36 protein-coding genes (1 of these 36 running past the window's edge) are annotated in these 48,376 nt (G+C 60.2%); 10 read left to right on the top strand and 26 right to left on the bottom strand.

All coding sequences use genetic code 11. The features are described from left to right. Positions 1 to 104: 104 nt before the first annotated feature. From BGC09_RS09000 to BGC09_RS08980, 5 genes are all read right to left on the bottom strand, one after another. A complete protein-coding gene (locus BGC09_RS09000) occupies positions 105 to 311 on the bottom strand; it encodes a helix-turn-helix transcriptional regulator (protein ID WP_069803546.1) in 207 nt (68 codons plus the stop codon). Positions 312 to 577: 266 nt separating this feature from the next. After that, positions 578 to 2,986 (bottom strand): FAD-dependent oxidoreductase, encoded by a 2,409-nt coding sequence (locus BGC09_RS08995; protein ID WP_069803545.1) that lies wholly within the window; start codon positions 2,984 to 2,986, stop codon positions 578 to 580. Between the two features lie 173 nt (positions 2,987 to 3,159). Beyond that, a complete protein-coding gene (locus BGC09_RS08990; protein WP_176728880.1) occupies positions 3,160 to 4,491 on the bottom strand; it encodes a complex I 51 kDa subunit family protein in 1,332 nt (443 codons plus the stop codon). Then, positions 4,484 to 5,224: a hypothetical protein gene (locus BGC09_RS22835; RefSeq protein WP_069803543.1), complete on the bottom strand. Its 741-nt coding sequence runs from the start codon at positions 5,222 to 5,224 to the stop codon at positions 4,484 to 4,486. Before BGC09_RS22835 ends, BGC09_RS08990 begins: the two co-directional genes overlap by 8 nt. Positions 5,225 to 5,227: 3 nt before the next feature. After that, positions 5,228 to 5,758: an NADH-quinone oxidoreductase subunit B gene (locus BGC09_RS08980; protein ID WP_052891379.1), complete on the bottom strand. Its 531-nt coding sequence runs from the start codon at positions 5,756 to 5,758 to the stop codon at positions 5,228 to 5,230. 458 nt (positions 5,759 to 6,216) lie between these two features. On the opposite strand from BGC09_RS08980, the gene leuB reads away from it, so the two are divergent. Then, on the top strand, positions 6,217 to 7,326 hold the full coding sequence (gene leuB / locus BGC09_RS08975) for a 3-isopropylmalate dehydrogenase (RefSeq protein ID WP_069803542.1): 1,110 nt from the start codon (positions 6,217 to 6,219) through the stop codon (positions 7,324 to 7,326). A 285-nt stretch (positions 7,327 to 7,611) separates the two neighbouring features. On the opposite strand, the gene BGC09_RS08970 is transcribed toward leuB, so the two are convergent. From BGC09_RS08970 to BGC09_RS08915, 12 genes are all read right to left on the bottom strand, one after another. Further along, positions 7,612 to 7,806 (bottom strand): hypothetical protein, encoded by a 195-nt coding sequence (locus BGC09_RS08970; protein WP_069803541.1) that lies wholly within the window; start codon positions 7,804 to 7,806, stop codon positions 7,612 to 7,614. A gap of 148 nt (positions 7,807 to 7,954) precedes the next feature. Continuing rightward, positions 7,955 to 12,724 carry a response regulator gene (locus BGC09_RS08965; RefSeq protein ID WP_069803540.1) on the bottom strand — a complete coding sequence of 1,590 codons (4,770 nt, stop codon included), beginning with the start codon at positions 12,722 to 12,724 and terminating at the stop codon, positions 7,955 to 7,957. A 158-nt stretch (positions 12,725 to 12,882) separates the two neighbouring features. Further along, positions 12,883 to 15,045 (bottom strand): methyl-accepting chemotaxis protein, encoded by a 2,163-nt coding sequence (locus BGC09_RS08960; protein ID WP_069803539.1) that lies wholly within the window; start codon positions 15,043 to 15,045, stop codon positions 12,883 to 12,885. A 56-nt stretch (positions 15,046 to 15,101) separates the two neighbouring features. Then, positions 15,102 to 15,719, bottom strand: coding sequence for a chemotaxis protein CheW (locus BGC09_RS08955; RefSeq protein WP_069803538.1), 618 nt, complete (start codon positions 15,717 to 15,719; stop codon positions 15,102 to 15,104). A gap of 83 nt (positions 15,720 to 15,802) precedes the next feature. Beyond that, complete coding sequence (locus BGC09_RS08950) at positions 15,803 to 16,168, bottom strand: response regulator transcription factor (RefSeq protein WP_052888275.1); 366 nt, start codon at positions 16,166 to 16,168, stop codon at positions 15,803 to 15,805. 574 nt (positions 16,169 to 16,742) lie between these two features. Then, positions 16,743 to 17,177 carry a response regulator gene (locus BGC09_RS08945; RefSeq protein WP_052888274.1) on the bottom strand — a complete coding sequence of 145 codons (435 nt, stop codon included), beginning with the start codon at positions 17,175 to 17,177 and terminating at the stop codon, positions 16,743 to 16,745. A 2-nt stretch (positions 17,178 to 17,179) separates the two neighbouring features. After that, positions 17,180 to 18,583 carry a DUF4388 domain-containing protein gene (locus tag BGC09_RS08940; RefSeq protein WP_069803537.1) on the bottom strand — a complete coding sequence of 468 codons (1,404 nt, stop codon included), beginning with the start codon at positions 18,581 to 18,583 and terminating at the stop codon, positions 17,180 to 17,182. Positions 18,584 to 18,606: 23 nt separating this feature from the next. Continuing rightward, positions 18,607 to 19,260, bottom strand: a complete 654-nt coding sequence (locus BGC09_RS08935; RefSeq protein ID WP_069803536.1) for a response regulator — start codon at positions 19,258 to 19,260, stop codon at positions 18,607 to 18,609. 340 nt (positions 19,261 to 19,600) lie between these two features. Next, a complete protein-coding gene (locus tag BGC09_RS08930) occupies positions 19,601 to 20,380 on the bottom strand; it encodes a response regulator transcription factor (protein ID WP_069803535.1) in 780 nt (259 codons plus the stop codon). Next, positions 20,377 to 23,028, bottom strand: a complete 2,652-nt coding sequence (locus BGC09_RS08925) for a sensor histidine kinase (RefSeq protein ID WP_069803534.1) — start codon at positions 23,026 to 23,028, stop codon at positions 20,377 to 20,379. The genes BGC09_RS08930 and BGC09_RS08925 overlap by 4 nt, the downstream gene beginning before the upstream one ends. 365 nt (positions 23,029 to 23,393) lie before the next feature. Continuing rightward, a complete protein-coding gene (locus BGC09_RS08920; protein ID WP_069803533.1) occupies positions 23,394 to 24,527 on the bottom strand; it encodes a lipocalin-like domain-containing protein in 1,134 nt (377 codons plus the stop codon). Beyond that, positions 24,524 to 26,950, bottom strand: coding sequence for an MMPL family transporter (locus tag BGC09_RS08915; RefSeq protein ID WP_069803532.1), 2,427 nt, complete (start codon positions 26,948 to 26,950; stop codon positions 24,524 to 24,526). Before BGC09_RS08915 ends, BGC09_RS08920 begins: the two co-directional genes overlap by 4 nt. A gap of 212 nt (positions 26,951 to 27,162) precedes the next feature. Here BGC09_RS08915 and smpB point away from each other — a divergent pair, with 212 nt between their 5' ends. Together smpB and BGC09_RS08905 are read left to right on the top strand one after the other, a co-directional pair. Beyond that, positions 27,163 to 27,669, top strand: coding sequence for an SsrA-binding protein SmpB (gene smpB / locus BGC09_RS08910; RefSeq protein ID WP_069803531.1), 507 nt, complete (start codon positions 27,163 to 27,165; stop codon positions 27,667 to 27,669). 98 nt (positions 27,670 to 27,767) lie between these two features. Then, the gene (locus BGC09_RS08905; RefSeq protein ID WP_069803530.1) at positions 27,768 to 28,223 is read left to right on the top strand and encodes a PaaI family thioesterase; all 456 of its coding nucleotides are present in this window, start codon (positions 27,768 to 27,770) and stop codon (positions 28,221 to 28,223) included. A 54-nt stretch (positions 28,224 to 28,277) separates the two neighbouring features. Here the strand turns inward: BGC09_RS08905 and BGC09_RS08900 are convergent, their stop codons facing one another. The 9 genes from BGC09_RS08900 to BGC09_RS08855 all read right to left on the bottom strand — a co-directional run bounded on the left by BGC09_RS08900 (position 28,278) and on the right by BGC09_RS08855 (position 39,065). Next, on the bottom strand, positions 28,278 to 29,600 hold the full coding sequence (locus BGC09_RS08900; RefSeq protein WP_069803529.1) for an MFS transporter: 1,323 nt from the start codon (positions 29,598 to 29,600) through the stop codon (positions 28,278 to 28,280). Positions 29,601 to 29,779: 179 nt separating this feature from the next. Continuing rightward, positions 29,780 to 29,986: a hypothetical protein gene (locus BGC09_RS08895; protein ID WP_069803528.1), complete on the bottom strand. Its 207-nt coding sequence runs from the start codon at positions 29,984 to 29,986 to the stop codon at positions 29,780 to 29,782. A gap of 212 nt (positions 29,987 to 30,198) precedes the next feature. Next, positions 30,199 to 30,909 carry a GNAT family N-acetyltransferase gene (locus tag BGC09_RS08890; protein ID WP_069803527.1) on the bottom strand — a complete coding sequence of 237 codons (711 nt, stop codon included), beginning with the start codon at positions 30,907 to 30,909 and terminating at the stop codon, positions 30,199 to 30,201. 132 nt (positions 30,910 to 31,041) lie between these two features. Further along, positions 31,042 to 31,884 carry an ABC transporter permease gene (locus BGC09_RS08885; protein WP_069803526.1) on the bottom strand — a complete coding sequence of 281 codons (843 nt, stop codon included), beginning with the start codon at positions 31,882 to 31,884 and terminating at the stop codon, positions 31,042 to 31,044. Positions 31,885 to 31,895: 11 nt separating this feature from the next. Beyond that, positions 31,896 to 32,837: an ABC transporter ATP-binding protein gene (locus BGC09_RS08880; protein WP_069803525.1), complete on the bottom strand. Its 942-nt coding sequence runs from the start codon at positions 32,835 to 32,837 to the stop codon at positions 31,896 to 31,898. A 967-nt stretch (positions 32,838 to 33,804) separates the two neighbouring features. After that, a complete protein-coding gene (locus tag BGC09_RS08870) occupies positions 33,805 to 34,203 on the bottom strand; it encodes a hypothetical protein (protein WP_069803523.1) in 399 nt (132 codons plus the stop codon). A gap of 157 nt (positions 34,204 to 34,360) precedes the next feature. Beyond that, positions 34,361 to 36,739 (bottom strand): transglutaminase TgpA family protein, encoded by a 2,379-nt coding sequence (locus BGC09_RS08865; protein WP_176728879.1) that lies wholly within the window; start codon positions 36,737 to 36,739, stop codon positions 34,361 to 34,363. Positions 36,740 to 36,866: 127 nt separating this feature from the next. After that, on the bottom strand, positions 36,867 to 38,090 hold the full coding sequence (locus BGC09_RS08860; RefSeq protein ID WP_069803521.1) for a DUF58 domain-containing protein: 1,224 nt from the start codon (positions 38,088 to 38,090) through the stop codon (positions 36,867 to 36,869). Between the two features lie 3 nt (positions 38,091 to 38,093). Then, positions 38,094 to 39,065 carry an AAA family ATPase gene (locus BGC09_RS08855; RefSeq protein ID WP_069803520.1) on the bottom strand — a complete coding sequence of 324 codons (972 nt, stop codon included), beginning with the start codon at positions 39,063 to 39,065 and terminating at the stop codon, positions 38,094 to 38,096. Between the two features lie 433 nt (positions 39,066 to 39,498). Here BGC09_RS08855 and BGC09_RS08850 point away from each other — a divergent pair, with 433 nt between their 5' ends. From BGC09_RS08850 to mfd, 7 genes are all read left to right on the top strand, one after another. Further along, positions 39,499 to 39,798 carry an acylphosphatase gene (locus tag BGC09_RS08850; RefSeq protein ID WP_218104000.1) on the top strand — a complete coding sequence of 100 codons (300 nt, stop codon included), beginning with the start codon at positions 39,499 to 39,501 and terminating at the stop codon, positions 39,796 to 39,798. Positions 39,799 to 40,005: 207 nt separating this feature from the next. Further along, on the top strand, positions 40,006 to 40,296 hold the full coding sequence (gene gatC / locus BGC09_RS08845; protein ID WP_069803519.1) for an Asp-tRNA(Asn)/Glu-tRNA(Gln) amidotransferase subunit GatC: 291 nt from the start codon (positions 40,006 to 40,008) through the stop codon (positions 40,294 to 40,296). Positions 40,297 to 40,299: 3 nt separating this feature from the next. Next, positions 40,300 to 41,763: an Asp-tRNA(Asn)/Glu-tRNA(Gln) amidotransferase subunit GatA gene (gene gatA / locus BGC09_RS08840; RefSeq protein WP_069803518.1), complete on the top strand. Its 1,464-nt coding sequence runs from the start codon at positions 40,300 to 40,302 to the stop codon at positions 41,761 to 41,763. Positions 41,764 to 41,895: 132 nt separating this feature from the next. After that, the gene (locus BGC09_RS08835) at positions 41,896 to 42,933 is read left to right on the top strand and encodes a D-alanyl-D-alanine carboxypeptidase family protein (RefSeq protein WP_069803517.1); all 1,038 of its coding nucleotides are present in this window, start codon (positions 41,896 to 41,898) and stop codon (positions 42,931 to 42,933) included. Between the two features lie 207 nt (positions 42,934 to 43,140). Continuing rightward, positions 43,141 to 44,319, top strand: a complete 1,179-nt coding sequence (locus BGC09_RS08830; protein ID WP_069803516.1) for a metallophosphoesterase family protein — start codon at positions 43,141 to 43,143, stop codon at positions 44,317 to 44,319. A gap of 73 nt (positions 44,320 to 44,392) precedes the next feature. Continuing rightward, complete coding sequence (pth, locus tag BGC09_RS22150; RefSeq protein WP_084658221.1) at positions 44,393 to 45,880, top strand: aminoacyl-tRNA hydrolase; 1,488 nt, start codon at positions 44,393 to 44,395, stop codon at positions 45,878 to 45,880. Between the two features lie 524 nt (positions 45,881 to 46,404). Further along, on the top strand, positions 46,405 to 48,376 hold the 5' portion of the coding sequence (gene mfd, locus BGC09_RS08820) for a transcription-repair coupling factor (RefSeq protein WP_069803515.1). 1,532 nt of this gene lie beyond the right edge of the window; the window shows 1,972 of its 3,504 coding nt (coding positions 1-1,972); its start codon is at positions 46,405 to 46,407; the stop codon falls past the right edge of the window.

The following is a 48,376-nucleotide window of genomic DNA, read 5'->3' as shown; positions in this document are numbered from 1 at the left end:
CAGGCGAGAAAGCAGGGGGCTAGAACAAAGCGAAGACGCAGACAGGACGAGATTGGGCGACAGGCGTGGACCGCGCAAGGGGGTTGGCCCGCGCCTGTCGCTGCTCAATCAAGTGGAATAAAGCCAATCACGTCGTAGGGGATATTCAGCGCCTTCTGGAGCGCTTTGAGGGTCTGGATGTCGCTGATGACCCGGTTATACAGTTCGATCTTGGCAATCGCATCGCGACTCATACAGACGGCTTTCCCTAGCTGCTTCTGGGTCAGATGTCGTCGGCGTCGATATTCCCTGAGCTGCTTTCCGGTGAACATACTCGCCTCCCTCCAGTGAAGCGTACAAAAAGTAGAGCGATTTTTGCACTTAAAAATCCACAATTTGTACGCTTATCACTGTATATGACGAGCGACACCTCAGCCTATCAAATCTCTTCCCAAAAAACGTCTGCCCGCCAGCGGGAAGCTATACTGGCGGGCAGACCAGCCCAGGTCAGATCTCTTTCTGCTGCAGAAGAGCAATCCAAGAGCAGCCTGGTCAGGTCGAGATCAAAGGCGGCTGGGGAACGGAAGCGCCTCGCCGGCTACTCGCGAATGCTGCGCGGTGGCAGCGGACGCACCAGCGGACTCATCATCGGCGTCTCTTTCTTATCGCGTGGCAGGCGCTGACGCACCAGGTAGCTCGGAGCGAGTGCCAGGTCCTCCTTCTCCAGGGTCACATCGGGACCGAAGCGATTGAAGAAGGACAGTTCAAAGTTGGGCGTCTCGCCCAGGGCGCCATGCGGGCAGACCTCGACGCAGTCGCCGCAGAAGATGCAGCGATCCAGGGCGAACGAATAGCGCGTCAGCTTGCGCTCGGCCATCATCAGCGAGCCAGTTGGGCAGACCTGCACACAGGCGCCGCAGGAGACGCAGTCGGTATCGTGCAGGCTGACGTTGAAGGGCGTCGAGACGATCGTATCGAAGCCCTTGCCGAACATGCCGTAGCAGTCGGGACCGATCACATCGTGGCAGACGCGCACACACTGCGTGCAGTTGATGCACTTGTTGGGGTCGCGCAGGATGAAGCTGTGCGACAGATCGACGTCGTAATCGTGATAATCGCTCGGCTCGCCATCGTGGAAGCGGTTATCGACCAGGCCATGCTCGATGCTGTAGCGCTGCAGGTCGCACTGACCGGCTGCTGGGCAGGCGCACTGCAGACAGCGAGCGGCTTCGCGCTTGGCCTGCTCCTCCAGATAGCCCATCTCGATGATGCGGAAGTTGCGCTTGCGCTCCTCATAGGGGAGCATGGGCATCTTGACCTTCGGCTCGACGGGCTTATAGGGCACGATATCGAAGAGGTCAGGCTTGCGCTCCTCCAGCTCCAGGCGGCGCGCCACCTCATTCATATCCTCGCCATTCAGATAGGCGTGGATCGAGCGCGCTGCCAGCTTGCCCTGAGCGACACACTCGATGATGGTGCGCGCGCCCATCTGGGCATCGCCGCCGGCAAAGACCCCAGGGCGATCGGTCATCAGATTATAGGGGTTGGTCTGGATCGTGCTCCACTTGGTCCACTTGACGCCCGAGGACTCATCAAGCACCGAGCGATCGGGCTTCTGGCCATAGGCCGGAATGATCGTATCGCAAGGAATGACATGCTCGGAGCCAGGAATGGGCACCGGGCGGCGGCGTCCACTGGCATCAGGCTCGCCCAGGCGGTTCTTAATAAGCTCCAGGCCCTTGACGCGATTATGCTCATCGGTAATGACGCGCGTCGCCTGCTCATAGAAGAGCAGCTCCGTCCCTTCGGCCTCGGCGTCCTCGATCTCCTCCATTGTGGCCGTCATCTCTTTGATCGAGCGGCGATAGGCCGTATGGACCTTGGCGCCCAGGCGCAGTGAAGTGCGCGTGCAGTCGAAGGTGGTGAAGCCACCGCCGAGGACGATCACCTCAGCTCCTTCTTTGACGGGCACTGGCTTGCCCTCGACCTTCTCCCCGAGGAAGGCAATAGCGTTGACCACACCCTCGGCATCCTCGCCTGGCGCTCCCAGTGGGTTGCTCGTCCAGGCCCCGATGGCCAGGAAGACAGCATCAAAGCCCTGGGCGAAGAGATCGTCGATGGTGAAGTCGCGGCCCAGCTTGACATTGCACTGCAGATCGACCCCTAGCTCCCAGACGTGGTTCAGCTCGCGGTCCATCATATCCTTCTGCAGGCGATACTCCGGGATACCGTAGCGCAGCATCCCGCCGGGCTGCGGCTGCATATCGAAGATCTTGCAGTAGTGGCCCTTGAGAGCCAGATAGTAGGCACAGGTCAGGCCGGCGGGGCCAGCGCCCACGATCGCCACCTTTTTGCCCGTCGGCGGGTCTTTGACAAAAGGCACCGGCGGATCAAGCAGGCAGGTTTCCGCCGCATGGCCGTGCATGCGGCAGATGGCGATCTCCTCCTCAACCAGGGCGCGCCGGCAGGCTTTCTGGCAGGGCGCCGGGCAGGTCAGGCCCAGGATATAGGGGAAGGGCAACACCTCCTTCACCAGGCGCGCTGCCTCTTTCATCGACCCCTTCGCGATCAGCTCCAGATAGCCGGGGATATCGATGTGAGTTGGACAATCGACCTGGCAAGGAGGCTGGCAGTAGGCATTATGGTCCGAGAGAATCATCTCCAGGTTGGTGCGCCGGATATGGAACAGCTCATCCGACTGAGTGCGCACCACCATCCCGGGCTGTGCAGGCGTATTACACGAAGGCAGGGGCCGATCGTAGCCCTCGATATGCACCAGGCACATGCGGCAGGCCGAGGTCGGCTCCAGCTTCTCATCGTTACACAGGTTCGGGATCTCGATGCCATTCTCCTCCGCCACGCTCAGGATCGTCTGATTCTCGTACGCGCGCACAACCTTGCCATCGATGGTCAGCGTAAAGCTGGGCTGGCCCACCTCGTTGCGCACCATTCCATTATGCCCATCCTGAGCAAGCGGCGTGAAGCGATCTCTGATTGATAGTGCCATGACGAATATGCCTCTTTTCGAGTGAGCAGTCTCACGACGTGCCTGGCACGCTGGATCAGCGCGCAGAACAGAGGCAGAACGCCGCTTTGCGTCCCAGACACCGACTGTTTGACTGACCGTGTGACCGACCGTTGAGCCGTCTGATCTGACAGCCGTGGATGCTCTTGCTTTTTTTAGGGCAGCACGTGCTTGGTGACGAAGCGATGGGAGCGCACCGGCACACAGGTCCCCGTTGGACACTGTTGCTCTTCAATATGCATCTGGAAATGCTCTGGCCAATAGCGGCGGGCCGTCTTATACGCATTGGGGGCCTGGATGCCGAAGCCACAGAGAGAGCCATCGGGAACATAGCCGGCCAGCTCATCCAGCAGATCGAGATCCGAGCGCACGCCCAGGTCGCTGATAATGCCTTCGAGGACGCCCGTCATACGCTTGACCCCGATGCGGCAGGGGACACACTTGCCACACGACTCATTGCTCAGATAGCGTGTGCGCTCCATCGCCCAGGCCACCATGCAGGTCTGAGCGGGCAGAAGCTCGATGACGCCAGATCCCACAATGGCGCCGGCCTCCTCGAGAGGATCAAAGTCAAAAGGCAGATCGAGCAGATTGACCGGTAAAGCCCCCCCCTCTGCGCCGCCAACAACGACAGCGCGCAGCTCGCTGTCTGGATGACTCAGGCCAGCATGGCGCAGGATCTCGCGCAGGCTGGTTCCAAAGGGGACCTCGACCACCCTCGGCTCAGCATCGGGAACGGCATCGTAGATGGTCAGCACCTTCGTACCAGGCGTCGTCTCACTTCCCAGCCGCCGGAAAGCCTCGGGGCCATCGCGCACAATGAGAGGCACATTGGCCAGCGTCTCCAGCGAGTTGATGGCAGTCGGCTTGTCCCACAACCCATAGATGGCTGGATAGGGCGGTCGCTGCTCGGGCATTCCGCGCCGGCCCTTGATGACGGCAATCTGAACTGTCTCTTCTCCACCGATGAAGCCAATGTCGAAGCCGACCACGTTAATCGTACAGTGGAAGGTCGTCCCGAGGATCGAGCGACCGACCAGTCCAGCCTCCAAGGCTTCATTGAGCGCTTGCTGCACCGCCTCGATTCCCTCACGGAAGAGGCTGCGCGTCATCAAATAGGCCTCCGTTGCCCCGACGGCATAGGCGGCCAGTAGGATTCCTTCGATCACCTGGTGCGGATTGCGCTCCAACAACGAGCGCGCTGCCCACGAGCGTGGATCGGCATCGTAGGCATTGCAAATGACGTATTTGGGCGATTCCTGCTGACGGCGCACAATACGCCACTTCTCTGCCGTCAGGCGCCCAGCACCGCCGCGCCCGCGCAAGCGGGCCTCACTCACCAGCTGGATCACCTGCTCAGGCGTCTGATCATGCAGAGCACGTTCGAGCGCGCTATAGCCTCCCTGCTGCCGGTAACTCTGGAGCGAGCGCAGATCAGGCTCGCCGCGCCGTCGCAGAACGCGATAGGCCGAATCGAACTCAGGCATCTGGCTGCCTCTCATGATGAATATTTCCCCACACCCCGCGCTTATCGGGCGCCAGCCCGCGCTCGGGCTGATCATCGCGCGTAATCCCCTTGACTGCCGGCGCCGGCTTGAACTTTGGACTGAGCGTCGCGATCCCAAAGATATCGCTGAGATCGACACCGCGCGCCTGGACGATGCGTTTGGCGGCCTGCAATGGCAAGTAGCCATAATGGTCCATCACAGCATCCAGCAGGGCCGGCAGAGCCGCCGCCTCATGTGGCCATTGCTCCAGTAACTCGTCCACTTTGCTCAGGTCAATCTCTGGCTCCAGATGATCTTTGACCGGCATCGCCACACAGGGTGCAACCGGGCGATTGGGATACTCTGTCGCATACTCGGAGATGCGTGGCGTATAGAAACCGGCTTTTGAGATGCCGGTCGCTTCTGGGATCTTGCGCGAAGTGAATTTCTCGGCGCCCTCCCGAATATAGGAACGGAACCAGGGCCGTTCCTTCCAGCGGTGCAACGGCTCATACTCGATGGTGATGGCGCGCGGCGGACAGGCCTTCTCGCAGAGCAGGCAGGCCTCGCACTTTAAATTGAGTTCGGTCTTGAGTCCCTCTTCCGCAATCAACTGGATCAGCCCGCGGCTCCGCGGCGGTAGTTTAGGCTTCTCATAAGGATAGAGCCGTGTCACCTTGGGCCGGAAGAGGTGGCTGAAGGTCAGCCCCATTCCCTGCAGGATGCCACGCATAGGCTACACCTCGCCTTCCTTCTCACCGCGCACCTTCAGGCCCTGCTTGAGAATCTTCTCGCGCAGCTTGAGCAGCCCTTCGATCAGTGCCTCTGGCCGCGGCGGGCAACCGGGCACATAGACATCAACCGGCACAATGGTATCGACGCCCTGAACGGTGTAGTAGCTATCGTAGAACTCACCGCCCGAATTGGCACACTGCCCCATGCTGATCACCCACTTCGGCTCGGGCATCTGCTCCCAGAGCAGGCGCAAGCGCGGCGCCATTTTCACCGAGACCGTACCCGCGACAATCATCAGGTCGGCCTGGCGCGGACTGGAGCGGAAGACCTCCGAGCCAAAACGGGACAGGTCATAGTGCGACTGGGCACTCGCCATCATTTCGATAGCACAGCAGGCCAGACCATAGCCCAGCGGCCACACCGAGCGTGAGCGCGCCCAGTTTTGAGCCCATTGAAGCATATCGGCTAGGCTGGTAATCGCCACCGGTAGCTCTTGATCACCAGGCGTATATTCGTGGGGGCCAGTCGCCATCGTAATGGGAACGGGCTTGCGCCGCGTCCCAGGGACTGAGGCTTTCTCCCCCGCTTGCTGGCTCGTCGTATTGCTCATAGGATGATTGCTCCTCTACTGATTGCCCCTCGCTAAAGATGAGGTGACTTGCTCTCTCGGCACTGGAACAGGGGTTCCTCGCTTGGAGGGGCACGCTTCTCCTGGCCTTGTGGTCCGCAGTTTATTATAGCACGTTTCACCCATTGGTGCCAGAAAAGGGCGCGCCGCGGGGCGGCCTCCGCAGCCGCTTTCTCACTCTGCCAGCCTCTTTCTTCACTGGCTTTTCCTTGCTCTTTCCGACCTGCTCCCCTCCTGCCTTGCCTTGCTGTCCCTAATCGGCTATCATGGCACTGTCCGTCCAGCGGATAGCGAACCTATCCTACGTAGGTTCACCTCAAGTTGGAGGTCAAGGCTTAAATCGTACAGGGAGGATTCCTGCATTGGGTACCTATAAGATCGCCGTCCTGCCAGGCGATGGTATCGGCCCCGAGGTGACCACCCAGGCTCTGCGCGTGCTGGAACGGGTCGGTGCCCGCTTTGGCCACACTTTCCAGACCACCCAGGCCCTCGTTGGAGCCGCCGCCATTGAGGCCGAGGGCGACGCCATTTCCGATGCGACCATGGCCCTCTGTCAAGAGAGCGATGCCATCCTCTTCGGCGCGGTGGGAGGCGTCTCTCGCTACGAAGGCCCCAACTCCAAGGTCCAGCCCGAGCGCGCCCTCTTCCGCCTGCGCAAAGAGCTGGAATTGTTTGCGAATCTGCGTCCGGTGCGCCCGTTTAAGGCGCTACTGAATGCCTCAACACTGAAGCCTTCGATCCTTGAGGGGACCGACCTGCTGGTCGTGCGCGAACTCACGGGCGGTATCTATTTCGGCAAGCCCAGCGAGATCCGCCAGACTCCCCACGGCCTGGAGGCCATCGATACGCTGCTTTACAGTGAGGGGGAGATTGAGCGTATTGTACGTACGGCCTTCGAGTTGGCCCGGGGCCGTTCCAAAAAGAAGGTCACTTCGGTTGATAAAGCCAACGTGCTCAGTTCTTCGCGCCTCTGGCGCCGCGTGGCCGAACGTGTCGCCGCCGACTATCCCGACATCGCCTTTGAGCATCTGCTGGTCGATGCCTGCGCGATGCATCTGATCCGCCGCCCTGCCAGCTTCGATGTGATCGTTACGGAAAATATGTTTGGCGATATTTTGACCGATGAGGCCTCCATGCTCGCTGGTTCTATGGGCATGCTTCCGTCGGCAAGCCTGGGAACACGGCGGACAGCACACGGAACTTTCGGCCTCTACGAACCGATCCACGGCTCAGCCCCCGATATCGCCGGCCAGCATAAGGCTAATCCAATCGCTTCGATCCTCTCGCTGGCGATGTTGCTGCGCCACTCCCTGGGTCTGGAGAGGGAGGCTCAGGCAGTTGAGCAGGCCGTGGAGCATGTGATTGATGCTGGCTATCGGACCGAAGATCTGCAGGAAGAGGGAAAAACCATCGTCAGGACCGAGGAGATGGGAAGCCTGATCGCCGAGGCCGTTACGGCGACTTTATCCTGATCGGCGCCAGGGCTGCCCGGTCTTCCTTCCTTCCTTCCTCCCTCCCTCCCGCAGCGGCTGTCTGGTCGCCCTGCTTTAGTCACCCTGCCTGCGTCAATTCATGACGTTGCCTGCCCAATCGACGCGGCAGGCGGCCAGACGCTGCTCGCCTGCCAGTCCGGCGGCTTCGTGAGGCAAGCAGAGGACGAAGGCAGAAGCAGGCAGAGGGACAGGAACAGCCTGGATGCAAGAGCAGCGAGCGCGGCCAGCTGTGAGAGCTTGCTGCACACTGGGACCTTTTGCTCCCTAGCCCATCATCGGTTTAGGGCAGGGTCCCAGGCGCTGCAGGCGCGCTCGCGCCTCCTCTAGACGGGCTGCCAGCTGTTCCCGCTGCTCTTCCCGCTGCCCTTGCTCCGCAAGGGCCTGCTCAAGACTTTCAATCTCGGCGAGCAGCCGCTGACGCTGTACATACCAGCGCGTTACTGCTCGTTCTACACCCATTGTACGCTTCTACAGATCTTCGTATTACATTGATGGGTCGGTCAGGCCGGGCCATATGCAGCTTTGCCATGCGGAGGAGCGCAGCAGCAGCGACAGAGGAGCCGCCCGCTGCCGCCTGTCAAATGGTCCGGCCCTTCTGCCCGCTGATCTAGGCACTGGCGCCATAGACGAGGCGATTGAGCGTCGAGATCAGCTCTTCATCCTGATAGGGTTTGACAATGTAGGCACTGGCCCCGAGCTGCATGGCGCGCTGTTTATGCTTCGAGGCGGCGCGCGAGGTCAGGACCACCAACGGCAGGGTACGATACTGCTCCTGGGAGCGGACGGTGGCCATCAGCTCGTAGCCATCCATGCGCGGCATCTCGATATCGAGCAGGACCGCTGCCGGCGGCTGGCTAGAGATCAGTTCCAGGGCCTCGACGCCGTCGCGGGCTGTCTGGACCTCCCAGCCGTGTTGCTTGAGCATATTGCCGACCACGCGGCGTACACTCGGGCTATCGTCCACCACCAGGACATGCCTGCCGCGCTCCACACGCTGCGATGGGAGCGGCGTTGCTGGCGGGCGCACGGCAGGGAGCACCCCGGTGTTGACGGTCACTGTGGTGGCTGCCGCAGCCACTGAGGCCGGCATCTGCGCTTGCGCGGTCGCTGCCATCGCCAGACTCCCCTGCGGCTGCGAGAGGGTCCCCGCGATGGCCCCTGTACCACGGCGCTGCACCGAGAGGAGTTCGTTCAGCTCCAGGATCAGAATCACGCGCCCGTTGCCAAGCACCGTGCCGCCGGCAATGCCATGCACATGGCGCAAGTGCGGACCCAGATTCTTCATGACGACGTCCATGCGCGTCTTGACTTCGTCCACTACCAGAGCCACCCGATGACGGCCTGTATTCACCAGGAGCAGCGGAGAGCGCTCGTCAATCTCGCCGGCAGGCAGCTTGAGATAGTGAGCAAGCTGGCTGAGTGGATAGACATCGTTCTGCACCACGACCGCCGGGCGCCCGCCGTGGGTAGTGCGCTTAAAGGTATCGAGCCGTCCAATAGCCTCGACCAGCGTCGTCGGGACAGCATACTGCTGGTCCCCCACACGCACCATCATCACGCTTTGAATCGCCAGGCTGGTCGGGAACTTCATAGTGAAGGCTGTGCCCTGGCCCGGAGTCGAATCGACCTCGAGCGTGGCCCGCAGGCGAGAGATGCTATCGCGTACCACATCCAGGCCCACGCCACGCCCGCTTTCTTCGCTGACTACCTCGGCAGTTGAAAAGCCGGGGCGGAAGATCAGATCGATGACATCGCTGGGCGAGAGAGCCTGATCGGGTCGGATCAGTCCACGAGCGATGGCCGCCTGACGTACCTTCTCGGGATCGATGCCGGTCCCATCGTCGCGCACCGTAATCACTACCTGATTGCCCTCATAGGAGGCTGAGAGCTTGACGAGGCCCGCGGGCGGCTTGCCCTTGCGCACACGTACCTCTGGCTCTTCGATGGCGTGATTGACGGCGTTGCGCATCAGGTGCAGCAGCGGGCCGGCGATCTCCTCATAGACTGTGCGATCGACCTCGGTATCTTCGCCTTCGGTTACAAAGTTGATCTCCTTATGCTGCTTGAGCGCAACCGAGCGGACCGCGCGATAGAGGCGGGGGATCATCGACGAGAGCGGCACCAGGCGGGTCTTCATCAAGCGGTCCTGGAAGGTGGTGCTTAGACGGCTCTCGCGCGCGAAGATGCTCTCGCATTCGCGGATGACCGCCTCCATCTCGCTGCTCAGGGTAATCATGTCCGAGACGCCCTCGCTGAGGCCGCGGGTCAGCTGGTGGAACTCCGTATAGCGGTCCAGCTCCAGCTCATCGAACTCAGCCAGGTGAGCTGGCTCCCCACTATTGGCGCCGGGCCGTCCGGCCTGGAGAGCAGGCAAGCGCGAGGAGCCATTACCGACGCCGGGGGGTACCTGGACGACGCGCCCGCTGGGTAGGGTTGCTGCCTCAAAGCGGCTTTCCAGCTTCTGGCCCACATCGCGCAGGCGCTCACTACTCATGCTCACATCGGACACCAGGCGCATCAGACGCTGGATATGCTCCTCAAGCGCGCTGCGGTTGACCAACAGCTCGCCGAAGAGGTTCACCAGCTCATCGAGCTTCTGCAGGCGCACGCGCACACTCAGCTCGGTGGCAGGAGAGCGCTGCATCAGCAACTCGCCGGCGGCGGGGGCGGCCTCGGAGACGGTTCGCGAGAACGTCGAGCTATCAGGGCCTTCGCCGCTATCGAGGAGGCTCTCCAGCTCCTCTTCGGCGGGCAGTGGCGAGAGCTGCTGCTCACCAAGCAGGTCGGCGTAGCGTGCTCGCATGGCCGCGACAGCTGCTTCCAGGGTCGCGCGGTCCTCGCCCCGATTATTGATGAGGCGATCGAGGGTCTCCGCCGTATCGAGAATGATACCGATTACCGGCGGGGAAATGGCGACCCGGCCCTCCATGATACTATCGAGAAGATCCTCGGAGACGTGGCAGAGGTCCGCGATGAGACGGAAGCCCATCATACCCGCCGCCCCTTTGAGGGTATGTGTGGCGCGGCGGATGCTCTGAAGAATATCGCGATCCTCGGGCGACTTCTCCAGGGCGGCCACATTCATGCTGATCGTCTGCAGATGCTCTTCCGCCTCCAGCCGGAAGATCTCGGCAGCTTCCTCGCCAAAGTCAGTGCCTTCGCTGATCGCTGAGCCACTGGCAGCTGACGACGCAGAGGGAGCAGGCGCAGGCGCAGGCGGTGGAGGCGGAGCGACGACGGGTGGAGGGCTGACCTGAGCCCGCGGAATCTCCAGAGCAGGCAGCGGTCCGCTACCCGAGCCCGCTTGCGGCAGATGTGCGGCTGCCTCTAGATCGGCGTTGCCTGTCAGCTGAGCCAGAAACTCACGGCGTACTTCAATCTCGATCTCATTGCGCAGTCGCCTGACCAGCTCCTCGTAACTTTCTTGTCCGTCAGGACCGGCGATCTCATGCTGCAGCTGACGCTGACGCTCGAATTCCTGGCGCACTTCCTCGCGGATCTGGCGCTCCAGCTCCATGCGTGCTGTCAGAGAGAGAGGGCGCTGCTCATACTCACGGCGCAGCTCCTCACGGAGCTTGGCCTCCAGCTCTGCTCGCAGGGCTGCCAGATCTCCCTGGCGCTCAAAGGTCACGCGCTCGCGCACTCCACTCGCATCGCGAGCGACCTGCATCTCCCAGGGTGTCCACCCCGGCTCCTGACTGGTCAGTGCCTGGGGCAGGCGCTCCAACAAGTCTCCACAAGCCTCGACCGAGCCGCGGAGCTGACGCAGCGTTGTCTGAATCTGCTCGTCGGTGGCCTCAACGCCGCTCGTGATGCGCGAGAGCAGCTCAAGAATCTTCTTGAGCTTGGTATTGACTACCCACATTACCGAGAGCGGCAGATAACGGCGCACCTTCTCGGGGCTTTTGCGCAGATTGAGGCCCATCGCCTGGCCAGCCCAGTCCTCCATTCGCTCCAGCGCATCTTTCGAGCCATCGAGGAAACCGCGGAACTCGCTGCGCTGCTCCTCGATGATGCTGATGGCCTGCTGCAGTTGAGCTAGCAGAGTATGGAGCGTATTGACCTGCTCTTCAAGCGAAAGGGCTTCCTGGCGCAGATTGCTAGAGAGCCGCACGGCTGAGGCAGGCAGGAGAAGCGCGTCCTCGGGCTGGCTCTCCGGCTGCGGCTGGGGCTGCGGCCAGCTCGGCGGCGCCTGTGCTGGTAACGGCTGCCCCGGCAATGACTGCTGCGGCTGGGGCCAATCTGGGAGGGCGCCTAGTGCTGCATCGGCAGCAGCGGCCCGGCCCTGAGCTTCGGGTTGGGCTGCGGTAAAGCGATTGACCAGCTCTTCCAGCGGCGAAGGAGCGCGCGGCGAACGCGGCTGCTCGTTCACAGGAAGAGAGACAGCCGACGAGGGACTCCCCTCGGAGCTGCGGAAGCCGGCGGCTAACATATCTAAGGCGCTCGGAGTTGCCGGTGCGGAGGGCAAGGATGGAGAAGCTGGTGTCTCGGGAGACTGTTGAGCAAGCGGAACAGGATCTTCCGGCCAGAGCGGCTCTTCATCGGGTGGAGTACTAGGCGTACGAAAAGCGGCCAGCATCTCATCAAAGGAAGGCAGAGAACTCTCCTGACTGGGGGCAGCAGGATAGGGCGATTCGGGCAGGGGGGTTGACTGAGAAGAAGAAGAAGAAGAAGAAGAAGAAGGTGCCGACCGCTGCTGATAGGCATAGGGTTCACCTAAGCCCAGACCATCCTCCTGGAAACCGTAGTGCTGGGAAGGCGGAGTGGGAGCGTGGTAGCGCGAAGAGTCATGATAATCCTGATAGGTCTGCTGAGGCTGACCCTGGTAGCCTGGCTGATCCGCCTGATAGTCCTGGTACTCGTGAGTGTAGTGCTCTGGGGCGATCGGCTGTTGAGACTGAGGGCCTGATAGCTCACCTGCTGACTGAGAGGGAGCAGAGGCCAGCTCTGTTGAACCTGGGACAACCTTGCCGGCTGCCTCCTGGAGGGCGCGATAGCGACTGTAGTCGGCATCGTCCTCAGCGATAATGGCATCCTGGTTGACGGAATTATCGCGGATTCCATCGATCAGCACATGCAGGCGTCGCAGGGAGCGACGCAGCAGGGCCAGCGTAGGCTCATCGAGAGTAGTCAGGCCATCGAGCACATCCCCCAGAATATCCTCCATGCCATGAGCCACATGGGCCAGGCCGGGGAAATCCATCATCGAGGCGGAGCCGCCAATTGTATGCGTGCGGCGATAGGTCTCTTCGAGAGCATCCATGTCGCCGGGGGACTGAGCCAGGCGGTCAAGATTCGCCTCGATCTCTGGCAGATAGCTCTTCACCTCTTCGATAAACGAATCGAGCACTGACAGTTTATCAAATGTATTTGACATGCTGCACGCACCCACTTATTCTAGTCGATCGAACTCGGTTTCGCGGGATGCCGAGACGCGAAACATAGAAACGCGACGGGGGGCGCTGGCCCGACCTCGCCCCCTGGTCGAAGCCCTGGGCGCCCCTCCCTATCTGTCTTCGCTTATTCGTGCAACGGCTACTGGCCGAACTGCCCGTTACTGCCTCGCGGGAAAGGCGTCTGTTCTGGTTTTGGGAACGGCGACTGACCCGGCTGCTGGTGCGGCGACTGCTGAGGAGCAGCTCCTGGCGGAGTCCAGGGCTGGCGCTGTTGCGCTCCCTGTCCCTGAGCTGACTGAGGCGGTGTCCCAAAGGCCTGCTGAGGCATGGAACCAAACTGCCCGCCACCCGAGTAGGGGACAGCCCCCTGGCCTGAGCCGCCAAACCCCGCCCCTGAGACGGGGGGATTACCGAAAGGCTGCTGCGAGAAAGCCGACTGTCCCTGCTGGCCAGAGAAGCCCTGGTTAGCAAAGGGATCGAAGGAGCCGAAGGCCTGCTGAGCCTCGAAAGGCTGCGAGTTAGAGAAAGCCGAAGCGCCGAACTCCTGGTTAAAGGAAGGAGCAGGGGTAGAGCCGAAAGCGGCCCCGAAATCCTGCTGAGCGGTAGAGCCGAACGAGCCCATCTCGGAGAAAGCCGGGGAAGCGCCGAACTCCTGCTGAGAGGCAGGGAAGCCGAACTGAGCCTGATGCTGGCTTTGAGCCACGGGCGAAGACATCGCTACCAGGCCGGCACTTTCTGGCTCAGGGAGCGGCGGGAAATTGCCGCCGTAGCTCTGCTGCTGTGGTTGCATCCACCCATCGCCGCCCGAGGAGGGATAGAACTGATCGCTACCGGCGGGCAGGCCAGGCATTGCTCCTGGGCCACTAGTCATACTGCTATTGATCGACTCCAGCACGTGATCGGGCAGGCGGAAAGTCGAGACCGAAGCGCGGAGCTGGTCGGCCAACTCTGCCAGGTAACTCACGCTGGCGGCGGCCTCCTGAGTACCAGCGTTGGTCTGGCGAGTGATCTCGGAGATCTGGCTCATGGCCACGGCCACCGCCTCCGAAACGCTGGTCTGTTCATTGGCAGCGCGAGCAATGCTTTCGATCATCTGGGCCTGGCGCTCCACAGCGCTATAGATCGAGTTCAGAGCACGCCCGGCCTCATCAGCCAGCTGAGACCCCTTGACCACCTCCTGCGTACTATCCTCCATTGCCACCACTGCCTCATAGGTATCGCCCTGGATACTCTTGACCAGGGTGGCGATCCGCTTTGTCGACTCCGTGGAGCGCTCGGCCAGGAGGCGGATCTCATCGGCCACCACGGCGAAGCCGCGGCCATGCTCGCCGGCCATTGCCGACTGAATAGCAGCGTTGAGAGCCAGCAGGTTTGTCTGATCAGCGATATCCTCAATGATACGTACAATTTCACCGATCTCGTTCGAGCGCTCGCCCAGGCGCTTAATCTTCTTGGCCGTCTCCTGGACGTTCTCGCGGATCAGCATCATGCCCTCAATCGTCTGACGCACCGCATCCTGACCGCTTTGAGCATTGCGCAAAGCTTCCTGAGCGGCCTCATGGCTCAACTGGGCATTGCGGGCCACATTCTGGATGAAGATGGCCAGAGCCTCGACCGCTTCGGTGGTCTGCGAGATCTGCTGCACCTGCATCTCGGAGGCCTGGGCCAGCTCGGCGGCGCGATCCAGAATACGACGAGTGGCGTTAGTCACCTGCATAGCTGTGCTCTGCACCCGCCCGACCACCTTGGCCAGCTCCTCGATCATGTAGTTGAAGGAGTCGGCGAGCACGCCGAGCGTATCGGGAGTCACCTCGGCCTGGACGCGCAGATCACCATCGCCGACGGCGCTCACCTCCTGGAGCAGCTTCTCGATCTGGGCCTGCAGAGCGGCAGCGTCGCTGCCAGAGCCCAGGCCAGCAGCGCTGTTTGCCTGAGCGCCCTGCTGATCAAGCACCGTATTCACCGAAGCGACCAGACGGGCGAACTCATCATCTCCGTCCACCTGGGCGCGCACACGGCGATCGCCTCCGGCAAAATCGTGGCAGACATCGGCCAGGGCCAGGAAGCGATCCTTGATCCGGCTATTGACCAGGTAATTGGTGATGACCACCGCCAAAAGAGCAACGATAGCGCAGATGATGACCACGACGATCAGGACCGACGTATCGGCGGTGGGCATGCTCAGCCGGGCGTAGATGCCCACCAGGATGAGCAGGAAGGCCGGGATAATGGCGGAGACGGCCAACCCCAAATTCATCAGGCCGCTTACCGTCATCCCGCCTCGATTACGATCCGGGTTCATCCGCCAGACCTCCTCTATAGAAAATACAGAACAATGGCTGCACTGTCCGTCCTATCCTAATCCAGAGCTTCGTAATGTTGCATCTTTTCCGAGAACAGCAAACGTGCGGCATCGAGCAAGATGATGACACGTTTACCGAGCACTGCCGTTCCGGCGGCATAGGGAGCAACCCACTGTGGAATATTGGTCTGGCGTGTGCTCACACTGGCGATAACGTTGTCAGGAATGGGGAGCATCTCGCTGACGCTATCCACCACCAGACAAATCACCATCTCATTATATTGCACCGATAGCAGGCGAGTGCGTGGATTGTAGGGTAGCGGCTCCCTGTCCAGGAAGATGCGCAAGTCCACCACGGAGGCGATGGAGCCGCGGAGATTGATCACCCCTCGGACCCAGGGAGCAACGTTCGGGACCGGGGTCACGTCGAGCAGGCGCTCCACGCTCTGAATGTACTCCGCCTTGAAAGCGAACTCCAGGTCGAGCAGAGTAAAAGCAAGGTACTGCTCACCGGGTACCTCAGTGGGTACACCGGGAGCAGCTGCTGTATTGGTCCGCACTTGCTCAGGCTGCAACGCCGAGGCCCCCCATGCCGGAGGATGCGCTCCCCGCTGCTGCAGCTGTTGCTGAGCCAGGAGAGCGCGTTGCAACATGTTCAGGTCATCGCTTGCCACAGGATTACTCCCAACTTCTGGTCGCCCATCGGGCTGTCCCCCTTGCCTCGCCTGTCTAGGGCCGCTGGCTGAGGCTGGCCAGGCTAGAGGAGCCGGCGCACATTGGCTACCAGTTCTTCCTCGTTAAAGGGCTTGGTCATGTACAGATCGGCCCCCTGCCGCAGGCCCCAGGAGCGATCGAGGGGCGTATTCTTGCTCGTGAGCAAGATGATCGGAATATGCCGACTCAGCTCCGATGACTTGAGCTTGCGGCACAGCTGAAACCCGCTCTGCTTAGGCAAGACCACATCCAGGACGATGCACTGTGGACGCTCCTTAAAGACCTTCTCCACAGCTTCGTCACCGTCGACCGCTGTTACTACCTCGAAGCCACTGTTGCGTAGCGGGGTTGCGATCATTGTGAGTTCAGTCCAGCTGTCGTCTACAACGAGCACCTTCTGCCCTGGCATTTCCCCTATACCTCTTGTTGTAACTTCTCCAGAGTCAAAACATTAGCCTTTTAGGAAAGAAAGGCCAGTCGACATTGCAATCTCCAAGCGGGCTCGGGCTGCGTTCTGACCTGGATCTGACAGCGGGCCAGAGCTACGTTACGGAGCAAGCGGAACACCACTATGCTGTCTGTGGGCTTGGCCAGCGAACTGGCAGATCAGATAGGGAGGCAAGCCTGTGATGCGCACTGACCGATCGGTCCTCTGATGCCTCGTCCCGTCTCGTCTCGTCGAGTTTTGGACCGCCGCCGGGCAATCCCTTCCCCCTCCTCCATCCTTCCTTCCCTGCCCCCTCTCGCTCTGTTCTACCATTCAGCTCATCATCTCACTCAACCAACAGCCCCCACTCTCCTCCTGACAGTGGCCTGACCTGACTTGACCTGACTTGACCTGACTTGACTTGACCCGAGAGGTCGGTCGATCAGAGCGTCTTTTCCTTCCCCTGGTTGCCCCACTCCACTGCCCTCTCGTCGAAGCTGGTCCAGCACCCCCTTAGACAGACCCGGATCACCGAGAGCGAGAAGCGCCCCCCCACCTAACCACGGCGACGCAGCCGCGGGCGCATACCTTCGTAACGCGGTGGGACGCGCTCCTGCCAGTTGACCAGGTGCTTCTTGACCGTTTGAACCAGCTCGGCAGAATCGAAGGGCTTCGTGATGTATTCGGTAGAGCCGGCTAGGCGACCGCGCATCTTGTCGAACAATCCATCTTTCCCACTGAGCATAATAATAGGTATCTGTCTAAACTGCAAGTTTTTTCGTATGATCTGGCAAATTTGGTACCCGTCCATGCGGGGCAGTTGCACATCCAGGAGAATGAGCGCCGGCATTTCGTCTGCTACCGAGGTGAGAGCGCTTAGCCCATCGCCCGCGGCAATGACACGAATATTTTCACGCTGCAGGGTCATCTGCACAATCTTGCGCACAGTGGGGCTATCATCTACAACCAGTACCGTCGGTACTGCTGACATGCTTAGATCGACCTCCTTCGCGTCTCAGGCCACCCGTAGGCGCTACCGCTCTCCGGGAACCCTTGCCATTGTCCCTCCTCCCCTCGACGTGGCGGTTGCGGCTGAAACTCACGCCCCCTGGCTCGCTGGACGTTGCGATAGGCTCTGACCTTCTGATATTCCTGTATCTCAGCGTCGATCTCGGTCAGAAAGGCCTTCCAGGCAACGTTGAGCTGCTGTCTCGTGTGCGAATTGCCGACTTCATCTTGCAAGACGGCGGTAAAAACCATTCGCAAGAATGCCGACAACCCCACGACCGCCTCCCAATAAAATTCTTCTAACTGCTCGCCTTTGACCAGTTTGTCCAGGGTCAGGATATCACCACAGTCAAGCTGCCCATCGACAAAGCTGGCCGTCTCTAGAATGGGATAATATTGCTTGGCCAGAAGCTGCAAAGGCTGCGAGAAGGTGCGCTCAAGATAGCGGATGATTTCACCCGTGGGCACATGCCCCCTCCCGCGCAAGCTTCTGGCAAAGCGTCCGTGATGTACTAATAGGCCGTTAATGCACTCAACTAGCACACGAATGAGATTCAGCAGGTGTTGCTCAGGGCTGACTTGCTTGCGCTGCTGCCAGAGAGTATGCTGGCAGCGGATGAGGAGATCGTGCAGGTCATGCTGCAGGGCTTTTTCCAGCTCGGTGTCTACTAACTCGATCAGCCCCAGCTCCAGCAGGCGGGCCATGAGCCGCGCCACCCGCGCCTCCGGCATCATCAGCGCCAGGGAGATGGCCTGGAGAGGAATCTCCCCATTACAGAGCGAGAGCACCTCGATATACTCCTGGCTCAGCCCCAGGCTGCGCAGGTCGTTGCTGTTCTTGACCTCTGGCAGCCAGCGCGCGACACTCGTGCGCGCCAGATGCAGCTCACCCATCTCTTCCCACTCATCGGCCTGACGTAGGGCCTCCAGCAGCACTGAGTCGATGTCAAGCGGCTGCATGCGGCTCTCGATCGCCAGCAGGCGCCGATGAAAGGAAAAACGCCCTTCCGCCCAGCGCAAGGCGTGGCTGATCGACTGGGTGACGGCAAACTCCAGCCGACGCTGCATCTCCTCGGCGCTCATCCAGCCTCGCTCCACCAGCAGCGCCAGCGCCACTTGCATATCGCCTCGCGCCAGCTCGCGAACCATCTGGGCCCTGCGTGGATCAAGCCGATTGAGCAGACAGAGCATGGTGAGCAGATCGAGCTGGGGAGCACCCTCTTCGCGCAAGGCTACGATCTGACCCTTGCGCAAGGCGATCGAAAGCGTCTCAGGACCGGAATGGACAAACAGCGTGCCTGTCTTACCGCTGAGGGCAAGCATCTTGAGAATGGACTGCAGACCCAGCGTCTGCAGGTCACCATCCATAATACGATCTTGCTGCTCCATTCTTCTCTTCTTCCTTTTCTCGTCTATGCAAGTGGTCGCGTTGCCGGTGCCAGTTTCTGCAGCGCCTGCTCAATCGCTGCTTGCAGGTGCTCGACAAAGAAGGGCTTCTCGACGTAGACCACCGACTTCTCTTCTCGTAGATAGGGTCTGCGCTCCAGTTGCCGCGGCGTCAGGGCACTCATCAGCACAAAGGCCGGCGGACTGGGCAGCGCACTGCGCTTCAAACAGCGCATCATTTGATAGCCGTTCATCCAGGGCATGATCAGGTCGGCAACTACGCAATGGGGCCGCCACTCGACACAACGCTCCAGCGCCTCTAATCCATCGTGGGCTACCGCCAGTTCGTAGTCAGCTACGGCCTTGAGCGATTGCTGAATCGTCTGAGCTACGTCAATGTCATCATCGACGATCAGCACCCGCGCCCGTTGGCCCTCAGCTCGTGGCTCATCACTGATGAAATATGCGCCTCGCTCTTCGCTCGTCTGGACCAGCCGCTGCAGGGTACTGAGGTAGCGTAACAGCCGCCCCACGTCAAAAGGCTTGAGCAAAAAGGCAACGACGCCTAGCTCCTCTAGCCGGTCGCGCGAGACGGAGCTGCTTCCCATGATCACAGTAAAGCGAGCTTCCGGCCAGCTTCTGGGTGGCTGCAGCAGCTTCTCTCCCTCTCTCCCTCTCATCGCCTCCTCCCCTCCTCCATCCATGTCATATAAGAGGACGTCTCCTACCCAACTCCCCGGGTCTATCTCTCCCCCACGCAGCAGGACTCGGACTTCATAGCCACGCTGGCTTAGATGCCTTTCTAAGATGGTGTTCAGGCTTTCCTGCTGCCCCATAATGAGGACTTTGAGCGGCCTTGGCCGCACCATCGCTCTAGCCATAGCATGCCTGCTCGCTTTGCCTCTGTCAAGAAATACCGGTAATATAGTAAAGAACTCCCATTCTTCCGAATAACAGTGTACAGCAAGCCGGCTCAATTCGCCATAAAGAACGGCCTTGTTAGCATTAAAATCTCATTAATTATTCCTCTGCCGGGGCGACATTGCTCACACTAGAGGCGGCGGTCGGCTGCTGATCGCGCCGCCCATCTGCCTGAAACACATAGCCAACCCCTGGCTCGGTGAGGATATAGCGCGGGCGTGAGGGTTCTTGCTCGACTTTACGCCGCAGTTGCCGCACATAGACGCGCAGATAGTCCGCCTCTTCTCCGTACTCAGGCCCCCATACCGCTCGCAGCAGGGTGCGATGGGTCAGGACTTTGCCGGCGTGTAGCATGAGCTGTCGCAACAGCTCGAATTCTGTGGGAGTGAGACGGACCTCACGATCGCCTGCCCGCACGTAACGGCGCTCGACGTCCATCAGCAAATAGCCATCGCTGCTGCGCAATACTTGCGCTTCTTCTTGTTGCCTGCTCCCTCCACCGCTGGCGGCACGGCGCAGGCAGGCTCGCACGCGCGCTAACAGTTCGGCGTTACTAAAGGGTTTGGTCAGATAATCGTCTGCCCCCAGATCCAGGGCCCGCACTTTCTGCTTCTCTTCGGTCCTGGCTGAGAGGACAATGATAGGCACCTGGCTCTGGCGGCGCACTTGTTCACAAACTTCCAGACCGTCAATGCTCCCCGGCAGGCAGAGATCAAGCAGGATCAGGTCGGGCTCGTGCTGACGCACCGCTCTGAGCGCTTCTTCTCCGTTGTCAGCCACCAACACCTCATAGCCGCTCATGAGCAGGTTTCTGCGCAAAATACGCTGAATTGAGAGTTCGTCATCGACAACTAAGATGCGCTTGCCTCGGGATCTCATTCTTGTTCCTCCGACAACCGTCCAGCGGGCGAAGGCAGGCTGTGGGCCGGGCCGGGACCGGGACCACAGGAGTAGACTGGTAGGGCGAAGACAAAGGCAGCTCCTCCTCCAGGGGACGACTCTATCCAGATCCGCCCTCCGTGCGCCTCGATGACACCTCGACAGATGGCCAGACTGAGACCATTCCCCTGGGGATCAACACTATAAAAGGTTCTGAAAATACGCTCACGCTCTCCTTCCGGTAACTGGTAGCCGCGAGCGAGGATGCGACCGCGCAGGACGCCGTCCACGATCTCTAGTTCGACCGGGATCTCCTCATGCAGTCCGTTATGACGCAGGGCATTCTCCAAAAGATTATAAAAGACGCGCTCCATCTGTGCGTAGTCGACGTGGACGAGGAGCGGCAAGGGCGGCTGCAGGTAGAGGCAGATGTTGGGCTTTCTTCCCAGACTGCGCTCTAAGCGTTGCAGGGCGCTGTTGAGCAGCTCGTTCATGTCGCACCATTCTTTCTCAAGGGTCAGCGCCCCCATCTCAATGCGCGACATCTCAATCAGAGCATTGATGAGCACGGTCAGATGATCGGTCTCGCTATCGACTTCGCTCAGAATCTCGCGCCTCGTCTCTTCATCCCAGACAATGCCTGGCTCCAGCAGCCCGGTGATGGCCGCTTTGATGGATGTGAGAGGCGTGCGCAGATCATGGGAGACCGAGGAGAGCAGGGCTAATTTGTTCTTTTCGTCGCGCACTTGCTCGGTGATATCGTGGGCCTGAAGCGCATAGGCTTTGAGCTGGCCGTGCTGGTCTCTGACAGGATGGCGGGTGAAGAGATAGTAGCGATCGAGGCTTGTGTTGTCCTGACTGGCCCCCCCCCGCCGCTCATGCCGCTCGCTCTCATCGCTGCCCACCGCTCTGTTGGTCGCTTCCTCTTGGGGAGGCTCGCTGGCAAAGGCACAACGCAGCTCCCAGGCCCGCGCCTGTTCCTGGGTAAATTGGCCAAGGTATTGCTCTAGCTGCTCACGATTGCGTGCAAGAGCGAGGAGGGTTGCAAACATTTCAGCGAGCTGCCGGCTGTCTCCAGCTTGCAGACGGACACCGCACAGGCTCTCCGCGGCTGGATTCATGTAGATGCAGCGCCCACTGAGATCAACAGCAAACCAGGCGTCGGTAAGATGGCCCGGCAGATGCTCATGGAGTTGGACCAGGCGGCTCAGCTCGCTCAGAATGCTGGCACGTTCAAGCGCTTCTTCAGCGCTGCGCGTGAGCAGGGCAGCGCTGGGATCTTGCGCCTGAGCAACCCCTTCCGTACCTGCCGTCTCTATCCTCTGTTCATCAGACAGCATCGGGGAAGAGGCCCCAACAACCTGGCCACGTCGATGCACAGCGTTTACGAGGGCCTGCAGATTCTGCTCAGGACAGGCCAGCAGGTAGTCGGCAATGAAGCGCAACAGACTGATGAAGCTGATGCCAAAGGTCCGCTCGCATTCGCTGCGCACCTGCTCCAGTAGACGCTCCTCCGTTTCTTCGTTCCACTGCCTCTGGGTCGTTTCGAGTCGCGTGATGATCTCCCGAAAACGCTGCTGCCGGCGCACCGCTTCGAGCAGCATGCCGTTGTGAATGGCAATGGTGGCCTGGCTCGCAAAGAGTGAGAGAATGTCTACTTTGAGCGGTGTAAATCCACCCGCTTCTTCAGAGCAGAGCAGTAAGGCCCCGTACACGGTGGAGTCAGTAACCAGCGGGTGAACAAAGATAGAGCGAATCTTGAGCTGGCTATAGAGGGGCTGGCTGGCCGGGAAGCGCAGGTCACTGCCGATGTCATTGGAAAATTGTGGCTGGCGATGAAGCAGGCTGTAGCCAATGATACACTGCTCGCTGAGGGCCTGCCCGCTCTCGATAATCCGCGCGAGGGTTTGGGCCTCCAGACCCGCCTGCGCTTCCAGGCGCAAGCCCCCTCGCTGGCCCCGGCGGTCGATGGTGACGATCGCCGACCAGACGCGCAGCGCTTCGGCAACGCCGCTGACGATGCGCTGAAAGATGGTGGCCAGATCCATCGTCGAAGCCAGGGCACTGGAGACGGCCTTGAGCGCTTCCCGCTGCCGGTCCTGAATCTGGGCACTGCCACCTACCTGCACACCCTCGATAGCTGCCGCTAAGACGCGCCCAACCGCCTCTAACAGGCGGCAGAGCGAGGGATCATCATAGGTGCCCTGCTGACAGCTCCCCAGCTCCAGGGTGCCCAACACCCGATCTTCGACGACCAATGGTACAATGGCAGCCGAGCGCAACTGGGGATGGCCGCTAAGAGCATCCCCGACTTTCGCCGGTGGCCCATCTGCTCCCTGCGGATAGTTCTCGACGAGCATAATGGGGTGTCTCAGCACCTGCTCTGCCCGCGATTCGGGCAGCGGATGCTGATGGTAGCGCGCTTGCCAGGCATCGCCCTCCCCCCGCCAGCAGACCGTTACGCGCACCGCTTGTCGGTCATGCCTTAGAAGGACTACGCCAAAAACGTCAAATGGGATGGTCGGCGCCAGCTCTGCCGCAAGCCTGGTATAGTCGGGTTTCGAGCCGCGGACGCTCGAAATGATGCGAACAACACGCTCGACGATCGCAGATTCATCCAGCGTGGAGACGCGCGTCCCTGCCTTCATTGTTCCCCCCAACAATGAACCGGGCTACCACCTCTTGAACAGTCAGCCTGGAGTTTTTTCTCTACACAATCATCAGCAGTATAACACAAAAGGATGACCCAAGTAGTCGGCAAATTCATCCGCATTCATCGCCTTGTTCTGTTTCTGGTAAGCTGCAGATCTGGCTCGCTCTGGCCCGAAGGTACTACCAGGGCCGCACCCAAGCCAACCGAACGGTCTTTTGAGCAGGGCGTCCTTTCCAACCCCGGCCCTCCGCAGCAGTCTACTCTATTCTGCGCCAGGCGACAAGTCTTGAGAGGGAGGGCCAGCTCTCCGGGGTAGGGGCAGTTCCTCCCTCTCTCCACTTCAGGTCTTGATGTTAAGGATTACGCAGGGGCATAGCCAGTCAGTTCAACATATCCTTCCCCGTTGACAGGATGGCCATCGCTCTGCCCTGCAATGCTCACGGCCCCTTCCCAGTAGGCGTTGCCGGTCGATTGGTAGGTGACCAGCTCTTGATCTTTCAGCTCCGGCTGAAGAATGAGCCGGGCAGAGAAGCGGGCATCGCGAATGGTGATCTGCCAGCCAGAAGGGTAGCGCGCATGGGTTGCCGGGCTCAGCCAGGTTGCCAGGGTTTGCACGTGCAGAGCACTGGCCGGTAAGAGATGGTCCTGCCCGGCAGCATCAATGAAGCTCACATAGGTAGAGATGACCTGCTTGCTGGCATCGCGGATCAGATAGAGCATCAGCTCGCTGTTATCATTGAGCTGCAGGCTGAACCAATCCCAGCCGCTGCCAGCCAGAGTGAGGAAGTTGCCCCACTGGTGGTCCATCCAGGCCAGGCCGGTGACAGTCAGCCTCTGGCCGTGATCAATCAGGAGGCCACTGGCAGCCAGGCGGGTGCGCGAGTAATAGTAGGAGAAGCCTGCCAGACCATAGGTGATCAGGCCGTTGCCATTATGCAAGACGACCGGCTTGAGCGCCTGGAGCTGCAGCTGCAGGGCATAGTCCGGCATGACCGCCGCCAGCTGATCCTGCCCATTACGGCCCTGCAGGCGCCAGGGGCCGACCTGGAGCTGAAAGCCTCCCTGGCTGGTCGCTCCCGCCGAGGTGGGTTCGAGCTGGAGGACGCGCTGCTGGACAAAGTGGAACTGGCCACGGCTGATGTCGCTAATGGCGAAGTGAGCTGCATAGACAGGTGGCAGGTCGCTGCGCAATACCTGAAAAAAGACCAGTTCGAAGCCATAGCGCCGGAGACTCCCGTCGCTGGCGCGAGCCTGGAGATGACCAGTGTAATACCACCACTCGGTGAGATCCTGATGCGGTGCCTCATCCTGGGGCAGGCGAATGGGAGGCAAGGGCGTCGCTTGCGTTGCGGCCGGCACCACGGGCAGCTGCGCTGATGTTGCAGGAATGCCCGGAAAGGCGCAGGCACTCAAGCCACTGAGCCCTGCCAGCAGCGCCAGCACTAGACAGAGCAGCTTCCCAGGACGGTAGTCTCGCTGAGGCCGCGTGCTCATAACCTTCCTCCTTGCTGGGACGGGGGAGAAGGGTGTCGCTCTTCCTCACTGCTCACTACTGCGCCTCCCTCGCTCCTGGCCTGGCGGCGGTCCGCCTCCTCTTCTGCCAGGAGTGTAGGCCGGCGTTGGACCCCGACAAACGGTAGCCACCAGTTGAGATTACCCAAAAGCCGCATGGTTGCTGGCACGAGCAGACCTCGAACGAGCGTGGCATCGCTGATGACGGCCAGGGCCATGCCCAGACCGAGCGCCTTCACGAGGATCATGTCAGCGGTAGCAAAGCAGGCGCTTACCACTACGACGATCGCCGCGGCACTGGTGATGATTCCTCCGCTGCGCTGCAGGCCAAGAGCTACGGCCTGGGTATTATCGCCGCTCTCCCAGTAGGCTTCTTGCACGCGGGAGAGCAGAAAGACCTCGTAATCCATCGAGAGGCCGAAGAGCGAGCAGAAGAGCAGAATGGGACTGGAGGCTTCCACGAAGCCGAGAGGCGTGAAGCCGAGCAGCTGATGCAAGAAACCCTCCTGGAAGATGACGACCAGGGCGCCATAGCTGGCCAGGATGGAAAGCGTATTCATGAGGATGGCCTTGAGCGGCAGCAGCACCGAGCGGAAGAGCAGCAGGAGCACGACATAGGTGATGCCTGCCACAATGAGCGCCGCCTTTGGAAAGTCTCCGTAGAGAGCCTCGACGTAATCGATGTTGCTGGCGCTCCCCCCGGCGACAAGTACATGCATACCCGGCCCCGGCGGCGTGTTGCGAATAGTTACTACCAACTCCTCTGACTGCTCCGAGAGCATGTCATACTTACTGATGACCGTCACCAGCGCCAGGTTGCCCGCGACCGAGGATTTGAGCAGACCGGCCACATAGGGATCAGCAATGAGCCGCGGGTGTGTGTAGAGCAGCTCATATTCCTGTAAGGTCAGACGTGGGTCGGCGCTCACGATGCTGTCGACACGGGCCACGCGCGGATCAGCCTCAAGGCGCTGGACGTAGCGATAGAGCAGGGCAATATTGTTGGGCGTCAGGACGTTGCCCTGCATCTGCACAGCCAGCAGAATGGGCGTCGTCTCGCGCGCGTTGAAACGCGAGGTCAAGAGGTCGTAGGAGGCGCGTGAAGGGACATCTTGAGGAAGGATCGAGGCCCCCGGCGCCGAAAAGCGAACCGCCAGGAAGGGCAAGCCCAGGGCCACGAGCAGTAGTAAGACCGGGAAGAAGAAGCGCAGCGGATAGCGCATGACCAGATGTGATAGCCGATACCAAAATCCCTGGTGTGGCTGAATGAGGGCGCTGCGCGCGCCAGCCAGAGTTACTTCTTCTTCTTCTGTCTCTGCACTCGCCTGCGCGGCCCGCCGTTGACGCCACCAGCGCCATAGCCAGGAAAGGCGCACAGGCAGGGCGTTGACGCGCGTTCCTAGAATGGCCAACATGGCCGGCAGCAGGGTCAGAGCCGCTACAACGCAGAGCATAACGACCAGCATGCCACCCAGACCAACCGAGCGGAGCATGTTGATGCGGAAGAACGTCAGCCCGAAGAGGCCAATCGAGACGGTAAAACCAGAGAAGGTCACAGCCCGCCCAGCGGTGGCCACAGTGACGGCCACGGCCTCGCCCGGCGTGCGACCGCGCGCTAATTCTTCACGGAAGCGGCTGACCATGAAGAGGGAGTAGTCAACTCCCAGACCGAGGCCGAACAGGGTAGTGATGTTCAGGACGAAGATCGATAGAGGGGTGAGATGCCCCAGACCAAAGATAGTGGCCAGCGCCACGATAACCGCCCCACCACCGATGATGGTGGGCAAAAGCGCGGCAATGACAGAGCGAAAGACCAGGAGCAGGGCAATGAGGGCAAACGGAAAGGCCAGCAGCTCAGCTCGTCGCAGATCTCGCTCGCTGACAAACTGAATATCCTCATAGAAGACAGGGCTGCCGCCAACGTGAATCTCCAGGTCTGGCTGCGGGCGCAACCTTCGCTCCAGCTCAGGCAAGAGACGCGGCGCGCTGTCAGGATCGCTCTTGAGCATGACATTGGCATAGACACCGTGACGGTCGAGCGAGATCTGACGTGGATTGTCTAGATAGGTGACGACTCCTGCTACTTGAGACCAGCTCCGCACCTCGGCGAGCGCTTGCTGCATCTGCTGGATAAATTGCGGGCTGTCCGCCCGATAGCGCTGGCTGATGAAAATTACCTGGACAACCGTCGGATTGAGATGAAGCTTGCTGGTGAGCAGATCAAGCGCTCGCTGCGACTCAGCATCAGGACTGAGCAATCCTCCCGGCTGCAAGACCTGGCCGGCCTGCGGCGCAAAAGGTAGGGCAACGAGGGCCAGGAGCATCCAGAGCAGAAGGATCAGCCACCGTGCCCGAACGGTCGCCTGGCCCAGCGCATAAAAAATTGACCTTCTCGGTTTCTGCATGTATACTCTTCCTCACCTGGGGGCTATGCCTGGCAGACTGGCTGTGCTGCCAGATCTGACGGCTCAGTCAGGGCTGCCGAGCCGCTCGCCCCTCACTCCGCATTCTTCTCCATGCGGGGTCGCTGTGAAGATGTTCCTAACGACATTGCTGTTATACTAGTAGACAGCTTTTGTCAGTGTGTCAAGGGGAGCTGGCACTCGGAGGAGGTCCTATGACGAAGCAGTTGGCAAGGCAGGCGACAACTAAAAAGCCGACGCAGGGCGATGGCAAGCCGATTCAAGTGATCACTGTCAATCGCCAGGCCTACCATGACTACGATGTGGAGCGCACGGTAGAGGCCGGGATCGCTCTGGCCGGCACCGAGATTAAGTCGATTCGCGCTGGCAAGGTCAATCTACGCGGCGCCTACGCTATCAGCAGAAACGGCGAGCTGTGGCTGGAACATATGCATATCGCCCCCTACGAGCATGGAAATATCTACAATCATGATCCGCTGCGCCCTCGCAAGTTGCTGCTGCACCGCCGCGAGATCAACCAGCTTCTCGGCAAGGTCAGCCAGAAAGGAATGACTCTCATCCCTCTGAAGCTCTACCTCAAAGGCGGCCTCGCCAAGGTTGAGCTGGGCCTCTGCCGCGGGCGCAAGCTCTACGACAAGCGAGAGGCTATCGCTGAGCGCGATGCCCGTCGCGAGATGGAGCGCGCCTTGCGTCGCCGCTGATGCCGATGCAGCTACTGCTCCACTCCAGACCTATAAGCGGGGAAACCATAACTTGATCACTATCTCACTTGCCGACATAATAGAGGAAAAAGTCGCTCATGGATCAGGAAAAGCCAACAGAAGAGACTCTTCAGATCGCAGAGCAGGTCAACCAGCACTCAGGCTTCGGTCAGCTTCTGGGCATGCACATAGAGGCAGCGGAGCCAGGGCTTGGGCGAGTTCGCCTGACAGTTCATCCACGGCTGATGCATCCCCAGGGACTGGTGCACGGCGGCGTGATCTTTTCCTTGGCCGATACAGCTATGGCTATGGCTCTTCTGGCCTCCTATCCACCAGGAACCCGCACCGGGACCATCGAGGCCAAGATTAACTATCTGCGCGCCGTACGCGCTGGCCACGACGGCCAATTGCTGGCAGAGGCCGCAATCATCCATCAGGGTCGAACTACGGCAGTACTGGAGGCTACAGTCTATCACCTGAGCCAAGAGAGGCAGGAACCGCGTGCGGTGGCCCGGGTCTTGAGCACATTCTATATCTTCCCACGCGAGGAGTAAAGCACAAGCGGTGAGCGCGCTGGCCAGTTTCCCAGCCCGCTCCCTGGACTCTACCTAAAAAGAAGCGATGCGCGAGCGCTCAGTCACTGAGGCTTTGCCAGCCTCTTTGGCCTTTGTTGCGTAATGCTGTTCAAGCTGGCGGAGCGTCAGCAGTGAGAGGAGCGCAACCAGGCCAAGGATGGCCGTCAGGCAGATCAGGCCATCAAAGCCGAGATGATGGGCGAAGAGACCGGCCAGACCATTGCCTAGCAACTGGCCCAGACCAAGGAAGACAGAATAGAGACCCATCAGCAGGCCGCGGTCCATTGCGCTCTCTTCAGTCAGATCGGCCAGGTAAGCCAGGGCCGAAGGGGCGAAGCTGCTTTCAGCGAAGATTCCCAGTAACAGCACGGGAATCCAGATTCCGGGGGCCAGATCACCTCCGAGGCGGTGATTCATGCCCCAGAGGGCCATCACCCCCAGATAGAGGCCGGCCACGGAAGTGAGCATCATCACCAGGCGGGGCAGATGGGCCAGAAAACAGGCCCAGAAGAGCAGCGAGAGACCGAAGAAGAGGACATAGCTCCCCAGCACCAGGCTCAGTCGACCACCCCCTCCAGGCCCGCTCATGATCCCCATCAGGAGCTGATCGCCCATGCGTCCAGGACGGGAGAGTAAGAAAGGCAGCTGTGAGCTGACCCAGATACCCAGCAGAGCACTAATGCAGATCCAGGCCGGAATAAAGATAAAGAGACGTGGCTTGTGTAAGATCGCCAGATAGCGCCTCATCAGCAACGCCGGGCCAGTGTGCTCAGTGACCTGGATCACACGAGGAGCCAGGAACATGCAGAGCGTCACCAGGGCATAGAAGAGGGCTAAGAGAGCAAAAGCCCAGGGACCAAAGCGATCCCAGGCAAAGCCGCCGACAACGACACCCGCGGCGATCCCTCCACTGGTTGCCAGCTCATAGAAGCCCATGACACGCATGCGTCCCTGCTCATTGCGCCTGGTCAAATCGGCCAAGTAGCCCAGAACTGCCGGCGTGATCATGGCCGTCGCCAGGCCCGAAAGTACCTGCAAGGTCAGCAAGAAAGGCAACGGCGAGGCCGCCGGCGTCAGCGGTACCAGTAGCATCACCAAGACGCCCAGCAGCGGGCCCAGCATCATGAAAAGACGTCGTCCCCAGCGGTCGCTCAAGGCTCCCATGAGCGGCGCAAGCGTTAGCTCGGTAGCATAATAGACGACAGCCAGCAGACCTACCTGAATCGCCGTAATGCGATGGCCTGCATGAATAGCCAGGCGAGCCAGGAACAACCCCAGGACGATGCCCCCAGCACCTGTATTGACGCGCAAGAGAAAGGTTCCCAAAATAAGTGGGATGGCCGATCGCCGCACCATATCGCTCCCTTAATTTCCAGCCAATTTACCTGCCTATCTCTCCCTGTCGTCACACGTGGTCAGTTTCCTCGCCGCCTGCCTGCTTTGCCTCCTCTTCCTTAATGAGTGAAGCCACCGCATCGTTAGTTTAGTTAGGGTAGTGCTCGCAGCCAGCCTACCCTGTCCAGTTTCCTCTCCCCCTAAAAGCGCGCCATCTGACCCTCACCTTCGCCTGAGAGGCCATAGCGGCCCTCCGCTGTAGCCTTGCGATAGCTGCGTAAGGTCCAAACGGCAATGACCCCGCCAATGATCAGCAGGATGACTGCGATGATGAGGAGCACCAGCAACAATAGACGCAATCCTTGATGATCAGAAGCACTGCTCAGAGAAAGAGCCAGCAGTGGCATCAATGACAATCCTCTCTCTCGCTGATGAAATTGTTCCCCCGAACAGCTCTCTATCATCAGGACGGGAGAGGCGGAAAGAAAGTAACGCTGTCCCCCCCTCTGCTTCCCCAAAAATCAGGCAGGCCAGTCTCAGCCCCCACTTCCGGCGTGCGGTGTCGTCCCTGACGAGTGGAGGGAACGAGGCTGGCCCTCGCTGTTAATCAGAGGCAGCGCTAGGCTTCGCCCGCCTCTCTCTTCTCAAGACAGAGCGCTCCAGGCACCAGCGGCTTTTCATAGCAGCAGTAGTGGCGGACCATCGTTCTCCCAGCAGGCGCCAAGAGCCGGGCCGGGCTTTTGGAAGCGGAAGCAGCATCGCCCTCCTCTTCCAGCTCCAGCTTCAGCGTCAAGCTCACGCGCTCAGACCAGGCCGCCTGCGCCTGACTCTCAATGACGATGTGCCAAAAGCTCCTCTCCAGCTGATAGCCCTCACGCTCCAACAAGGCTCGTGCAGATCGGTTGCCATAGGCCACCGTCGTCGTGAGAAAGGCGCCGCCACGTGCCCTGTCGTCGACGTTCTCCAGGGCGGAGCGGGCCCGTTGCTCGACCAGTCGCAGTAAAAGTGTACCGATGCCTCTTCCCCGATAGGCTGGGTGAACGCGCACACAGAAAGCCCCCATGCCCTTGTGGGCCGTCTCAGCCTCGTCGCCGTTGACGGGCCAAACTGCGCCATAGCCCACCACCAACCCCTGGCGTGTCAGAATCAACCATGCGTCGCTGCTCAGCTGGAAATCTGTCCGCTGCCAGCCTGCACTGAGATCTCCATCTTCCTCGTGACCCTCCAGCTCCCCTTCAACCCGTGCACAGATGGCAAACAGTTCTTTGACAGCCGGCAGATCCGCGGCTGTCGGAGCGCGCGCAGAAAGATCGCGCAAGTAAACAGCCATCCGTTATCCTCCTCTGGAAGGGGAAACCACGGGACTCACGGCCCAGCCCCAGTCTGCCCGACTCTCTGCAGACAGGCAAGTCAGCCGGGCCACTGGCTCTGACAAGAACAGCCAGAACCTGGGGCCTGGGCCTTAGCCATTCCTTTTCAGCTTCCCCGTTCGCTTGGCATAGCGTTCCGCCAAGCTAAAAGCGTAGACACTCGCTGGTATACTAATCAGGCCCGTCAGGATCAAGGGCCAGGTACAACTCCAGATTTCAGGCGACCAGAGAGGCTGGCCATGCATCATCGCTTCACGTAGGCCCTCCAGCACATAGGTAGCGGGCGAAATACGCGCCAGCGGCTGCATCCAGCCCGGCAACACCGAGATAGGGTAGTAGACCCCCGATACGAGCAGCAATACGGCTTTGACAATAAATGACATCTGCATGCCCTTCTCTGTGTAGAGCAGCGGCAGAATCGCAGCGCCAATGCCAAAGCCAATAAACGAGATGCTGCCCAGCAACAGTAAGAAGAGCGCCGTCAGGTAATTCGCATGACTTAGATCGATATGGAAGAAAGCTGCAATGACCAGCAGCTGTATCAGCGTAAAGAGCAGTCCATGAGCTACAGCATAAAGGCAGCTCCCGACCATATGGGTAAAGCGTGAGATAGGGGCCATGAAGGTATATTCGATGGTTCCTTCCCAGCGTTCCATATTGATAATGTCGGTCACACCGTCGAAGGTTACACTGAGATAGGACCAGACCGAGGTACCGATCACGAGCACCAGTAGCAGCGAGTTGGTGTCAAACTTGACCTTGGCCCCGGTAATCTGCTCCGCAGCGGCCCCGATAAAGGTCACGCTGAGAGCGTTGACGATGTTGTAGAGCAACCAGACGATTTCCCAGGCCCAGTAGCGTTTCGACAGGTTCCAGTTGCGCTCAAAGAAAGCGTAGGTTGCACGTCCTCGATGAATTAAAGGAGTAAGCATCATAGAAGCCCTTTCTATTCCTCCTCTTCGCGCATAGCTTCAAATGCCTCAAAAGCTTTTTCCCAGCTGCCATAGCGACGAATATCCTCTTCCGTGATGCGGTGACTGGCTGTATAGTGCATGAACACCTGATGCATGCTCGCAGGGGTAGACAACCCCACCTGGTGCATCACTTCCAGCTTCAGCTCGTCGACCGAACCAAGTGCCACAATACGGCCCTGATCGAGAATCGCCACCCGATCGCAGAGAGCCTCAGCCTCCTCCAGATCATGGGTTGTTAGCAAGATCGTGGCATCATGCACCTCGCGAAGCTCGCGGACAAAGGTCTGCACATCCAGCTTTGAACGAGGGTCGAGGCCAGTCGTCGGCTCATCTAAGAGCAGCAGTATGGGGGCCGTCAGAAAAGCGCGGGCGATAGCGACTTTCTGCTGCATGCCACGCGACATATCTTCCAGCGGCTGCTTAATGCGCGCGGCGCTGATCCCCAGGCGTTCCAGGATGGAGACAATCCGCTCACGCGCCAGACGCCCTGGCAGGTTGTAGAGACGGGCCGCATAGATCAGGTTCTCCATAGGCGAAAGCTTCTTGAAGAAGGAAGCCTCCACGCTCACGCGGTTGATCAGGCGGCGCACAATGGCCTCATCCCGCACGACGTCGTAGCCAAAGATCGTGACCCGCCCGCTATCAGGAATGAGCAGTGTGGATAGAATGCGGATCAGCGTTGATTTGCCCGAGCCATTTGAGCCGAGAATACCGATAATCTCGCGACGCTTGACCTGCAAGCTCACCCGATCCACCGCTCGCACCGTACGCGCATCTTTACCTTTCTGCCAGGGCAGCCACGGACGAGACTTTGTAAAGACCTTCGTGACCTCCTCGACAAGAACAGCATTTTGCTCTTCTTGGTGATCAGCCAACGTCGGTGTAGTAGATAATGTTGGGAGCAGGTGCTGCATTGCCATGCAGTAAAACCTCCTTTGCTTGTGTGTATCGTCTTGGCTGTCCCCGTCCGGTCCACGCTGCCCTCTAGCGTGGAGAGAAACCAGAACGGTCGATCGGAAAGATACTGCCAGCCAGGGTCTACTACCACGATCACTCGACCAGTCCTCCATCTGCCCTAAAGAACAGCTCCACCCGCCTTGGAAAACGAGTCGTATGACGGACAAGGCCATACCAGCCTTCAAGCCGAGCTGGTCAGCCAGCCAGTTCGTTAGCCAGCTCCGGGTCAGATAAGCGGACAGACATGGCGAGCAGATAAATAGTGGAGTCTCTTGGGCGACGGAAGCGAACTCGGCCCAGTTTTTCCGAGGCTTCTCAGTCTCAGCACTCCAAGGCTTCAGCAACCCAGGGATCGGGATGGATGTCATCGCCTGACCAGGAAAAAGGCGATAAAAAACCGTGGGACTGAAGGTTGCTGTCTCAGTGCCCACGGTTGAGGGTCGCTCTTACACGCCTGGCGCTTTTGTCATCTATCAGGCGCCAGGCGCAGAACAGGCGGCGACACCCCCCCAATGGGCCCACTAACCCCTGAGTCAACCAGCAACGGAGTAGTGAGTAGCAAGAGAGAAAGGCCAACGAAGCCCTCGGAAAAGGCAGAGGTAGCAAAAGGCAAAACAGTCCCCCGGCTCCTCTTCTGCTGCAGAGGCAAAGAGACCAGAAGCACATGACTGCTCACCATTAGCTCACCTCCCTGTCCTTGGGCTTGCGCTAAGCGCAGCGAATGATTATTCGCCCCAGAAGGGGACACCAAAGGCCCCGAACCAGCGGCACGGGGCCACAGGATTTGAAGTAAATGATTACTTTTTAGAAAAGTCTAGAACGAGTATACGGTAAAAAAATTGCTTTGTCAAGGGAAGATCAACGCTGGCCAATAGACCAATAGAGAGGGAAGGCCAGGGTAAGAAAGAGGAGCGAAGGTCGGGCCTAACGACTCCCCAGCCCGGCCTTCGCCTCGACTTTGGCCTCTCCCCTGGCCCGTTTCACAAACTCCATCAGTTGCCCTTGCTGAATAATCTTTGCCAGCTGTTTATGGCACTCAAGCGCCTCTTGCGGGGTATTGCTACTATGCTCGTAGACTACCAACCGATAGAGGGTGAGATAACCGTTCTGCTGAGGATAGACAGCGGTGACAAAGCCGCGGCCCAGGCGGCGATCGTCGAAGGTCGCCAGCACGTAGCGTTTTCCATCCGGGGCGACCACCACGTGGCGAGCCAGGTCGAGCACCTGCAGCTTCACCGGATAAGCATCGGGGATCTCCAGAGGGTGCTCCCGGATGCTGGCCAGCATCTCCCGATCCTGTTCCAGCACAACACGATCAATCATCGCATCACTCCATAAGGATCAGCTTAAAAGGGCACAGGCCACCCTGGCATAGCAAAACTCCAAGGTGGCATAGTACAGTTTAACGAAAGAGGAAGAGCAGGTCAAGGGCTCCCTGGCCCCTGGCCCTGACCTTCCCCTCTCTTTCCCACTTCACCAGTCAGAGATCTTTCAGAGCAGTGGGCGCTGACCAATCGAGCGAGCGGTTCTTGCGCCAGAGATGGCACAGGTGCACCCAAAGCCAGCGGACAAGATGCACTGGCGCTCTGGCCAGGACATAGGGGTGGCGCAGGAGGTAAAGGAAGAGGCGCGGCTCAATCTGACGCCAGAGGGCTGGTGCTTCGCGCATTTCGCCCGAGCTGGCGGGGTGCTCAGGGCTGCCCGGGGGGGCCCACAGATCGCGCACGTAGAGGTCTCCCAGACGCTGCAAGAGCGGCGCCTGCTCGGGAGCTACGTGACTGAGGCGCTGAATGTATTCATGGGGCGTCTCGGCGCGACGCAGACTGAGGCCGGCCCAGCTTGCCAGCAGACAGAGGCGCCCGTAGATCTGAGCTGTCAAGCGCAAGTGACGGAAGAGCCTCCGCCACCAGATGGCGAAGAGCATGAGCAGGCAGGCCAGAGCAAAGATGATGCTCAGGGCGAAGTAGCTTAATGACTGCTGCCAGCTCAAGCCACCCTCCTGGGTGCTGCTCCCCGTTGCCCCAACTTCATCGTTCGGCAGTGGGAGACGGCGGGGTGTCGTGATGCCAGGAGAAGTTCCCTGACCTGGCGTGATCGTCGAGCTACTATCTGATGAAGTATATTGATTGGGCAACGGGCGCGTGAAAGCTGGAAAGCCCGGCGAAGGCTCGAAATTGATCCAGCCATAGCCGGCAAAGTAGACCTGAGTCCAGGCGTGGGCCTGAGTACCGCGGACAATCCATTGATGGGTAGCGGGGTCGTACGTCCCCGGCGCATAGCCAGTCACTACCCGCGCTGGCATCCCAAGTTCGCGCGCCATTACCGCCATCGCCGTCGCAAAGTAGTTACAAAATGCCCGATGCCCGCTGCGGAAGAGTAGCCAGGAGACCGGCTCATCGCCAGCGGGCAGCTGAACATCGACCGAGTAGGTATAGCCGCGGAAGTAGTTTTCTAAGGCCACGGCCTTGTCGTACATCGTGTGGGCCCTGGCAGTAATTTGCTCCGCCAGGATGCGAATATTGGGATCAAGATGGCCCGGGAGCTGCAGATAGGTCTGCAAGAGGACAGGATCATAGTAATCGGTGGGCAAAGGTCCCTCGTAGTTGGGCGGCAGCTTGGGCGCCGTGGCGGGGAAAGGTACCGACTCCAGCGTCTTGACATCCGCTGAGGAGGCATACGACTGGACTGTATAATGATCACCTGCCGCAAGCTTGGGCCCTTTGCGCAGCACGGCCACAATGCTGGTGGTGTTTTTGCTCACCAGCACGACCGCGGGTTGATCCAGCTGGCCTGCCTGCCAGGGCGTGAAGAGATAGGGCTGCTGCTCGCCCGGGGGATCGACAACCGTGATCTGCAACGTCACGGCATGGACCGGTGCGCCTTCGGGCGGAATCTGCTGGCCCTTCGGCAGTGAGATACTGTACGTGGGGCTGGTCGACCAGCCACGCCCATCATAGATGTCATAGGCCAGCGAGGCAATGTATTGCCCTCCCTCGCTGCTCGTGATGCGAAAAACAATGTCGCTGTTCAGATGCGGATTGCCACCAAGCACCAGCGAATTGGTAAAGTTGCCGCGATTCGATGGGACCACTCCCCCATTGACAGCGATGAGACGGCTCCAGGCATTCTCGACTTGCACCCAGGGATTGCTGTCAAGATCCCAGATCTGAGCAGCATCGGCATTGACATAGCTGCCCGGCAGAATCCAGGAGAGAATGACCACCGCTAGCGAGACCAGCAGACCGGCCTGCATGAAGTCCCAGCCCAGGTCGTCAGCACAGCGCAACCCCAACCGCCTCCACCGGCGCATCGACTCGAAGAGCGAAAAGCGTAGCAGGAGCAGCAAGGAGGCACATAAAAAGACAAAGAGAAAGATGAGGTAGCCAACGGGCACATTGCTGAGATTAATGAGGAGCACGGAGCCGTTGAGCAAGATCATCAGCAGCGGCACGCGCGTGCGATAGACCAGCCATACGCTGGCATAGGCCAGCCAGAAGCTAAGGGCCGTGATCAAGAAGAGGAAGATCGAATCGTCGCTGCTGGTACCGCCAGCCAGGGCGACCGCCACCCAGGCTCGCAGGGCTGTGAAGAGGAGGGGGAAGCTGCCATTGAAGTCGGCAGTCGCGGTCTGCCAGTAAGCGATGAGCAGGCCGAGCACCAGGGCCAGAGGCTGAACGAGCCAGGGAGGGAGCCAGCGCTGGCGCACCGCCAAGAGGCCAAGCAGCAGACCAAGGGCGGTCGTCAGGGTCAGCACCTCCAGATGGGCGACCCAGCCAGCCACCTGTACCGACCAGATCGTGCTGTAGACGACGATGGTCACCAGCACGAGCGAGAAGTAGCCTTCTTCGAGACGGAACAAGTCCTTCAGCGAAGCCCAACTCAGCCCTGGCTTATCCGGGTTTGGGGCCGGTGACTTTGCCCCCTGTGGGCGAGGTTCAGACTGCGAGAGTAGCCGAGAGAGACGATCAGCTGTGGCCTGGCCCATATCAAGACCTCCATTGGAGAGAGCGCACGCTCGGGCCGCGTTCGAGCGCCTCCGCTAGCGAGTCGCCCCGTCTGATGCGCAGCACGGGAACGCCCTCGCCTTCCAGCAAGGCCCACGTATCCTCATCGACGGGTCGTCCATCAAAAGAAGCGGCCTCCAGTCCGATTACCGCCAGCTGGACCCCGCGGCGGCGCAAGTGCCTTAGCCCTTCGTGCCAGTCGCGCGAGGTGGAAGGGGTAATCACAATGGCCGCCGTATTGCGACCAAAATGCAGAGCATCCAGCGCCAGGGCCTCCTTCAGGTCCGGCCCTGGTCCGGCCCTGACCACCGCCAGCAGCTCCAGCACACGTTCGATCTGGCGCTCGCCGCGATCTAGCGCCAGGAACTCCCGGCGTTCGCCGTTGACAATCAGGCCCAGCGACAGATCCTGACGCAGCAGATAGACGGCGAGGGAAGCCGCGATCGTAATACCATATTCTTCTGTCGACTCTTCTCCCTCGCCTGCCTGCACCGCCTGATGGAGATCGAGGAAGATCCAGGCATCCATCGCAGGATCAAGGTCAAACTCTTTGACCATTAGCTTATTATAATGCGCCGTTGAGGGCCAGTGAATGCGGTTGAGCGAGTCGCCGCTCACGTATTCTCGGATGGTGGTGGCGTTCGTCGTCGTGTGCAGCGCGCGTCGAGTACTGCGCCCCTTCCCAGGCAGACCACCAGTAAAAAAGGCAAAGCCTGCCAGTGGAATAACACGCGGCAGAACGAGAATTTCATACGCTGGCGAGAGCAAGCGGTGACGACGGAAGAGGCCAAAGGGGTCACCACTGCTGGCAATCACAGGGCCAAGCTGGTAGCGGCCTCGACGTCGACAGACCGTGCGAGCTCGCCAGAGAGCGCGCTTGCGTCCGCCCATGCTGGCAACATAGCCAGCACGGTGCCCAGGCAGTGTCGAGCCATCGACAATTTGCACCCAGAGTTTGGGGAAAATGCTCACATTATCCAACATCAGGCGCTCGTCGAAGGTGTCACCTACCTGGACACGCCCAAAGGGGGCCGCGCGATGAAAGACGAGGCCGCGCAGACTGGAATAGGCCCACAGCAGCGAGAGCAGAAAGACGGCCAGCAACACGTAGGTGACCACATAGAGCGCCTTCCAGCCACTACTGATGGCCAGAAAGCCCGTTACCACAATCAAGAGTATCAGAAAGACGGTCTGCCAGCTCCGCATGGCTCAGCGCGCCTTTCCTCCTCCGACCCAGGCGCCCGGGACCGGCACCGTTTGCAGAATCTCGTCCAGAATGGCCGAGGAGGTGACCGAGCGCACACGGGCCGCTGGGGTGACAATGATTCGATGCGCCAGCGTCGGCTTGACCATGAGCTTGACATCGTCTGGAATCACATAGTTGCGCCCGCGAATAGCCGCCAGCGCTTGTGCGGCGCGAAAGAGGGCCAGCGAGCCGCGCGGGCTGGCTCCCAGATAGATGTTGCCATGATTGCGCGTGGCGTTGGTGATCGCCACAATGTACTCGCGAATGGACTGGTCAACGTGAACAGTACGAATCTGCTTCTGTATCTCTAATAGCTCCTCAGCCGTCATGATCTGCTGGAGATCCTCAAGCGGATGATGGTGCTGCTGGCTATTGAGAATATTGATCTCGTCGGCAGGGGAAGGGTAGCCCAGGCTGATATTCATCATGAAGCGATCAAGCTGGGCCTCGGGCAGGGGAAACGTTCCTTCGTATTCGATGGGATTCTGGGTAGCCATGACCATGAATGGCTCGGGCAAGGGATAGCTCCGGCCATCGACGGTGACCTGCGACTCCTCCATCGCCTCCAGCAGGGCCGACTGCGTCTTGGGTGTGGCGCGGTTCACCTCGTCGGCCAGCACAATCTGCGCCATAATCGGACCGGGGCGAAACTCGAAATTGCCCGTCTTCTGGTTGTAGATCGAGACACCGGTGATATCGCTGGGCAGGAGATCAGGGGTGAATTGAATGCGCTTGAAGCTACAGCCAATCGAGCGCGCAATGGACTTGGTCAGGACCGTTTTCCCTACGCCTGGCACATCCTCAATTAAGACATGACCCCGACAGATGACGGCGATCAGGGTAAAGGTGACAGCTTCGGCCTTGCCAACAATGACGTTCTCAACGTTGCGAATCACTCGCTGAACAGCAGCGGCGAGATCCTGTACTGACTGCATGCTTTACTCTCCGATCAGGTCGCGGAGGCCCGAATCCAGGAACAGCTCAACCTGCTTTAGTGTATCACACTGCCCGCCTGGATGATACCAGTTTGGCCCGAGCGCCAGCCTCGTCTATCTTTCTCCCGTGGGCTGTACACTGGTGACCGCTGCAGCGTCTGCCTCCGTTTTTCTTCTATAATAACGTTGCCAGAAGAGCAACGTTTGCAATCTGCTGCCAGTCTAGCAAAGATTGCTGAATTTTGGCTGAAGGAAGGATCTGGTTCCTCTTCTGCGGTTGGGAAGCAGGCAAGACGGACGGGGCAGGCCGACGGGTTGAGGCGCCCAGAGGTTGGCCTCTTCGTTTTGGTCCACTGCTACCGTTCAGTCCGCACTGAGCTATCCGTCCCGTTCTCAAAGAAAGGACTATCCTCAGAGGGGTGAGTATGGTATCATGAGAGCCATGCAACAGGACAACGAGAGGCAAGAACTCTATGCCCGCGTCCTGGGATATGTCCAGGGGGTTGGCTTCCGCCAGTTTGTCATGCATCACGCTACAGCCCTGGGTCTGCGCGGCTATGTGCGCAACCTGGCCGATGGCAGCGTAGAGGTGCTGGCGCAAGGGCCACGCTTCGCACTGGAACGGTTGCTGACTCTGCTACATCGTGGTCCCTCCGCCGCCGAGGTCCATGAGGTCCGCATCGACTGGCGCCAGCCCAGTGAGCCATTCAGCGGCTTCCATATCCGCTGGTAGCTTACTAGCTTGCTGCTCTGCTGTTCCGTTGGGCAGCGCAGTATCACCTGCACTGTCTTCCTGTGAGCGCTTTTTTGGCGCTTGCTGCAGATTCTCACTTGTCAAGCGTCTCTATCCTGGCTCGTTGGAGCTTCCACTGTATAAAAAAAGAAGAAGAGAAGGCGAAACCGATTATCAGGTTAGTCAGACTGAAGGAGGCTCGGGGTTTTGATCGATCGAGAAACAGTACTCCACATTGCCCAGCTGGCACGGCTCGGCCTGAGCGATGAGGAGGTTGAGCTTTTTCGCCAACAGCTCTCCAGCATTCTGGAGCATATGGCCATTCTGCGCGAGGCTGACGTGAGTGGGGTCTCTCCCCTGGCCCACGCCTCACGCCTCACCAATGTGATGCGCGAGGATGAGCCAGGTCCCTCCTATCCCCCGGAGATGCTCCTGGCCAATGCCCCCGACCAGGAGGAGCAATGTCTGAAGGTGAACGCTGTGTTGGAGGAGTCCTAGCCGATGAGCGCTTTGCATGAGCTAACGTTGAGTGAGGCGGCGACGCTGCTGCGCCAGCGTCAGATTTCTTCCGTCGAACTGACACGCGCTTTTTTGGAGCGAATCGACGCCCTCGATGAGCGCATCCGTGCTTTTACTCTGGTGACAGCAGATCTGGCTCTCCAACAGGCCCGGGAGGCCGACCAGCGCCTGCAGCGCGGCGAGCAGGTGACTCCCCTCACAGGTATCCCGCTGGCCATTAAGGATGTGATTTGCACCAAGGATATCCCTACAACCTGTAGCTCGCGCATGCTGGAGCATTTCCGCCCTCCTTTTAATGCCACAGTCATGGAGCGCCTCCAGGCTGCCGGGGCGGTGATGCTTGGGAAAACCAATATGGACGAGTTCGCGATGGGGTCGTCGACCGAGCACTCGGCATTCTTCCCTACGCATAACCCCTGGGACCTGGACCGCGCGCCCGGCGGCAGCAGCGGCGGCTCGGCGGCAGCGGTGGCAGCAGGTATGGCTCCGGGAGCCCTGGGCAGCGACACCGGTGGCTCGATTCGCCAGCCGGCAGCGCTCTGCAACGTGGTCGGACTGAAGCCAACCTATGGGCGCGTCTCGCGCTTCGGCCTGGTAGCTTTCGCTTCCTCCTTGGACCAGATCGGCCCCTTCGCACGCACAGCCCGCGATGCCGCTCTGCTTCTGCAGGCAATTGCCGGCCCCGATCCGCGCGACTCGACCTGCTCCCCCACCCCTGTGCCAGACTATACGGCAGAGCTAACGGGCGAAATCCGCGGCCTGCGCATCGGCGTGCCCGTCGAGTACTGGGAAGCCCCTGGTATGGAACCCGGGGTGGCGCGCGTTGGTCAGGAGGCAATCCAGCGCTTGCGCGAGCTGGGGGCAGAGATCCGCGAGGTCTCGCTGCCTCATACTCGCTATGGGGTCGCCGCTTACTACATCATCGCCCCCGCCGAGGCGAGCGCCAATCTGGCCCGCTACGATGGCGTGAAATATGGCTACTCCTATCGCGACACCAGCGATATGTGGGAGGCTCTTGATAAGACACGCCAATATGGCTTTGGGCCGGAGGTCAAACGCCGCATCATGCTGGGAACGTACGTGCTCTCCGCTGGCTACTACGATGCCTACTACAAACAGGCCCAGAAGGTGCGGGCGCTCATCGCTCAGGACTTCGAGCACGCTTTCGAGCAGTGCGATGTGCTGGTCAGTCCCGCCTCGCCAACGGTGGCTTTTAAGCTGGGTGAGAAGCTGTCAGATCCTTATCAGATGTACCTGAATGATGTCTTTACTATCCCGGCTAATCTCGCCGGGGTCTGTGGCATCTCGATCCCCAGCGGCTTCAGCGAGGGCCTGCCCGTGGGTCTGCAGATCCTTGGCAATGCCTTTGCCGAGGCGACGATTCTGCGCGTGGCCGATGCTTTCCAGCGTGTGACGGACTACCACACCCGGCGCCCGTCCCTGTAGGAGAGAAGGGGAGAGCAGTCCAGACCAGACGCCTGGCTTCGCCCGAGCAAGCCAGGCAATTGACCGTCTGTCTCCTAGCTGGCTGCCCTCTACCCACTGCGGATGGACCAGAGGAAGAAGGAGAGCCTGGCCTTGCCACAACAGCAGCATCGTCCCCGTTTTGCTTTCCCAAGCCTGTCGCCACTGGCCAGTCGCATGCTGGCGGCACTACTCCTGGCCCTGGCCGCCTGTATCGCTATTGGGGCTTCCTTGCTGGTGTTTACTCCCTGGGGGACCGGGCTGGCGGGCGGTCCCAGTACAACGACGACCCCCACGGTGGGGGCGTCTTCGCTCTCGCCAACCCCACGGCCAACCCTGGCCCCCGTGCTGACTCCTCGCGGCTCGCCTCCCTCTCTGACAGCCGCTGAGGCGATGCTGCTCGACACCGATAGCAATCGTATTCTGGCCGATATCAATGGCGAGGCGCCGCGTCCGATGGCCAGTACGACTAAGATTATGACGGCGGTCATCGCTCTGCAAATCGGCGACCTCGATCAGGAGATTACTGTCGGCGCCGACGCGGTAAAAGAGGCCCGCGATAATGATGGAAGCAACGCTAGCTTACAGGTAGGAGAAAAGTTTAAGCTGCGTGATCTGCTCTATGCCCTGCTGCTGCCCTCGGGCGATGACGCAGCCATCGTGATTGCCGATGGCCTGTCCGGCTCGACGGAGAAGTTTGTCTCCCTCATGAACCTCTATGCCCTGCGGCTGCACCTGTTCCAGACGCATTATGCAAACCCGGATGGCCTACCGGCGCCAGACCACTACACTACGGCTTTCGACCTGGTGCGCCTGGCCCGCTATGCGATGAGTATTCCGCTCTTCGCCCAGATTGTGGGCACCCGCCACTATTCGGTGCCGGCAACCGCTACGCATCAGGCCCACGTCTGGACCTCGACGAACGAGCTGCTAGGCACCTACCCAGGTGCTACAGGCATCAAGACGGGCTTTACCGGCGAGGCCGGCTACTGCCTGGTCTTTTCGGCGACCCACAACGGCCATCACCTGATCGGCGTTGTGCTGGATACTCCCACCTCCCAGGCCCGCTTTCAGGATGCTCGCCGCCTGCTCGACTGGGGTTTCTCACTGCCCGTCGCGCCTCCAGGTCCTTCGTCTCCGCCCTCAATCTAGCCGCAGAACCCAGGCAGGAGGCGAGGGGGAGCCACTCCTGGCAGATCACGTGCTCTCTCGTCTTGCCGCTTTGCTAGGTCCGCTGTGCGCGGCGAGATTCTGGCCTATCTTGCTGGCAAGACGTACTGGTCAGGTGGACGCAAACATGATAGAATAAGCTTTACGACCTGACCATGCTCGCACTAACCTTTGGCACAAAGGACAGCAATGCGTTACGCCGTTTTCAGCGATATACACGCGAACCTGGAAGCACTGGAAGCAGTGCTGGCCAAGATCGATGAAATCTCTAAAGAGAAACCCATCGATCAGATCTGGTTCTTGGGGGACCTGGTTGGCTATGGCCCCGACCCCAACGCCTGTATCTCTTTGCTGCGCGAGCGTACTGATGTGATCATCGCGGGCAACCACGACTGGGCGGCGGTGAACAAGATCGATCTTGACGACTTTAGCGCCGCCGCGCGCATCTCCGCCGAGTGGACCGCTCAGCAGTTGACAGAAGAGCACCGCGAGTTTCTGGCTAACCTGCCGGAGCGCCTCGATATCGGCGATGTTACGCTCGTGCATGGGAGCCCTTACGGCCCCCTCTGGGAGTACCTTACCTCCGAGGTGCTTGCCGAGCGTAGCTTCCAGCATTTTAGCAGCCGCTTTTGCTTTGTGGGCCATACCCATATTCCAGTGATCTTCCAGCAGCCGCTGGCTGCTAACCAGGCCGGCAGCGCCGAGGCTTCCGAGGAGCGCGCGCAGGAAACGGCTTCTGCTGAGACCGGCGCCGAGGCTGATGAGAGCCGCGCCCGTGCTTCAGGCTCAGAGCCGTCCCCTTCCACCGGTCTGGGCGAGGATGAGAGGCGAGAGCTGACAGAGGAAGGAACTGTCGAGGAAGTCCAGGGAACTGCTACAAAGACGGCGGCTCCAGCGACAACCAGAGAGGCAACCGATGCTGATCATGCTCCCACAGACGAAAAGACGCCTGGAACCGAGTCGGACCCGCAGGAGGGCGAGTATGCCGATATTGTGGCAGCGCTTGAGGCGATCGAATCGCGAACTTCCGAGGAGGAGATTCTGAACGCTGAGGACCGCCTCAACAGCGAGATTGAGGAGTTGCTGGCTTTGCTCGGCCTCAGTCAGAGCATGATCAAGGTCACGAATGAGATGCTTACCCCACCAGAAGGGCATTGGAACCCGCCCGCTGGCTATCGGGCGATCATCAATCCCGGCGGAGTGGGGCAGCCACGCGATGGCGATCCACGTGCTGCTTTTATGATCTACGATACAGAAGCCGGCTTCGAGTTCTACCGCGTGCCCTACGATATTAAGAAGACACAGGAGAAAATCATTAAGGCTGGCCTGCCCCAGTACCTGGCCGTGCGCCTGGCCTACGGTCGCTAACCTGACCATAGTCCGGCTCTCTTTTCGTCTTTTCCTCCAAAAAATAGATGACAGGTGTCTGAACTAGCAATAGATGAAGTTGATTGTAGGATTGGGCAACCCTGGCCCTCAATATGCGCCGACGCGCCACAACGTCGGCTTCCGCGTCGTTGAGAAACTGGCTCAGAAGCTCGGCTGGCGCTGGAGCGAAGAGCGCAGCCGGGCCTTGTTGGCCAGTGGTATGCTCGGGGGTGAAAAGGTCGTCCTGGTGAAGCCCCTGACCTATATGAATCTCAGCGGCGAAGCCGTGGGCGCTCTCGCTCGCTGGTACCGGCTTGCTCCCCAGGATATCCTGGTTGTCTGCGATGACCTCGACCTTCCCGTCGGACGTTTGCGCCTGCGTGCCCGCGGGAGCACCGGCGGTCACAATGGGCTGGAGAGCATCGTTCATCACCTGCACAGCGACCAGTTCCCGCGCCTGCGCGTTGGCGTCGGGCGCCCGAGCAACTCACGTATGAGCGTGATCGATTACGTGCTGGGGGCCCCTCCCGCTGCTGAGCGCAGTCAGCTTGAGCAGGCTGAAGACGAGGCGGTGGCGGCCATCGAGCTGGTGCTCACACGCGGCCTGGAGGCGGCCATGAGTGTGGTGAACAGCGATCCAGAGGCTCGACGCCGCGCAGAAGCACAACGCCAGCGCCAACAAGCCCGCCGCCCCCCAATCCAGATCGGTATGGTGGCCCGCCTTTTTCGTTCCCACTGGCGCCCACTGCGCGAGGAGATTGCCTTTGCTCGCTCCTGTGGCTTCCAGTGGCTGCAGCTCCGTGGCTCAGAGACAGGACTCAGTGAGCAGACGCTGGGAGATTCCTTTGAGACAGTCTCAGCGGCTCTGCAGGAGGCTGGCCTGTCTTGCGCTCTGGAGATCGCGCTTCCTCTCACTGCTGCGGGAACCACGGCAAACGGGGCGACCCTGGCCACAGTGCTACGCGCCAACCTGACAGCGATCCGTCGTTTACCCTGTAGTCGCGTGCATTTTCATCTCACGACCTCTCTCCGCAGCCCTGACGCCCTGCGGACATTGGAAGAGCGCCTTGTCTCCGCCCTGCAGGAGGCTCAGACCTTTGCAGCCTCCCAGACTCCAGCTTTCTTGCTGGGGATCGAGCAGAATGAGCCCGAGGCTGGCCTCTTTGCTCAACCTGACCGCTGCGCCTGGTTGCTGGAACAAGTGCCCACGCTGGGCTTTGTCTGGGACGTCAATCATACCCTTCCTGAAGCTCTGCCCGCCTACCTGGCGCTGGCTCCACGGATGATCTTGATCCACGTTTCAGATACGCCACTGCCGCAATTGAATTATCACCTGCCCCTGGGCCTGGGAACCCTGGATATTGAGGGCTACTGCGAAGAGCTGCTCGCACGCGGCTTTGCCGGCCCTGCTATCCTGGAAATCGGAGGGACTCCTCGCTCCGGTGGCTTTGGCCGCGATAGCGATGAGGCGCTACGAGCTTCGGCCCAGCGGCTGCGCTCCGCTATCGGGCGGGCCTATGCCCGCGTGCGCAGCCGCCAACTAGAGGCGCCCAGGGCTTAATGAGCAGCGCTTCTGCTCCTGTCTGATCAGCCGAGCGAGAGAGAACCAGCCGGGCACGCGCTCCCTTCTCTGGCAAGTCCAGGCCGCCTGTGATAAACTATAAGAAAGGCATGATTGAGATCAGCCCTCAGAGCAGAGCCAGCGTCGGGCCGAGGCCGCTGGGTCCACCGTGGTTATCGGGGAGGGAAGAGGTCCGACTGTCAGCGATCGGGCGGATCAGGCCGGAACCTGGGGGAGAGTGGAGTCACCATCTTCCTCTGCCAGATCAGCCGTCCCCGGTGGGAAGACTGGCTCTCTCGACAGGACAAGACCGCTGTGCTAGACTGAGGATCGCCACACGGGCCTGCTCCCCTCACCTCACCAGTCAGGGCCGGAGGAGCGGGCCACCTCTGTGCAGCGCACCTGCTGAGCTAAGTATTCAGCGAGCGAGCGAGCGAACGAACGAACAAATAAATCTGATAGAGCGCGACAATAGCATCAACGGCCTGGCAGAAGAAAACCTTAGCTGGTGTTGTGAGGCAAGATTGACACTCCAAGGCTTATTATCACTACTGACCCAAAGAAGCGATTTCAAACGACTACTTAGACGGCTGCGCGCTGCCGAAGGGCTGCCGGTTCTTGACGCCATCACAGAACCGGCTCGTCCTTTCGTTATCGCGGCACTGGCGGCGGCATACGAGCAGCCGTTGCTTATCGTCACTGACGAAGAAGAAGGGGCGCGGCAGATGGCGGAGAGCCTGGCCGCGTTCGCTCCGGAGGGCAGGCAGGTCCTCTACTTTCCGGGGCGCACCGCCCTGCCATATGAGCGGCTCCTGAGCGATGCCGAGACGATTCAGAAGCGCATGCAGGTCCTCATCCGCCTGGCGCGATATGAGCCACAGCTGCTGCTTGTCTGCGCGGCGAGGGCCTTGACACAACCGCTGATGCCGTCTCATGAGCTGAGTCGCACGCTCTATGAGCTGCAGCAGGGCGAGGAGCTGGACCTCTCGCTGCTGCTGGAGCACCTCTACAATCTCGGCTACGAACCAGTAGCCGAGGTTGAGGAACCAGGTCAATTCAGTCATCGCGGGGGGATTGTTGACCTTTTTCCCCCGACGTTGAGCCGCCCGGTGCGTGTAGAGTTCTTTGGCGATCAAGTTGAGTCGCTGCGAACTTTCGACCCGGAGACCCAGCGCTCGCTCAATCCGCTCACAAGCTGTCTGATTGGGCCAGCGCGCGAGGCCCTCCCAACGCGAGGAGTCCAGGCGGCACGTGAGCTAGAGAAGCTCGACCTGCGCATCCTCCACCGTGACGCCGAGGAGCGCTGGCGCCGCGATCTCGAACTGCTGCGCCAGGGTCGTTCTTTCGAGGACATCGCTCTCTATCTGCCCTACTTACACGAGCCGGTGACGCTGCTCGATTACCTTCCCAAGGACGCCCTTGTGATCCTGGACGAGCCTGAGCATATCCAGAACCGCATTCGCGACCTGGATGCCCAGGCCCAGGAGATCAAGGCGCGTCTGGAAGCGGAGCGCGAGAACCCGGCCCACCTGCGACCGGCGCACTTCTCCTGGGAGGAGCTCAGCCCACGGCTGCAGCAGCGGCGACAGCTCTATTTCGCCGGCATCCTCGCCTCCACTGGAGAGCACGATCCCGATGGCGCCTCTGCACCCGCACAAGAGCCGCTGCTGCCAACGTGCAGCAGTGCCAACTCCTACGGTGGACGCATCCGGGCCTTCGTCCATGACTGTCGCAAAGCGCTGGCCAGGCGCGAGCGAGTTGTAATTGTGACAGCCCAGGCGCGTCGCCTGGCCGAGGTCTTCGCTGACGAGGTCAGCACTGAAGAAGAGATACCGATTCACGCCAGTCCCGGCAGCAGCATCAAAGAACTGCCCGCCGAGGGCAGCCTCACCCTCATTCAGGGGCACCTGGCAGAGGGCTGGCAATCGCGAACCCTGGGTCTCAGCGTCTACTCTGACGCGGAGATCTTTGGCTGGTCCAAGCACCGCCCGGCCCAGCGGCGCCGGCCAGTCACGCCGGCCTCGTTCCTGACCGAGCTCAATCCCGGCGACTACGTCGTCCATCAGGAGCACGGCATCGGGCGCTTCGAGGGCCTGGTCAGAATGAACCTGACCGGCGTCGAGCGCGAGTATCTGCTCATCCGCTACGCCGGCAACGACAAGCTCTACATCCCAACGGACCAGCTTGATCGGGTGACACGCTATATCGGTATGGGGGAGGCCGTGCCGGCCCTCAGCAAGCTGGGCAGCACCGAATGGACGCGGGCCAAAGCGCGGGTCAAAGAGAGCGTTCAGGACGTCGCACGCGAGCTGCTGCGGCTCTACAGCTTGCGCGAGACTACCGAGGGCCACGCCTTCCCACCCGACACCGAGCAGCCGTGGCTGCAAGAGCTGGAGGACGCCTTCCCCTACGAGGAGACACCGGACCAGGCGCGCGCCATTGAAGAGGTTAAGGCCGATATGGAGCGCCCCAGGCCGATGGATCGCCTGGTGTGCG

The sequence above is a fragment of the Thermogemmatispora onikobensis genome (assembly GCF_001748285.1).
Taxonomy (GTDB): Bacteria; Chloroflexota; Ktedonobacteria; order Ktedonobacterales; family Ktedonobacteraceae; genus Thermogemmatispora; species Thermogemmatispora onikobensis.
Note: the sequence above shows the minus strand (reverse complement) of the source record. Positions and strands in the feature narration are given on the sequence as shown.

Excerpts from the sequence above, each read along its gene's own strand:
- BGC09_RS09000 (WP_069803546.1), bottom strand. The coding sequence starts at position 311 with ATGTTCACCGGAAAGCAGCTCAGGGAATATCGACGCCGACGACATCTG.
- BGC09_RS08995 (WP_069803545.1), bottom strand. The coding sequence starts at position 2,986 with ATGGCACTATCAATCAGAGATCGCTTCACGCCGCTTGCTCAGGATGGG.
- BGC09_RS08990 (WP_176728880.1), bottom strand. The coding sequence starts at position 4,491 with ATGCCTGAGTTCGATTCGGCCTATCGCGTTCTGCGACGGCGCGGCGAG.
- BGC09_RS22835 (WP_069803543.1), bottom strand. The coding sequence starts at position 5,224 with ATGCGTGGCATCCTGCAGGGAATGGGGCTGACCTTCAGCCACCTCTTC.
- BGC09_RS08980 (WP_052891379.1), bottom strand. The coding sequence starts at position 5,758 with ATGGCGACTGGCCCCCACGAATATACGCCTGGTGATCAAGAGCTACCG.
- BGC09_RS08970 (WP_069803541.1), bottom strand. The coding sequence starts at position 7,806 with ATGGGTGTAGAACGAGCAGTAACGCGCTGGTATGTACAGCGTCAGCGG.
- BGC09_RS08965 (WP_069803540.1), bottom strand. The coding sequence starts at position 12,724 with ATGTCAAATACATTTGATAAACTGTCAGTGCTCGATTCGTTTATCGAA.
- BGC09_RS08960 (WP_069803539.1), bottom strand. The coding sequence starts at position 15,045 with ATGAACCCGGATCGTAATCGAGGCGGGATGACGGTAAGCGGCCTGATG.
- BGC09_RS08950 (WP_052888275.1), bottom strand. The coding sequence starts at position 16,168 with ATGCCAGGGCAGAAGGTGCTCGTTGTAGACGACAGCTGGACTGAACTC.
- BGC09_RS08945 (WP_052888274.1), bottom strand. The coding sequence starts at position 17,177 with ATGTCAGCAGTACCGACGGTACTGGTTGTAGATGATAGCCCCACTGTG.
- BGC09_RS08940 (WP_069803537.1), bottom strand. The coding sequence starts at position 18,583 with ATGGAGCAGCAAGATCGTATTATGGATGGTGACCTGCAGACGCTGGGT.
- BGC09_RS08935 (WP_069803536.1), bottom strand. The coding sequence starts at position 19,260 with ATGAGAGGGAGAGAGGGAGAGAAGCTGCTGCAGCCACCCAGAAGCTGG.
- BGC09_RS08930 (WP_069803535.1), bottom strand. The coding sequence starts at position 20,380 with ATGAGATCCCGAGGCAAGCGCATCTTAGTTGTCGATGACGAACTCTCA.
- BGC09_RS08925 (WP_069803534.1), bottom strand. The coding sequence starts at position 23,028 with ATGAAGGCAGGGACGCGCGTCTCCACGCTGGATGAATCTGCGATCGTC.
- BGC09_RS08920 (WP_069803533.1), bottom strand. The coding sequence starts at position 24,527 with ATGAGCACGCGGCCTCAGCGAGACTACCGTCCTGGGAAGCTGCTCTGT.
- BGC09_RS08915 (WP_069803532.1), bottom strand. The coding sequence starts at position 26,950 with ATGCAGAAACCGAGAAGGTCAATTTTTTATGCGCTGGGCCAGGCGACC.
- smpB (WP_069803531.1), top strand. The coding sequence starts at position 27,163 with ATGACGAAGCAGTTGGCAAGGCAGGCGACAACTAAAAAGCCGACGCAG.
- BGC09_RS08905 (WP_069803530.1), top strand. The coding sequence starts at position 27,768 with ATGGATCAGGAAAAGCCAACAGAAGAGACTCTTCAGATCGCAGAGCAG.
- BGC09_RS08900 (WP_069803529.1), bottom strand. The coding sequence starts at position 29,600 with ATGGTGCGGCGATCGGCCATCCCACTTATTTTGGGAACCTTTCTCTTG.
- BGC09_RS08895 (WP_069803528.1), bottom strand. The coding sequence starts at position 29,986 with ATGCCACTGCTGGCTCTTTCTCTGAGCAGTGCTTCTGATCATCAAGGA.
- BGC09_RS08890 (WP_069803527.1), bottom strand. The coding sequence starts at position 30,909 with ATGGCTGTTTACTTGCGCGATCTTTCTGCGCGCGCTCCGACAGCCGCG.
- BGC09_RS08885 (WP_069803526.1), bottom strand. The coding sequence starts at position 31,884 with ATGATGCTTACTCCTTTAATTCATCGAGGACGTGCAACCTACGCTTTC.
- BGC09_RS08880 (WP_069803525.1), bottom strand. The coding sequence starts at position 32,837 with ATGCAGCACCTGCTCCCAACATTATCTACTACACCGACGTTGGCTGAT.
- BGC09_RS08870 (WP_069803523.1), bottom strand. The coding sequence starts at position 34,203 with ATGATTGATCGTGTTGTGCTGGAACAGGATCGGGAGATGCTGGCCAGC.
- BGC09_RS08860 (WP_069803521.1), bottom strand. The coding sequence starts at position 38,090 with ATGCGGAGCTGGCAGACCGTCTTTCTGATACTCTTGATTGTGGTAACG.
- BGC09_RS08855 (WP_069803520.1), bottom strand. The coding sequence starts at position 39,065 with ATGCAGTCAGTACAGGATCTCGCCGCTGCTGTTCAGCGAGTGATTCGC.
- BGC09_RS08850 (WP_218104000.1), top strand. The coding sequence starts at position 39,499 with ATGAGAGCCATGCAACAGGACAACGAGAGGCAAGAACTCTATGCCCGC.
- gatA (WP_069803518.1), top strand. The coding sequence starts at position 40,300 with ATGAGCGCTTTGCATGAGCTAACGTTGAGTGAGGCGGCGACGCTGCTG.
- BGC09_RS08830 (WP_069803516.1), top strand. The coding sequence starts at position 43,141 with ATGCGTTACGCCGTTTTCAGCGATATACACGCGAACCTGGAAGCACTG.
- pth (WP_084658221.1), top strand. The coding sequence starts at position 44,393 with ATGAAGTTGATTGTAGGATTGGGCAACCCTGGCCCTCAATATGCGCCG.